The sequence below is a fragment of the Corynebacterium sp. HMSC05C01 genome (genome assembly GCF_001807155.1).
Lineage (GTDB): Bacteria > Actinomycetota > Actinomycetes > Mycobacteriales > Mycobacteriaceae > Corynebacterium > Corynebacterium coyleae.
Map to the genome: position 1 here is coordinate 87,025 of NZ_KV787969.1, position 55,796 is coordinate 142,820.

The 55,796-nt window shown below is 62.0% G+C and carries 56 protein-coding genes and 2 tRNA genes (2 of these 58 only partly in view); 21 read left to right on the forward strand and 37 right to left on the reverse strand.

Annotated elements, in window-relative coordinates:
• The 4 genes from HMPREF3145_RS09350 to HMPREF3145_RS09365 all read right to left on the reverse strand — a co-directional run.
• Positions 1 to 30 (reverse strand) — tRNA-OTHER (locus HMPREF3145_RS09350) (it extends 46 nt beyond the left edge of the window).
• Positions 31 to 60: 30 nt separating this feature from the next.
• Positions 61 to 132 (reverse strand) — tRNA-Gln (locus HMPREF3145_RS09355).
• 177 nt (positions 133 to 309) lie between these two features.
• A complete protein-coding gene (gltX, locus tag HMPREF3145_RS09360) occupies positions 310 to 1,806 on the reverse strand; it encodes a glutamate--tRNA ligase (RefSeq protein ID WP_070422965.1) in 1,497 nt (498 codons plus the stop codon).
• Positions 1,807 to 1,895: 89 nt separating this feature from the next.
• Positions 1,896 to 2,900 carry a CE1 family esterase gene (locus HMPREF3145_RS09365; protein ID WP_141740859.1) on the reverse strand — a complete coding sequence of 335 codons (1,005 nt, stop codon included), beginning with the start codon at positions 2,898 to 2,900 and terminating at the stop codon, positions 1,896 to 1,898.
• A gap of 156 nt (positions 2,901 to 3,056) precedes the next feature.
• Between HMPREF3145_RS09365 and HMPREF3145_RS09370 the strand changes: the two genes are divergently transcribed.
• Positions 3,057 to 4,196 (forward strand): isochorismate synthase, encoded by a 1,140-nt coding sequence (locus tag HMPREF3145_RS09370; RefSeq protein WP_070422966.1) that lies wholly within the window; start codon positions 3,057 to 3,059, stop codon positions 4,194 to 4,196.
• 26 nt (positions 4,197 to 4,222) lie between these two features.
• Here the strand turns inward: HMPREF3145_RS09370 and HMPREF3145_RS09375 are convergent, their stop codons facing one another.
• The 8 genes from HMPREF3145_RS09375 to HMPREF3145_RS09410 all read right to left on the reverse strand — a co-directional run bounded on the left by HMPREF3145_RS09375 (position 4,223) and on the right by HMPREF3145_RS09410 (position 13,720).
• Positions 4,223 to 5,014: a fumarylacetoacetate hydrolase family protein gene (locus HMPREF3145_RS09375; protein WP_083279509.1), complete on the reverse strand. Its 792-nt coding sequence runs from the start codon at positions 5,012 to 5,014 to the stop codon at positions 4,223 to 4,225.
• A gap of 55 nt (positions 5,015 to 5,069) precedes the next feature.
• Complete coding sequence (locus HMPREF3145_RS09380) at positions 5,070 to 5,633, reverse strand: exonuclease domain-containing protein (RefSeq protein ID WP_070422968.1); 564 nt, start codon at positions 5,631 to 5,633, stop codon at positions 5,070 to 5,072.
• A 1-nt stretch (position 5,634) separates the two neighbouring features.
• Positions 5,635 to 7,497: a DUF294 nucleotidyltransferase-like domain-containing protein gene (locus HMPREF3145_RS09385; protein WP_070422969.1), complete on the reverse strand. Its 1,863-nt coding sequence runs from the start codon at positions 7,495 to 7,497 to the stop codon at positions 5,635 to 5,637.
• Between the two features lie 50 nt (positions 7,498 to 7,547).
• The gene (locus tag HMPREF3145_RS09390; RefSeq protein ID WP_070422970.1) at positions 7,548 to 9,041 is read right to left on the reverse strand and encodes a cell wall-binding repeat 2 family protein; all 1,494 of its coding nucleotides are present in this window, start codon (positions 9,039 to 9,041) and stop codon (positions 7,548 to 7,550) included.
• 10 nt (positions 9,042 to 9,051) lie between these two features.
• Complete coding sequence (locus HMPREF3145_RS09395) at positions 9,052 to 10,068, reverse strand: 3-isopropylmalate dehydrogenase (protein ID WP_070422971.1); 1,017 nt, start codon at positions 10,066 to 10,068, stop codon at positions 9,052 to 9,054.
• Between the two features lie 66 nt (positions 10,069 to 10,134).
• On the reverse strand, positions 10,135 to 10,986 hold the full coding sequence (locus tag HMPREF3145_RS09400) for a hypothetical protein (RefSeq protein WP_070422972.1): 852 nt from the start codon (positions 10,984 to 10,986) through the stop codon (positions 10,135 to 10,137).
• A 34-nt stretch (positions 10,987 to 11,020) separates the two neighbouring features.
• Positions 11,021 to 12,787, reverse strand: a complete 1,767-nt coding sequence (locus HMPREF3145_RS09405) for a DUF262 domain-containing protein (RefSeq protein ID WP_070422973.1) — start codon at positions 12,785 to 12,787, stop codon at positions 11,021 to 11,023.
• Positions 12,788 to 12,808: 21 nt separating this feature from the next.
• On the reverse strand, positions 12,809 to 13,720 hold the full coding sequence (locus HMPREF3145_RS09410; RefSeq protein ID WP_070423026.1) for a cation diffusion facilitator family transporter: 912 nt from the start codon (positions 13,718 to 13,720) through the stop codon (positions 12,809 to 12,811).
• A gap of 246 nt (positions 13,721 to 13,966) precedes the next feature.
• Here HMPREF3145_RS09410 and HMPREF3145_RS11710 point away from each other — a divergent pair, with 246 nt between their 5' ends.
• The gene (locus HMPREF3145_RS11710) at positions 13,967 to 14,452 is read left to right on the forward strand and encodes a hypothetical protein (RefSeq protein WP_070422974.1); all 486 of its coding nucleotides are present in this window, start codon (positions 13,967 to 13,969) and stop codon (positions 14,450 to 14,452) included.
• A 134-nt stretch (positions 14,453 to 14,586) separates the two neighbouring features.
• Here HMPREF3145_RS11710 and ilvC read toward each other — a convergent pair whose 3' ends face one another.
• The 3 genes from ilvC to HMPREF3145_RS09430 are packed head-to-tail and all read right to left on the reverse strand — an operon-like array spanning position 14,587 to position 18,000.
• Entirely contained in the window at positions 14,587 to 15,624 is a 1,038-nt protein-coding gene (gene ilvC / locus HMPREF3145_RS09420) for a ketol-acid reductoisomerase (protein ID WP_083279502.1), read from the reverse strand.
• 55 nt (positions 15,625 to 15,679) lie between these two features.
• Positions 15,680 to 16,198 carry an acetolactate synthase small subunit gene (ilvN, locus tag HMPREF3145_RS09425; protein ID WP_070422976.1) on the reverse strand — a complete coding sequence of 173 codons (519 nt, stop codon included), beginning with the start codon at positions 16,196 to 16,198 and terminating at the stop codon, positions 15,680 to 15,682.
• 2 nt (positions 16,199 to 16,200) lie between these two features.
• Positions 16,201 to 18,000 (reverse strand): acetolactate synthase large subunit, encoded by a 1,800-nt coding sequence (locus HMPREF3145_RS09430; RefSeq protein ID WP_070422977.1) that lies wholly within the window; start codon positions 17,998 to 18,000, stop codon positions 16,201 to 16,203.
• A gap of 326 nt (positions 18,001 to 18,326) precedes the next feature.
• Between HMPREF3145_RS09430 and HMPREF3145_RS09435 the strand changes: the two genes are divergently transcribed.
• Both HMPREF3145_RS09435 and ilvD read left to right on the forward strand, forming a co-directional pair.
• Positions 18,327 to 18,872, forward strand: a complete 546-nt coding sequence (locus HMPREF3145_RS09435) for a PH domain-containing protein (protein WP_070422978.1) — start codon at positions 18,327 to 18,329, stop codon at positions 18,870 to 18,872.
• Positions 18,873 to 18,875: 3 nt separating this feature from the next.
• Positions 18,876 to 20,714 carry a dihydroxy-acid dehydratase gene (gene ilvD / locus HMPREF3145_RS09440; protein WP_070422979.1) on the forward strand — a complete coding sequence of 613 codons (1,839 nt, stop codon included), beginning with the start codon at positions 18,876 to 18,878 and terminating at the stop codon, positions 20,712 to 20,714.
• Positions 20,715 to 20,732: 18 nt separating this feature from the next.
• On the opposite strand, the gene HMPREF3145_RS09445 is transcribed toward ilvD, so the two are convergent.
• A complete protein-coding gene (locus HMPREF3145_RS09445; RefSeq protein ID WP_070422980.1) occupies positions 20,733 to 21,602 on the reverse strand; it encodes a DoxX family protein in 870 nt (289 codons plus the stop codon).
• A gap of 158 nt (positions 21,603 to 21,760) precedes the next feature.
• On the opposite strand from HMPREF3145_RS09445, the gene HMPREF3145_RS09450 reads away from it, so the two are divergent.
• Positions 21,761 to 23,164, forward strand: coding sequence for a YkvI family membrane protein (locus HMPREF3145_RS09450; protein ID WP_070422981.1), 1,404 nt, complete (start codon positions 21,761 to 21,763; stop codon positions 23,162 to 23,164).
• A gap of 68 nt (positions 23,165 to 23,232) precedes the next feature.
• On the opposite strand, the gene HMPREF3145_RS09455 is transcribed toward HMPREF3145_RS09450, so the two are convergent.
• The 3 genes from HMPREF3145_RS09455 to gatB all read right to left on the reverse strand — a co-directional run bounded on the left by HMPREF3145_RS09455 (position 23,233) and on the right by gatB (position 25,520).
• Positions 23,233 to 23,652, reverse strand: coding sequence for a type II toxin-antitoxin system VapC family toxin (locus HMPREF3145_RS09455; RefSeq protein ID WP_070422982.1), 420 nt, complete (start codon positions 23,650 to 23,652; stop codon positions 23,233 to 23,235).
• Complete coding sequence (locus HMPREF3145_RS09460) at positions 23,649 to 23,891, reverse strand: type II toxin-antitoxin system Phd/YefM family antitoxin (protein WP_070422983.1); 243 nt, start codon at positions 23,889 to 23,891, stop codon at positions 23,649 to 23,651. Before HMPREF3145_RS09460 ends, HMPREF3145_RS09455 begins: the two co-directional genes overlap by 4 nt.
• 126 nt (positions 23,892 to 24,017) lie before the next feature.
• Positions 24,018 to 25,520: an Asp-tRNA(Asn)/Glu-tRNA(Gln) amidotransferase subunit GatB gene (gatB, locus tag HMPREF3145_RS09465; RefSeq protein WP_070423027.1), complete on the reverse strand. Its 1,503-nt coding sequence runs from the start codon at positions 25,518 to 25,520 to the stop codon at positions 24,018 to 24,020.
• 100 nt (positions 25,521 to 25,620) lie between these two features.
• On the opposite strand from gatB, the gene HMPREF3145_RS09470 reads away from it, so the two are divergent.
• Positions 25,621 to 26,574 carry a GNAT family N-acetyltransferase gene (locus HMPREF3145_RS09470; RefSeq protein ID WP_070422984.1) on the forward strand — a complete coding sequence of 318 codons (954 nt, stop codon included), beginning with the start codon at positions 25,621 to 25,623 and terminating at the stop codon, positions 26,572 to 26,574.
• Between the two features lie 9 nt (positions 26,575 to 26,583).
• Here HMPREF3145_RS09470 and HMPREF3145_RS09475 read toward each other — a convergent pair whose 3' ends face one another.
• Both HMPREF3145_RS09475 and HMPREF3145_RS09480 read right to left on the reverse strand, forming a co-directional pair.
• Positions 26,584 to 27,588 (reverse strand): bile acid:sodium symporter family protein, encoded by a 1,005-nt coding sequence (locus HMPREF3145_RS09475; protein WP_070422985.1) that lies wholly within the window; start codon positions 27,586 to 27,588, stop codon positions 26,584 to 26,586.
• A 75-nt stretch (positions 27,589 to 27,663) separates the two neighbouring features.
• Positions 27,664 to 27,915, reverse strand: a complete 252-nt coding sequence (locus HMPREF3145_RS09480; protein ID WP_141740860.1) for a hypothetical protein — start codon at positions 27,913 to 27,915, stop codon at positions 27,664 to 27,666.
• A gap of 58 nt (positions 27,916 to 27,973) precedes the next feature.
• Here HMPREF3145_RS09480 and nadA point away from each other — a divergent pair, with 58 nt between their 5' ends.
• Together nadA and nadC are read left to right on the forward strand one after the other, a co-directional pair.
• Positions 27,974 to 29,014 (forward strand): quinolinate synthase NadA, encoded by a 1,041-nt coding sequence (gene nadA / locus HMPREF3145_RS09485; RefSeq protein ID WP_371325707.1) that lies wholly within the window; start codon positions 27,974 to 27,976, stop codon positions 29,012 to 29,014.
• Between the two features lie 6 nt (positions 29,015 to 29,020).
• The gene (gene nadC / locus HMPREF3145_RS09490; RefSeq protein ID WP_070422988.1) at positions 29,021 to 29,896 is read left to right on the forward strand and encodes a carboxylating nicotinate-nucleotide diphosphorylase; all 876 of its coding nucleotides are present in this window, start codon (positions 29,021 to 29,023) and stop codon (positions 29,894 to 29,896) included.
• Positions 29,897 to 29,906: 10 nt separating this feature from the next.
• Here nadC and HMPREF3145_RS09495 read toward each other — a convergent pair whose 3' ends face one another.
• From HMPREF3145_RS09495 to gatC, 6 genes are all read right to left on the reverse strand, one after another.
• Complete coding sequence (locus HMPREF3145_RS09495; RefSeq protein WP_246815355.1) at positions 29,907 to 30,464, reverse strand: GNAT family N-acetyltransferase; 558 nt, start codon at positions 30,462 to 30,464, stop codon at positions 29,907 to 29,909.
• Between the two features lie 149 nt (positions 30,465 to 30,613).
• On the reverse strand, positions 30,614 to 31,132 hold the full coding sequence (locus tag HMPREF3145_RS09500; protein WP_070422990.1) for a mismatch-specific DNA-glycosylase: 519 nt from the start codon (positions 31,130 to 31,132) through the stop codon (positions 30,614 to 30,616).
• An 18-nt stretch (positions 31,133 to 31,150) separates the two neighbouring features.
• Positions 31,151 to 32,182 carry a 6-phosphofructokinase gene (locus HMPREF3145_RS09505; RefSeq protein ID WP_070422991.1) on the reverse strand — a complete coding sequence of 344 codons (1,032 nt, stop codon included), beginning with the start codon at positions 32,180 to 32,182 and terminating at the stop codon, positions 31,151 to 31,153.
• Positions 32,183 to 32,192: 10 nt separating this feature from the next.
• Entirely contained in the window at positions 32,193 to 33,479 is a 1,287-nt protein-coding gene (locus HMPREF3145_RS09510; RefSeq protein ID WP_246817577.1) for an MFS transporter, read from the reverse strand.
• Between the two features lie 22 nt (positions 33,480 to 33,501).
• Positions 33,502 to 34,983, reverse strand: coding sequence for an Asp-tRNA(Asn)/Glu-tRNA(Gln) amidotransferase subunit GatA (gene gatA, locus HMPREF3145_RS09515; RefSeq protein WP_070422993.1), 1,482 nt, complete (start codon positions 34,981 to 34,983; stop codon positions 33,502 to 33,504).
• A 3-nt stretch (positions 34,984 to 34,986) separates the two neighbouring features.
• Positions 34,987 to 35,286, reverse strand: a complete 300-nt coding sequence (gene gatC / locus HMPREF3145_RS09520) for an Asp-tRNA(Asn)/Glu-tRNA(Gln) amidotransferase subunit GatC (RefSeq protein WP_070422994.1) — start codon at positions 35,284 to 35,286, stop codon at positions 34,987 to 34,989.
• Between the two features lie 101 nt (positions 35,287 to 35,387).
• Here gatC and HMPREF3145_RS09525 point away from each other — a divergent pair, with 101 nt between their 5' ends.
• Entirely contained in the window at positions 35,388 to 36,053 is a 666-nt protein-coding gene (locus HMPREF3145_RS09525) for an ACT domain-containing protein (protein ID WP_070422995.1), read from the forward strand.
• Positions 36,054 to 36,095: 42 nt separating this feature from the next.
• On the opposite strand, the gene ligA is transcribed toward HMPREF3145_RS09525, so the two are convergent.
• Positions 36,096 to 38,123, reverse strand: a complete 2,028-nt coding sequence (ligA, locus tag HMPREF3145_RS09530) for an NAD-dependent DNA ligase LigA (protein ID WP_070422996.1) — start codon at positions 38,121 to 38,123, stop codon at positions 36,096 to 36,098.
• A 127-nt stretch (positions 38,124 to 38,250) separates the two neighbouring features.
• Between ligA and HMPREF3145_RS11880 the strand changes: the two genes are divergently transcribed.
• The 3 genes from HMPREF3145_RS11880 to HMPREF3145_RS09540 are packed head-to-tail and all read left to right on the forward strand — an operon-like array spanning position 38,251 to position 39,746.
• The gene (locus tag HMPREF3145_RS11880; RefSeq protein ID WP_167594517.1) at positions 38,251 to 38,415 is read left to right on the forward strand and encodes a hypothetical protein; all 165 of its coding nucleotides are present in this window, start codon (positions 38,251 to 38,253) and stop codon (positions 38,413 to 38,415) included.
• Positions 38,406 to 39,026 carry a Fic family protein gene (locus HMPREF3145_RS09535; RefSeq protein ID WP_070422997.1) on the forward strand — a complete coding sequence of 207 codons (621 nt, stop codon included), beginning with the start codon at positions 38,406 to 38,408 and terminating at the stop codon, positions 39,024 to 39,026. Before HMPREF3145_RS11880 ends, HMPREF3145_RS09535 begins: the two co-directional genes overlap by 10 nt.
• A 45-nt stretch (positions 39,027 to 39,071) precedes the next feature.
• Complete coding sequence (locus tag HMPREF3145_RS09540) at positions 39,072 to 39,746, forward strand: 3'-5' exonuclease (protein WP_070423028.1); 675 nt, start codon at positions 39,072 to 39,074, stop codon at positions 39,744 to 39,746.
• Between the two features lie 4 nt (positions 39,747 to 39,750).
• On the opposite strand, the gene HMPREF3145_RS09545 is transcribed toward HMPREF3145_RS09540, so the two are convergent.
• Both HMPREF3145_RS09545 and HMPREF3145_RS09550 read right to left on the reverse strand, forming a co-directional pair.
• Complete coding sequence (locus tag HMPREF3145_RS09545; protein WP_070422998.1) at positions 39,751 to 40,611, reverse strand: uroporphyrinogen decarboxylase/cobalamine-independent methonine synthase family protein; 861 nt, start codon at positions 40,609 to 40,611, stop codon at positions 39,751 to 39,753.
• Between the two features lie 901 nt (positions 40,612 to 41,512).
• Complete coding sequence (locus HMPREF3145_RS09550; RefSeq protein WP_141740861.1) at positions 41,513 to 41,794, reverse strand: hypothetical protein; 282 nt, start codon at positions 41,792 to 41,794, stop codon at positions 41,513 to 41,515.
• A gap of 25 nt (positions 41,795 to 41,819) precedes the next feature.
• Here HMPREF3145_RS09550 and HMPREF3145_RS09555 point away from each other — a divergent pair, with 25 nt between their 5' ends.
• Positions 41,820 to 42,071 carry a hypothetical protein gene (locus HMPREF3145_RS09555; RefSeq protein WP_141740862.1) on the forward strand — a complete coding sequence of 84 codons (252 nt, stop codon included), beginning with the start codon at positions 41,820 to 41,822 and terminating at the stop codon, positions 42,069 to 42,071.
• 46 nt (positions 42,072 to 42,117) lie between these two features.
• On the opposite strand, the gene mnmA is transcribed toward HMPREF3145_RS09555, so the two are convergent.
• Positions 42,118 to 43,203 carry a tRNA 2-thiouridine(34) synthase MnmA gene (gene mnmA, locus HMPREF3145_RS09560; RefSeq protein WP_070423029.1) on the reverse strand — a complete coding sequence of 362 codons (1,086 nt, stop codon included), beginning with the start codon at positions 43,201 to 43,203 and terminating at the stop codon, positions 42,118 to 42,120.
• Positions 43,204 to 43,377: 174 nt separating this feature from the next.
• Here mnmA and HMPREF3145_RS09565 point away from each other — a divergent pair, with 174 nt between their 5' ends.
• Positions 43,378 to 45,510, forward strand: coding sequence for a heavy metal translocating P-type ATPase (locus HMPREF3145_RS09565; RefSeq protein WP_083279506.1), 2,133 nt, complete (start codon positions 43,378 to 43,380; stop codon positions 45,508 to 45,510).
• A gap of 34 nt (positions 45,511 to 45,544) precedes the next feature.
• Entirely contained in the window at positions 45,545 to 45,859 is a 315-nt protein-coding gene (locus tag HMPREF3145_RS09570; protein ID WP_070423030.1) for a metal-sensitive transcriptional regulator, read from the forward strand.
• Positions 45,860 to 45,896: 37 nt separating this feature from the next.
• Here HMPREF3145_RS09570 and HMPREF3145_RS09575 read toward each other — a convergent pair whose 3' ends face one another.
• Together HMPREF3145_RS09575 and HMPREF3145_RS09580 are read right to left on the reverse strand one after the other, a co-directional pair.
• Positions 45,897 to 46,604 (reverse strand): hypothetical protein, encoded by a 708-nt coding sequence (locus HMPREF3145_RS09575; RefSeq protein WP_070423002.1) that lies wholly within the window; start codon positions 46,602 to 46,604, stop codon positions 45,897 to 45,899.
• Positions 46,586 to 46,774 (reverse strand): hypothetical protein, encoded by a 189-nt coding sequence (locus HMPREF3145_RS09580; RefSeq protein ID WP_070423003.1) that lies wholly within the window; start codon positions 46,772 to 46,774, stop codon positions 46,586 to 46,588. Before HMPREF3145_RS09580 ends, HMPREF3145_RS09575 begins: the two co-directional genes overlap by 19 nt.
• Positions 46,775 to 46,913: 139 nt before the next feature.
• Here HMPREF3145_RS09580 and HMPREF3145_RS09585 point away from each other — a divergent pair, with 139 nt between their 5' ends.
• From HMPREF3145_RS09585 to HMPREF3145_RS09610, 6 genes are all read left to right on the forward strand, one after another.
• Positions 46,914 to 48,026 carry a sensor histidine kinase gene (locus tag HMPREF3145_RS09585; protein WP_070423004.1) on the forward strand — a complete coding sequence of 371 codons (1,113 nt, stop codon included), beginning with the start codon at positions 46,914 to 46,916 and terminating at the stop codon, positions 48,024 to 48,026.
• Positions 48,023 to 48,703: a response regulator transcription factor gene (locus HMPREF3145_RS09590; RefSeq protein WP_070423005.1), complete on the forward strand. Its 681-nt coding sequence runs from the start codon at positions 48,023 to 48,025 to the stop codon at positions 48,701 to 48,703. Before HMPREF3145_RS09585 ends, HMPREF3145_RS09590 begins: the two co-directional genes overlap by 4 nt.
• 83 nt (positions 48,704 to 48,786) lie before the next feature.
• Positions 48,787 to 49,701 (forward strand): ABC transporter ATP-binding protein, encoded by a 915-nt coding sequence (locus tag HMPREF3145_RS09595; protein WP_070423006.1) that lies wholly within the window; start codon positions 48,787 to 48,789, stop codon positions 49,699 to 49,701.
• Positions 49,698 to 50,444, forward strand: a complete 747-nt coding sequence (locus HMPREF3145_RS09600; RefSeq protein WP_070423007.1) for an ABC transporter permease — start codon at positions 49,698 to 49,700, stop codon at positions 50,442 to 50,444. The genes HMPREF3145_RS09595 and HMPREF3145_RS09600 overlap by 4 nt, the downstream gene beginning before the upstream one ends.
• Before the next feature lie 3 nt (positions 50,445 to 50,447).
• Positions 50,448 to 51,197, forward strand: a complete 750-nt coding sequence (locus HMPREF3145_RS09605) for an ABC transporter permease (protein WP_070423008.1) — start codon at positions 50,448 to 50,450, stop codon at positions 51,195 to 51,197.
• Between the two features lie 22 nt (positions 51,198 to 51,219).
• The gene (locus HMPREF3145_RS09610; RefSeq protein ID WP_070423009.1) at positions 51,220 to 52,008 is read left to right on the forward strand and encodes a spermidine synthase; all 789 of its coding nucleotides are present in this window, start codon (positions 51,220 to 51,222) and stop codon (positions 52,006 to 52,008) included.
• On the opposite strand, the gene HMPREF3145_RS09615 is transcribed toward HMPREF3145_RS09610, so the two are convergent.
• The 4 genes in view from HMPREF3145_RS09615 to HMPREF3145_RS09630 are tightly spaced (at most 58 nt apart) and all read right to left on the reverse strand, a layout consistent with a single transcriptional unit that may run on beyond the window.
• Positions 52,005 to 53,051: a glycoside hydrolase family 25 protein gene (locus tag HMPREF3145_RS09615; RefSeq protein ID WP_070423010.1), complete on the reverse strand. Its 1,047-nt coding sequence runs from the start codon at positions 53,049 to 53,051 to the stop codon at positions 52,005 to 52,007. The two genes, HMPREF3145_RS09610 and HMPREF3145_RS09615, sit on opposite strands and share 4 nt — an antisense overlap.
• A 58-nt stretch (positions 53,052 to 53,109) precedes the next feature.
• Positions 53,110 to 54,219 (reverse strand): cysteine desulfurase family protein, encoded by a 1,110-nt coding sequence (locus HMPREF3145_RS09620; RefSeq protein ID WP_070423011.1) that lies wholly within the window; start codon positions 54,217 to 54,219, stop codon positions 53,110 to 53,112.
• A gap of 10 nt (positions 54,220 to 54,229) precedes the next feature.
• On the reverse strand, positions 54,230 to 55,369 hold the full coding sequence (locus tag HMPREF3145_RS09625) for a THUMP-like domain-containing protein (protein WP_070423012.1): 1,140 nt from the start codon (positions 55,367 to 55,369) through the stop codon (positions 54,230 to 54,232).
• Positions 55,359 to 55,796, reverse strand: the 3' portion of a protein-coding gene (locus HMPREF3145_RS09630) for an NUDIX hydrolase (RefSeq protein WP_070423013.1). Its footprint extends 438 nt past the window's final position; 438 of the gene's 876 nt are visible here — the last part of the coding sequence; the start codon falls outside the window, past its right edge; its stop codon occupies positions 55,359 to 55,361. The genes HMPREF3145_RS09625 and HMPREF3145_RS09630 overlap by 11 nt, the downstream gene beginning before the upstream one ends.

Below are 55,796 nucleotides of genomic sequence, written 5' to 3' on the forward strand. Positions count from 1 at the left end.
CGACGTCCTAGGCCGCTAGACGAACGGGGCATTAGGACACAGAACGCAATTGCTCTGCAGCTGGCCTACCAGGACTCGAACCTAGAATGACGGTACCAGAAACCGTAGTGTTGCCAATTACACCATAGGCCATTGTTTTTCAGTCCTGACCTGCGCTTTCCGTTTCCGTTCCGCGCTGTCTGCCTGAACAACATGGAGTACTATAACCATGAATCGCTATGTGTACCAAATCCGCAGGCCACCGCATAGAAACGCGGTGGCCTAAACGTACGAAAACAACAGCGTTGTAGTTCCTACTCCGTAGCGCTCCTACTCTGCAGCCTGGTACGGCGTAACGGCGCGGGCAGCCTTGAGACGCTTCAGCGTGGACTCACGGCCAAGCAGGTCCATGGACTCGAACAGCGGCGGGGACACCGCGGCACCAGTGGTGCCCACGCGCAGGGCACCGAATGCGACACGCGGCTTGAGCTCGAGGTCCTCGATCAGCGCCTTGTTCAGCGCTGCTTCGATGTTCTCGGTGGTCCACTCCCCCTCACCGATCGCCTCAAGCGCTGCAATACCGGCATCCAAAGGCTCGACGGCGGTGTCTTTGAGGTTCTTCTTTGCACTCTTCTCGTCCAGCACCAAGTCATCGTCCGCGATGACAAGGAACTTCAGCAGGTCGTACGCATCGGAGAGCACCTTGATACGGGTCTGCACGAGATCCGCCGCAATGGTGAACTTGTCTTCCGAGTAATCCGCTGGGAAGTCGGTGTACTCGGTGAAGTACTCGCGCAGGCGGTTTCGGAAGTCTTCCGGCTCAAGCAGGCGAATGTGGTCGGCGTTGATTGCTTCAAGCTTCTTCTGGTCGAAGCGGGCCGGGTTACCCAGCACGTCCGAGACGTCGAAGACCTTGACAAACTCGTCGACAGAGAAGATGTCCTGATCCGCAGAAAGCGACCAGCCCAGCAGCGCGAGGTAGTTGATCATGCCTTCTGGGATGATGCCGTTGTCGCGGTGGTTAAACAGGTTGGATTCCGGGTCACGCTTGGAAAGCTTCTTGTTGCCCTGGCCCATCACGAACGGCAGGTGGCCGAACTCGGGGGTGAAATCCGTAATACCGATACGCTTCAGCGCCTCGTAAAGCGCGAGCTGACGTGGCGTGGAGGACAGCAGGTCCTCACCGCGCAGGACGTGGGTAATACCCATGAGCGCGTCGTCGACAGGGTTGACCAGCGTGTACAGCGGCGCGCCGTTGGAGCGGGCGACAACGTAGTCTGGCTGGGTTTCGGACTTGAAGGTGACCTCACCGCGCACAAGGTCGTTCCAGGTCCAATCCTGGTCCGGCATGCGAAGGCGCCAGACCGGCTTGCGGCCTTCGGCCTCAAAGGCGTCAATCTGTTCCTGGGTGAGGTCACGGTCAAAGTTGTCGTAGCCCAGCTGCGGGTCGCGGCCTGCGGCCTTGTGACGCTCCTGGACCTCTTCGTTGGTGGAGTACGCCGGGTAGACCTCGCCGGCCTCGATGAGCTTGTTCAGCACATCGGCGTAGATGTCAGAGCGCTGCGACTGACGGTACGGCTCGTGCGGGCCACCGACGTTGATACCTTCATCCCAGCCAAGGCCGAGCCACTCGAGCGACTCAATAATCGCCTGGTAGCTCTCCTCGGAGTCACGGGCGGCATCCGTGTCCTCGATACGGAACACGAACTTGCCTCCGGAGTGCTTGGCTTGCGCCCAGTTGAACAGGGCGGTGCGGACCATGCCCACGTGTGGGGTTCCGGTCGGCGACGGGCAAAAGCGAACGCGCATATTGGGGTTTTCAGTCATGGGGCAATCGTAGCGCGCCATATGCATTGCGCTTGTCGACGCCCAACCACCCCCGGCGCTCACCGCCCAGGATCCAGCAACATATCGCGTTACTTCGGGTTGCGCATGAGGAAGCGCCACATTTCGTCTGCTGCAGACGGCGAGTACCACCAGAAGTGGTTCGAGCCATGCACCTTGATCACTTCCACGCCCTTGCGGCAGTTTCGCGACGACACCCAAGTCGCATTGTTGCCTGCCGGGCGCGAATCGACTCCCCCGAAGCACCCGTTGCGGCGCTCGTAGGATTTAAACAGCTCCGGCACCGGCAGCACTTGCTGGCCTCGTCGAGTAGTGCCGTGGTACGGGGTGAGTGTGTCGTTGGTGCCGTGAATGGCCATGAACGCGACCGGCAGGTTCTGGCAGCCACGGTTCACCGGGGCGTAGTACGCGCCGGACACGCCAGCAACGCCAGCAAACAAGTCCGCCATGTGGCAGGCGGAGACTGCGGCCATGCCGCCGCCGGTGGACATGCCGGTGGCGTAGATCCGGCGTCGATCGATGTTGTAGTAGCGCTGGACGTCGTTGATCATTGCGCGGACAAAGGCGATGTCTTGGCCTGGACGTGTCGCTGCGGTTGCGGATCCCTCCCACGATGCTCCGATCGCGCGCGGGTAAACGATGATCGCGTCGCGGCCGACAGATGATTCACGCAGGCGTGAATAGTTACGAAAATTCTCCGTGGAATCCTGATATGCGGAGTACCCCACCATCACCGGGGTGGGACGTGCAGGGTTGTACCCTCGCGGCACCCAGACGAGGTAGCTTCGTCCCGCTACTCGGACCTCGCCGTTGGCCCCGTTTGCCACCGGCGCCGGCGCTTGGGGCGCCCACGCACCGGGGAGATTCGGCGCGGGAATTTGCGGGGCGGGAACTGGGTTGATCGGCAACGATGAGCCTTGTGGCAGGGAGTCGTTGGCCATCTGGACAAACTTGTTCCACTCAGCATTTGCCTGGTTGACCGCGTTTGTAACTGCCTGATTCGCCTGCGAAGACAAGTCTTGCGCCTGTGCAGGGACAGGAGTGACCGCCCCAGCGGCGATCATGAGGGTTGCCACGCTTCCTGCCAGTGCTTTACGGATCCGCCCGACCCGTTTCGCACCAACTGTCACATTGTTACCATCTTTCACACAGGCAACAATAAATCTGGGGTATATCCGAAGCAACTGATCCGACCGCACCTTTTTGCACGCCGCCGGTTAGAGTGTTTGCCCATGTCCGTCAACCCGCTTGCCGGCCCTCCATCCGGCCGCCCCGACACTGCGCCCGATTTTCTCCTTTCGCGCGCAGAAGGATCGGTCCGCACTCAAGGCGCCACCCGCACGTTCAGCGACGCCTGGGAAGCAAACAATGCGCTAGAGCGCAGCGAGGTGGAAATGGTTGTAGGTGCGCTCCCCTTTGACCAGGACTGCCCAGCGGCGCTCACTGTGCCAGAGCACATCATTCGGGAGCCAGGCCCGCTAGAGCCGCACCCGTATTACCGGATTGGCGCAGGTTCTCGCCTTCACGCAACGCTTATCGACGTCGACCCTTCCCCCGAGGAACATCTTCGACGCGTTGAGGCCGCAGTGGGTACTATCCGCAACTCCCTGTTGGACAAGGTTGTGCTTGCCCGTGCGGTAGACATCGCCTTCGACCCACCGGTTGATCCGCGCCTCGTCGCGGCCAGGCTGATCGATCTGTCCTACACGCACGACGGTTTCATCGCGGACCTCACCCCATCTGGCCGCACGGGACATTTCCTAGTCGGCTCCTCCCCCGAAGTCCTGGTGCGCCGCCGTGGCAACAAGGTGACCTCCTATCCCCTTGCAGGTTCGGCAACACGTGTACCGCACGATCCGGCGGCGGACCGCGCCGCAGCGGAGGCACTGGCGTCGTCGCAAAAGGATTTCGACGAACACCGCTTCGTTGTCGAGCACATCCGCGAGGTCCTCGAGCCACTTTGCTCTGACCTGCAGATTTCAGAGCGCCCAATCCTAGAAAAGACCAGCGAGATGTGGCACCTTGCCACACCGATTAGCGGCACGTTGAAGGAACCGGCACCAACAGCGCTGGATCTGGCAATGCGTCTCTACCCCACCCCTGCTGTGTGCGGCACCCCACCCGCCGCCGCAGAAGCCCTGATTACCACCGCCGAATCGGATCGCGGTTTCTACGCCGGCGCGGTCGGATATACCGATGCCGCAGGTGATGGCGAATACATGGTTGCCATCCGTTGTGCGGAGGTCAACGGCGACGGCACACACGCCCGCGCCTGGGCCGGTGGCGGGCTCACCGCAGACTCCGACCCACAGGCCGAACTCGACGAGACTTCAGCCAAACTGCGCACGATCATGCGCGCGCTGGGCCTGTAAACACGGCCCAAAAGCGAGCCTGCGTTCTAGGCGCGCTCGACGGGGTTGCCCAGTTTGCCGATACCTGGGATCTCAACCTCGATGTAGTCGCCCGGAACCATCTCTGCGGTACCCGCCGGCGAACCGGTTGCAATGACATCGCCCGGCAGCAGAGTAAAGGACTGGGAGACCCACTCCACCATCTCTCCAACCGACTTGATCATCTGGTTCGAGTTGGAGTCCTGCTTGGTCTCCGTTTTACCGTCGTGGGTGTGGTGCGCCTTGATCGGCAGGTTGGCAAAGTCGAACTTATCCAGGTCCGTCTCAATCCAAGGACCGAGCGGACCGAAGGTGTCCATGCCCTTGGCGCGCGCCCACTGACCGTCCGCGAACTGGAGGTCACGCGAGGAGACATCGTTGATGATGGTCACGCCACGGATCACAGACTTCCAGTCCTCAGCCTTGACGTTTTTGCATGGAACGCCAACGACGAGCGCCAGCTCGCCCTCAAACTCGACGCCTGTGGCGAACTCCGGGATCTTAATAGCGGCACCAGGGCCAATCACGGCGGTCGACGGCTTGATAAAGATTGTCGGCGGCAGGTGCTCGGCGGATTGCTTGAACACCTCAGCTACGTGGTCCGCGTAGTTGCGTCCCACAGCGACGATCTTCGACGGTAGCGTCGGTGCAAGCAACCTCACCTGGTCAAGGTCGTATTCTTTGCCGGTGTACTCCGGCGCACTAAACGGCGTGCCCTTGATCGCCTTTGCGGTCGTTCCCGCATCGTCGATAACGGCGAACGTCATTCCTTCAGGTGTTGCAATTCGTCCAAAACGCATGTGATCGAGCATACAACCCCACTGTCATTGTGGCGCATTTGGGATTCACTGACGTCTACTGCGCGCTCAGCGCCAGGTACAACTCCGCGCACGCGATCGCGTCGGTAAGCGCGTTGTGGTTCGCGTAGTCGGGCAAATTGTAGCGCTGTCGCACGCGCGCAAGCCTGAGGTCCTCGCCGCGCGGATACGTACCCATGCGCTCCATGTGTCGCCGCTCCATCGCGAAGGTATCCACTACCTCGCTCTCGCGCAGGCCCCATCGCTTGCCCTTGACATCTTTTTGCAGCTTTGCGACGAAACCTAGCTCCATCTGCGCAAAGTGGGCCAACAACTTGCGTCCTTCAAGGGCACGATCAAACGCGTCGAGTACTTCGGCAGCGGCGACGCCTTTGTTCGCAATATCGTCGTCAGTCACCCCGTGAAGCGTGACCGTATCGCCAACTTGGGCGCCTGCGAGAACGAAGTACTGTGCCTGTGATAAATCGATCACACGCCCGTCGACGGGAACCCAGCCGATGGAGACCATCTCATGCTTCTCCGGCTTGAGTCCAGTGGTTTCGACGTCGACGGCCAGCAGGGCGTCGTCGTTAAGCACCCGCGCTTTCGGTCGAAAGAACATCTCACACCGCCCGCGTCGGGTACTTCGACGCCAGCGCGTTCTGCAGCGACTTGATCACACCGAACGCATCGCGCAACGCGGCCCGATCCAGGGATTGCAACTGCTTCGGATCAATGCGGTAGTTCGGCTCCTCCCCGGCGCGCACCTGCTGCGACTGGTGTTTCATGACAAGGTCCGAAAGGTACTCGTAAGCGTCTGCCAGATCCGACGCTCCCTTCGTCGATACCGCCTCGCCGGCAGAGGCACGCAGGCGTGTAGGCGTATCCACCGCACTGACACCGGCCACGATGGAGTACAACCGAGCCATCTGCACCACAGCGGCAGTACCACCGCGTTTGATGTCTAGCGTGTTCGCATACTCGCCGTCGCGCTCAAGCACGAAGCCACGGAAAAAGCCCACTGGAGGCTCTCGGAACGTAGCCAGAGCTGCCAAGTGTGTATGTAGACGGCGCGACCCGCGCGCCGACGACAACGCCGCCTCATGCACCTCATCAGCCAGCGAGCGCCACCCCTCGCCTGACCCGAAGATCGCGCGGAAATCGAAAAACACCTGCGCGTGCAGCAACGCATTCGGATCAGGTGCAGTGACCCAAGTGTGGAACATGCGCGACCACTGTGACTGCGTCATGCGCCACTTTGGGTTCGACGCCATCATCTCCCCCGGGCATAACGCCTGACCTGCATGCGCGAGACCCTCGCAGACAAACTGTGTCAGCGCGGTGAAGTACTCCCCATGGGTTTCTTCGTCGTAACTGTCCGCGAGGACCAACGCGTTGTCTTGGTCGGAGGCTGGCCCCATCTCCGCGCGAGCCTGACTGCCTACCGCGACAAAGGCGTACGGCACCGGTGCTGGCCCCAGCTGCTCCTCCGCTAGCTCGCCTAGACGGCGAGCGATGGAATCCGCAATCGATGTCAGCAGGCGCTGTGTCTCAGCAGCGGACGCGCCTCGCTCAAAGAACCGCACAGCCACGTTTGCCGCGGCATCGTAGGCTCCCTCGAGCTCCTCGTACGTACTCTGCTGCACATCTGCTGCCAAGTAGATCGGGTCTGCTTGCAGCAGGCGCATGATGTCGAATGAGGTCAGCACACCGCACACACCTCCGGCGCCTTCAACCGGCAGGTGGTGGATCCCCAACTCGCTCATCGCGAGCATCGCCTCGAACACCAACGCTGTTTCCGGGATGGTGCGCACTGGTGAGGACATCACATGTGCAATAGGCCGTGACGGGTCCACTTGCGCTGCGACAACGCGAGAACGCATGTCCTTGTCTGTGAGGATGCCGATCTGCTCACCTCCGACGACGACGAGGCAACTCGCATCGTGCTCGTTCATCACACCGGCAGCGTGCGCGATTGATGCAGTTGCGTCACAGGTGACAGCGGGGCGGCCGTCGACAATATGCGCAATGGGCGTACGCAGCACACTCGCCGTCCCCCCATCACGCACCTCTTCCGCTGCCACTTTGAGACGACGAGACGCCGATTCAAAGAACCTGTGCAGCTCAGGATGCGCATCGAGCAGGCCTGTGAACACCTCGCGCGGCAGCATGAGCAACACGCTGTCTTCCACCGCTTCCATCACATACTGCGATTCACGCGGACCTACCAGCGTGGAGTAGCCGAAGTTCAGGCCTGTATCGCGACGGTCCAGCAGCAAGTTGTCATCGCTGACGATGTCAATCGCACCCGAGCGAATGATGTACAGCGTGTCGTTGGGCTGGCCGAGATCCACAACGACTTGACCGCGGCGCACATAGGTGATCCCCATCTGTGCGGGCAGGGCCCGGATCTTCTCTTCAGGGAGGCTTGAAAACGGCTCGTGCTGGGCCAGGAAGCCGTAGACCTCGTCCAATTCCACGCTCATGCCCGAAGCCTAGCGTGAGCACGACCCCCACACGGCGAATTTTTGGAAAACTACTGGTAGCTCACAAACCACGGGCGAGGATTCACGTCGGCATAGGTCTGCTCCGGAGTAAACATGGGAGAATCCTCGTCGATAAAGTTCTTCCACGCCATGAAGTAATTCGGGTCCAACCCCTGACGCAGGATGTTCCACGTGTCGAACTTCTGCTCCGGCAGCCCATGACCGTCCGCGTGAAGGATCCATGCCAGTTCCGGCTGCCCGGTGACAATGCTTTCGCGGTCCGGGTACATTCCAACCTGGAACTGGTGCAGAATCAATGCCTTCTGTGGCAGGTTGTTGTCGCGGACAAGCGCTGCAAGCCAGTCGGCGACCTCATTGATTTCGGCTGCGGTTGCGCTACCGATACGCGAAAGCGGCTGCTCACCAGGGTTTAGCTTCCATTCCGCATCAAGTGCCAAGCCAACGTTCGGCTGCTTGAGCAGCTCCTCGTAGATCTTCGCCTGCTCCAAGAAGTTGCCTTGGCCCGGCTGCAGGTCGATTACGGCGTAACCACCTGCGTCCACGATGGCATCCACATACGGGGCGATATCTTCCATCGGCGTCTCGTTGGAGTAGTTACCGTCATCGCCCGGGAATTCCGATGCCACCGACGCAATGACCTCGAAGGCAGGAATGATTGGCTGATCCTCCAGCGGCTCGTACCAGGAGGCGTATTGCTTCGCCAGTTCAACTGCTGCGGCAGGGTCCTGCTCCCCCATCACTCCGAGCTCTGGGCCGTACGGATGGCCGTAGAGCGCAATCATGCGCCGGCCTGGGAACACCAGTCCGCCGCCACCAGGCAGTTCACCATTGGCGGCGAGTGCTGCACGCGCACGGAAGTTCTCGTTCGAGCCCCACTGGCGGCCAAGCGCGAGCACGTCCTGTTCCATAACATCGCGCATGCTTTGCGACGACGCCCGCGGGTCCGCAGCCGCCAACACCTGCACATCCGCACCTGCTGCGCGAGCTGTGGCCACCGACGCACGCGAGGAGACCGCCGTGGCAAACACTGGCGGCATCTGCAAGCCACGCGGGTTCTTTGCCTCGAGTGCCGCAATCGCCGCCACATCTTCTTCGGCACGCTCGGCTACGACCGGTACAGTCGCTGCTACCGCGTCGTCATCGCCCGGAACCTCAATTACCCGGGACGCGCCAAGGCGTTCAACCTCAGCATCAATCGCGGCGTCGGTGCCATCGAGGCGCACCAGAAGCGGCGCACCTAGTTCCACTGCAATCGCGGCAGCCCGAAGCTGCTGATCGCGATCCTTCGCGGAGACCACCACCGTGTCCGACGACTCGAAGAAGCGCTGCGAGACTTCCACACCCGTGCCGTCGGCGTCCTGAACCACCTCGTCACCATCGGTGGCAAGGGCGTTCTTGGCGCCAGCATCGGACTGAGAGCCCCCACCGAGTCCTCCGTCGCCTGCGCCGCAGCCAGTCAGGGCAAGCGCAGAAGCACAGAAAATGGCAAGGGACGCACGTGTGATCTTCCGGGAAGAAACCATGCGCTCGACCCTACGCGAGGGCGTCGACGATGCGCTCACCTACCTCGGTGGTACGCACCGGCGTGTCTCCACGTTGGGTCACGTCGCGCTCGACTGCTTCTTCGATGCGGGCGGCGTTGGTGTCGTCGCCAAGGAAGCGCAGCATCATCGCCACAGACAGAATCATTGCCGTGGGATCAGCAATCCCCTGGCCCGCGATATCCGGTGCAGAGCCGTGCACCGGTTCGAACATGGATGGGAACTCACGAGCAGCATTGATGTTGCCGGAGCACGCCAGCCCCACACCGCCCGCAACCGCACCTGCCAGGTCAGTCAGGATGTCGCCGAAAAGGTTGTCGGTGACAATCACGTCGTAGCGCGACGGGTCCTGCACCATGTAAATCGTTGCAGCATCGATGTGGTTGTAGTCCACCTCGACCTCCGGGAACTCCTGCGACAACTCGTCGACCACGCGCTGCCACAAGCCACCTGCGTTGACCAGCACGTTGGTCTTGTGCACGAGCGTGACCTTCTTGCGGCGCGTCATTGCCAACTCAAACGCGTACCGAGCAACACGCTCAGCGCCGAAATACGTGTTCTGAGAAACCTCGGAAGCAACTTCGTGCGGGGTGCCCCGACGCAAGGTACCGCCGTTACCAGCATAGAGCCCCTCGGTACCTTCACGGACCACAACAAAGTCGATCTCACCAGGGTTTGCGAGCGGGCTCGTCGACGATGGGTAGAGCTTCGACGGCCGCAGATTAACGTAATGGTCCAACTTGAAACGCAGCGGCAGCAGCAGGCCGCGCTCGAGCACACCCGCAGGCACGCGCGCCGGGTCGCCGATCGCGCCGAGCAGAATCGCATCGTGTTCGGCGAGGCTTTCCAAGTCCTCGTCCGTCAGCAGCTCGCCGTTGCGCAGGTAGCGGCGCGCTCCGAGGTCATATTCGGTGGTCTCGACGTCATCGCGCACAGCATTGAGGACCTTGAGCCCCTCCGCCATAACTTCTTGGCCGATACCGTCGCCAGCAATCACCGCGATTTTCATATTCTGGGACACCTTTCTCACTGTGTAGATTCTGGCGCCCACATTAGCACTCCTTAGCGCTTGGGTTTAACGATTCCGCTCCGACTGACGGATACGAAACGCCAACTCCTCACTCGAGCCGAATTGCGCCCCCAGCGCAATAAGCGACTTATCAGAAAGCCCCGCCATGGCGAACAACGTCGCTTCCGCTTTCCGCGGATCCGGCAGCGGCACGATCTCCACCGCGGCACCGTAACTCCTCGCATTCGCAATCGCGGGTATCGACGACTGCCACGTGGCCACCACCTTCGGCGACATATGCGCATCCCGGCGCGATTGGACGGGAAACGGTTGCGCTTGGGCGCCGGGTTTAGCCACGGGATCTGCCCAGGTAGCACGTAGCCAAGTGGGATCGCTACCGTTGAGTTCGGCGACTGCGCGGGCACTGTCAGCAGGGTCATCGATAGTGCGTTCAACGAAGCGCAGCGAAGTCATCTCGCCGAGCGCGCGCATCCCACCGGGGTCGCGTCGGATACGTACTGCACCAGATGCGGGAGCCATAGCGACATCACCGACAGTTAAGACGGTCACCGTGTGCATGTCGGCGATCATGGAGACGTATTCGGCGTGGCGTGCTCCGTCGTAGACCATCATCGGGGCATGTGCGGTCACTGCGATGGAGGCTGCGCGAAGTTGCGCCTCCGGGGTGTCGTCGGAAAGCACGAGCGTTTCGGAGCGCGGGAAGAACAACTTCGCGGTTTCCATGCCAAGTGGGTCGTCGAGCACCACCGGGTGAGGCTCAAACGTTTTGGAGACATGCCCTGCGACGTTGACGCTACGGGCGCGATCGTAAGGGCCAAGTTGGACATCCGGAGTGCATGCGGCGAGCAGTACGCCCGCCGATAGCACGGCAAGCGATGCGTACCCGGAATGCTTCACCGGTCCTCCTTCGTGTCTCTCCCCTGTGCTGTTCCTATTCTGCGTCGTCGCACAATCCTTCGTCGCTGAGAACGTTGCGGTCCATCGCGTATTCAATCATGCCGATGAACCGTTCACGACGGTCAGCGATAAATCGCTCCCAGTTAGATGTCAGCAGTGCTTCTGGGTCGACTTCGTGGCTTTCGAGCAGGGCGTCAAAGTCATCGTCGTCAAGCAGCGACTTGGACTGCAGCCTGGGCAGGTAGCGTTTCGGCTCGTTTTGCTCAATGACGACCTCGGTGCGACGGCCCATCGGCGTGCGGTTGAGCACGCTGTCGGCCAGCTGCTCGTCGACACCGAATTCGCGTAGGTACTCCCACGGGAAGATCTGGCCGAAGCGAGGTTTCAGTTCGGCCACTGTGGATTTGTCGAAGTGCTCTCCAGTGCGCCAGTCACGCGCGCCGCGTGCCATCAGTAACGAATACAGCCCACGGTAGATCCCACTGTCCGCGGTTGCGGTATAGAGACGGGATTCATGGAAACGTGCATCGGCGACCGTACGTGGCTCGATGTCGGTCTCTCCACAGACCCACGGGATGACTTCAGAGACGTCTACGCCGATGCGGATTGTCGGCGCGTGCGCGGCATAAAGCTCACCGAACACGCCGCACCAGAACCAACGGTTGAGCCTGTCGCCGACTTCCTTCTTTCCTGCAAGTTCGGGACGTTCGGCCAGGCGCGCAAGCATAACCGCGAGCGGGATGAGTTGCGCAGGGTAAGGGACTTGATCCGCAGCGACGATACGTCGCTCTTGCAGGAACTGGGCGACCGCAACGAACCCGCGGGCCATCTCATCGGCGTGTGCACGGTAATCCTCGATCGTGATGTTGAGGATGTCACCACGGTGGCCCAAAGCAGGCCCCTGCCGACTGGTCAGCAACAGTGACAGTGCACGCAGGAATTCCACACGGCCGATGCCCTTGAGCACGTCATAGCAATCAAACTGGGCTGCGAGTTCTTCCCAGTGGCTAGCCAAGTCGAACGTCGGGTCTTGGGTTGCATATGTCGCGGTAAGGAGCTCGAACACATCCATCTGCACACCTGCCGAGTTAGCAAACGCAAAGATCTGCCCCACTCCCTCTTGTGCAGTATCGCGGTCCAGGCGGATCATTGGAATGTCGTACGCAGGCAGCTCACGCATCACCGCATTGATAAATCGCTTCACGGCAGTACGCACCTCGTCGTGTTGTGCATGTGCCGCCATATCGACGAGGAGATCGTTGCCCTCTTTCCAGAGCAACATCGAAACCGGCATCACAGCGTGCTCGATCATGTCATCGCGATTTCGGATGCCACCTGGAATGTCCGGCCCAAAGTGGGATCGGACATTCCCTTCCCCATCGACAGCAAACACGGCTTCCACCGGCATCGGCGTGTGTGCCACCGCCGCTCGTACGTCCACCATGAACTTCCGGGAAATCGGTCGCCCAAGATAGTCCACCGTGCTCACCTCCCCATCACCCTTAAATGCGTGAAAGAGCGACGTGAGGCGCTGTTGGCCGTCGAGAAGCAACAGGCCCGGTTCCACTCCAGCAACATTCACCCCCTCAAGCGGGCGTGGTTTAAAACGCTGCTCCGCGTTGCGAGTATCGAGCGCGAGGAAAGAACCGACCGGGTAGCCACGCAGCACGGAGGTGACCAACGTGCGCACCCGATCCACGTCCCACAGGTATGAGCGCTGAAAACCAGGCAGCTGCAGCTCGCCGCGCTCAGCGCGGGAAAATAGATCCTTGAGCGAATAGCTCGGCGTAGTAAAGCCCATATGCCTTAGCGTAGGACAGAATCAGCACACCGTCTCGTGCTCGATGTGCTCTGGCAGCTCAATTTGCACTGTCGCATGCTCCACACCCAGCCGGTGCAACTCCGCCTGAACCCGATCCAGCAACTGATCGCGGTCTTCTCCTTCCGCCGCCACAATGTGAACCGTTGCAATCACCGACACCCCGTCAAGCGACCACAAGTGCAGGTCATGCAAATCCCTCACCCCAGGCAGTGCACGTAACTCAGCCTCGACTTCCTCGGCGTCAAACCCTTCGGGCACACGCTCCAGCATCACACCCACCGACTCCGCCATGAGTTTCCACGCACGAGGAACAATCAGGCCCGCGATCAGCAACGACGCAATGGGGTCAGCCGCAGTAAAGCCGGTCAACGCGACAATTGCGCCGGCCCCCAGCACGGCGATAGACCCGAACATATCCACCAACACGTGGAGGTATGCACCGCGTACGTTGATCGACTCCTTTTGCTGGGAGTACAAAATCCACGCCGACAACGCGTTCGCCGCAAGGCCGATCGCGGCGATGATCATCATCGGACCCGTATCAATCGGGGCTGGATCCCGCAGCCTGCGCAAGGCCTCGATTGCAATCCAGACGGAGACTGCCAGCACTGTCGCGGCATTAATCATCGCCGCGAGCACCTCGACACGGCGGTAGCCGTAGGTCGCGTATGACGTGGCTGCACGCTTACCGACGAGCACCGCCGCCATCGCAATGATCAGCCCGGCCGCGTCCGACAACATGTGCATCGCATCCGCAAGCAGCGCGACCGATCCCGAAATCACACCTCCGACCAACTCCGCAACAAAGACCGTTGCGGTAACGGCAAGTGCAGCGCCGATCGCTTTCGTCGGCGCGTCAACACGTGCGCCATGAGCATGATCATGATGAGCGTGATCTGAATGGTTGTGCATAACGACAACCATAGGAACACCAACACGTTAATGACAATTTATTGAAAATCGCTGCCGGAATGCTTTCCACAGCGCTCACGAGGAGAAACGAATCATTCGCGCCTCCCCGTGGCGAAATCCCGCCGAGCCAAATCGTCATACTTTGTTACAGTGGGCGACCGTTCGCATATCCGAGCACGTCACGGGCGGTTCACCATGAATCCGCCCCGAGCGGCGCGGATAAGTAATAACGAAAGGAATTAGCAAATGACCACCCCGAACCCGAATCAAAACCCGAACGACCCGACCGAGGATGTTCGCGTCGAGCGCACTACCCCTGAGGCTTCGACCACCGCACCGGCGCGTCCGGCTGCTGGCTCCACTGCAGTGACTGACGACGATAACGGTGGCGGCGGATGGTGGAAGTGGCTCCTGGGCATTCTGGCAGCACTCCTGCTTTTGGCCTTGCTGTGGAACCTGTTTACCGGCGACGACACCGAGGGCGACGCCACCGTAGACACCTCCACCACGACTGCAGCCACCGAGGTTGTTAACGAGACCACCACGGTCGAAGACGGCACCGTTACCGAAACCGCACCGGCCGAGGACGCCGCTGAGGACGCCAACACTGACGCCAACGAGGCCGACGCTACCGCGACCGAGACGACAAACGTCGTCGAGGAGGTCATCGACTCCATCGCACCGGAAGGCGCCCAGGAGGAGGCTCCGGCTGACGCACCGGCCACCAACTAATTATTCGGCGCGATCCGACTACCCCGCACCCACTCTCCGGGCGCGGGGTTTGCTCTGCCGTGCGGGCTTGTGCGGGAGCAACACGACAAAGCCCTCGAATCACATTGATCCGAGGGCTACGTTTACCTACCGAATTAGCGGGCAGTGTCGGTAAGCGGGTTCTTCACCCAGCTCATCATGTCGCGCAGCTCTGCACCGGTCTTCTCAATCGGGTGCTGTGCAACCTTGTCGCGCAGACCCTCGAGCTCCTTGTTGCCACCCTCAACGTTGGCGACGAGGCGCTTGGTAAAGGTGCCGTCCTGGATATCCTTCAGGATGTCGCGCATACGATCCTTCGCCGAGGCGTCGATGACACGCGGACCAGAGAGGTAACCGCCAAACTCTGCCGTGTCAGACACGGAGTAGTTCATGTTGGCAATGCCGCCTTCGTAGATCAGGTCGACGATCAGCTTCATCTCGTGGAGGCACTCGAAATACGCCATCTCCGGCTCGTAGCCAGCCTCGACCAAGACGTCGAAGCCGGTCATGATCAGGTCCTCGAGGCCACCACAGAGCACTGCCTGCTCACCGAACAGGTCGGTGACAGTCTCGGCCTCGAAGGTGGTCGGGATAACGCCAGCGCGTGCGCCACCGATTGCGGCAGCGTAGGACAGCGCAAGCTCACGGCCGTTGCCCTGCGGATCCTGCTCCACGGCGATCAGGCAAGGCACACCCTTGCCGTCGGCGAAGGTGCGACGCACCAGGTGGCCCGGACCCTTCGGGGCAACCATGCCGACGGTGATGTTGTCTGCCGGCTTGATCAGGCCGAAATGGATGTTCAGACCATGGCCGAAGAACAGGGCGTCGCCGTCCTTCAGGTTCGGCTCGATGTCCTCTTCGAAGATCTTGGCCTGGGAGGTATCCGGGGCGAGCAGCATGATCACGTCAGCCCATGCAGCTGCCTCAGCATTCGTCTTCACATCAAAGCCGGCCTCGCGGGCCTTTTCTGCGGACTTGGAGCCGTCGCGAAGGCCAACAACCACCTCGACGCCGGACTCGCGCAGGTTCTGAGCGTGCGCGTGACCCTGGGAGCCGTAGCCGATGATTGCAACCTTCTTGCCCTGGATCAGGGACAGGTCTGCGTCTTGGTCGTAAAGCACTTCAATAGCCATAGTTCTCGCTTCTTTCTTCATTCTGTGAGACGGGCGTTTCACATTATGACACAGCCGCCTCAGTTTGTGGGTGTTTTTAGTCCAATGGAGCCAAAGTTTTAGCGCCGCGCGTCAGCGCTACCGTGCCTGATCGGGCAAGCTCGCGGATACCGAACGTATCCATGACGTCCAAAAACGCCTTCAACTTCGGTGACTCACCGGTGGCCTCAATAACAACAGAGTCCACCGCAACATCGATCACGCGCGCTCGGAACAGGTTGGCAGCGTCCACCACCTGCGGACGGGTTTGATTGTCCGCGTTGACCTTGACCAGCAGCAGCTGGCGGCCGACCGTGGTGTCGTCGTCAAGCTGCTGCACCTTAAGCACCTGGATCAGCTTGTAGAGCTGTTTGACGATCTGCTCGACAGAACGCTCCGTTGCATCGACCACCACCGTCAACCGGTTCACGCCCTCTTTCGACGTCTTCGCCGAAACGAGCGAGACCAGGTTGTACCCGCGACGGGTAAACAGGGCGGTAACACGGGTGATAATTCCGTCGACGTCCTCAACCAGCACTGAAAGCGTGTGGCGAGTGATTGCATCTGGTTGCGTCATTGTTAGTTCCCTTCCTGCTCCGCCGCAGCGGTCTCGATGGCCTCGCTGATTGCCTGCGGCGACTCCGCAGCCGACTCCTCATCGTCGAAGAACGGGCGCATTCCGCGCGCATACTCAATGTCACTATTCGACGAGCCCGCAGAGATCATCGGCCACACCTGCGCGTCCTCGCCCACGATGAACTCAATGACCACCGGGCGATCGTTGATCTCACGCGCACGTTGGATCGTCGGCAGCACGTCTTCTTCCTTCGACACCCGGAACGCAACCGCGCCGAGCGCCTCCGACAACTGCACAAAGTCCGGAACGTAGGTTTCCCCACCCAACTTCGTGTGAGAGTAATTGCCGTCGTAGAACAGCGTCTGCCACTGACGCACCATGCCCAGGTTGCCGTTATTAATCAGTGCAACCTTGATCGGAAAGCCTTCGAGCGCAGCGGTGGTGATCTCCTGGTTGGTCATCTGGAAACAACCATCGCCGTCGATCGCCCACACCTCTGCATCCGGGTGCGCTGCCTTCGCACCGAGCGCAGCCGGAATGGAAAAGCCCATCGTGCCAGCACCACCAGAGTTGATCCAGTGGCGCGGCGTTTCAAAGTCCACAAACTGCGCAGACCACATCTGGTGCTGGCCCACACCAGAGCAGTAAATTGCGTCCGGCCCGGCGGCCTTGGACAGCGTCTCGATCACAAACTGCGGAGCGAGCGTGCCGTCCTCGTTCTTGTCATAACCGCGCGGGAAACGACGCTTCAGATCCTGCAGACGCTCAATCCACGGCTCAATCGACGGCGCCTTGGTCTTTCCGGATTCCTCAAAGTAATCGGTCAGTTCCGACAGCACACGCTTAGCATCGCCAACGATTGGAACGTCCACCGCGCGGATCTTGCCCACCTCTGCAGGGTCGATGTCAGCGTGAATGACCTTGGCGTGCGGCGCAAACGTATCGGTATCGCCGGTCACGCGGTCGTCGAAACGCGTGCCAACAGCGATGAGCAAGTCGGATTCCTGGAAGGAACCCACTGCCGGTACCGAACCGTGCATACCCGGCATACCCAGGTACAGCGGGTGCGACTGCGGGAACGCTCCGAGCGCCATCAAAGTCGTAGCCACAGGGATCCCGGTCGCCTCAACAAACTCGAGCAGCTGCTTGTTCGCATTCGCCTTCACAACACCGCCACCGATGTAAAGCACCGGACGCTTCGCCTGAGAAATCAGCTTCGCTGCCTGGGCAATCTGACGGTTGTGCGGCTTCGTGTTCGGCTTGTAGCCAGCCAAATCGATCTTCGGCGGCCACTTAAACTCAATCTCCGCGTTCTGCACATCCTTCGGGATGTCCACGAGCACTGGGCCTGGACGGCCGGTCGAGGCAATATGAAACGCCGCCGCAAGCGCGAACGGGATCTGCTCCGGGTCGGTCACCATGAAGTTGTGCTTTGTAATCGGCATCGTGATGCCGCGGATGTCCGCCTCCTGGAACGCATCGGTACCCAAAAGCGACGAGCCAACCTGGCCCGTGATCGCCACCATCGGCACCGAGTCCAGGTAAGCGTCCGCGATCGGTGTTACCAAGTTCGTCGCACCGGGACCAGACGTAGCAATGCAAACGCCGACCCTTCCCGAGGCCACCGCGTATCCCTCTGCTGCATGGCCCGCACCTTGCTCGTGGCGCACCAACACGTGGCGTAGTTTCGTTGCCCGATACAGGGCGTCGTAAAGCGGAAGCACCGCGCCACCCGGAAGGCCGAACACAATTTCCGTGCCAAGCTCCTCCAGGCTGCGAACGACCGCGTCCGCGCCTTTCATCCGCTCCGGTCCATTGCTCTCCGTCGACGGGGATGGTTGTGAACCTGCCACCGTTGCACTCCTTGTGTTCGAATTACCTAAAAATAAAAGCCCCCGGCGAGCGGTGTGCTCTCGAGGGCGCTTGTGTCTGCGGCGTGTAAAACGAACCCGCTACGGCAAGCGCCGCGTGGGTACAATAATTACAAGTCGCTGATTGATCACGTACATGACAATAGTGAGCCAGCCCACCCCTCGCGCATTTTTATTCACAGAAATCACGCGTATCGACGACACCCCGGCGCATCCCGTTACTTCCCCCGGCATCAACATGACTAGCATGCCGGGGTATGACAGCCACACAGGGAACGTCCCCGACCACCCAAAAAGTGTTTAAACCAACCCGTGAGCACATCCTCGCCATCGTGCTCGCAACCGGCATCGCACTCATGGGCATCATGTGGGCGCCGAAATATCTCATTTGGCTCCTTCTTATCCCCATTGTGTGGCTCGCATGGGTACTCTGCTCCTCCACCACAGTGGATAACAAAGGAATTAAAACCCGTTACCTCGTTCGCAAAAATACCTTTCTTCCTTGGGAAGACCTGGCCGGCATCGCTTTCAAGGGAACTTCCGCACGCGTCGCTGCAAAAAACGGCACCGAGTATCCCCTGCCTGGCGTAACGTTCAACTCATTGCCCGCGCTCGCCGAGGCATCCGGAGGACGAATTACAGACGTCATTGCATCCGCCGAGCAAGCAGCAGACGGCAAGTACGAAATCATTGATAAAGACGGCGACCGCATCCTGCTTACCCGCGAGGAATACGATGCCTACCTCGCAGAACACCCCGATCTGCCGGGACCTCGCCCGTCCGCGAACGAACCTAAGGAGTAAACCGTGATCCCCCTTCGCTCACGTGTCACCACCGTTGGCCGCCAAGCAGCCGGAGCCCGCGCCCTGTGGCGCGCTACAGGCACCGGCGAGCACGAGTTTGGCAAACCCATCGTTGCCATCGTGAACTCCTACACGCAGTTCGTGCCTGGCCACGTTCACCTGAAACATGTTGGTGACATCGTGGCCGACGCTGTCCGCGCCGCAGGCGGCGTACCCAAGGAGTTCAACACCATCGCGGTCGACGACGGCATCGCCATGGGCCACTCCGGCATGCTGTACTCGTTGCCCTCGCGCGAGATCATCACCGACTCGGTGGAGTACATGGTCAACGCCCACACCGTGGATGCCATGGTGTGTATCTCCAACTGCGACAAGATCACCCCAGGCATGCTCAACGCCGCAATGCGTCTGAACATCCCCGCCGTCTTCGTCTCCGGTGGGCCGATGGAGGCCGGCAAGGCGTTTTCTGTCGGCGGTGTGACTAAGCCGAAGTCCGATCTCATCGACGCCATCGCGCTTTCCGCTAACAACGACGTCAGCGACGACGAGCTCGACAGTATCGCCAACAACGCCTGCCCCACCTGTGGTTCCTGCTCCGGCATGTTCACCGCTAACTCCATGAACTGCCTCACCGAAGCACTTGGCTTGTCACTGCCGGGCAACGGCACCACCCTGGCCACCCACACCACGCGCCGCGAACTCTTCGAGCGCGCTGGCCAGACCATCATGGACCTTTGCGAGCGCTACTACGGCCAGGGCGACGAATCCGTCCTGCCCCGCAACGTGGCCAACGTCCATGCATTCCGCAACGCCATGGCGCTCGACATGGCAATGGGTGGTTCCACCAACACCATCCTGCACATCCTGGCCGCAGCACAGGAAGGCGAGATCGACTTCGACCTGGCAGATATCGACGATCTGTCACACAAGATCCCCTGCCTGTCCAAGGTTGCCCCGAACGGTGAGGCACACGTGGAAGATGTCCACCGCGCAGGCGGCATCCCGGCCATCCTGGGTGAGCTCAACCGCGCTGGATTGCTGCATGATGATGTGCATTCGATCACGTACTCGTCGCTAAGCCAATGGCTCGCAGACTGGGACATCCGCGGCGGCAGCGCTACCGAGGAAGCGCTCGAGCTCTTCCACGCCGCACCGGGCGGTGAGCGCACCACGAAGGCATTCTCACAAAGCGCGCGCTGGGAAAGCCTGGATACGGATGCGAAAAATGGCGTCATCCACGACGTCGAGCACCCGTTTACCTCCGACGGCGGCCTTGTCGTCTTGCGCGGCAACCTAGCCCCGGACGGCGCCATCCTGAAAACCGCAGGCGTCGAAGAAGGCTTGTGGGAGTTCACCGGTCCAGCACGCGTCGTCGATTCGCAAGAGCAAGCTGTGTCCATGATCCTCAACCGCGAGGTGCTCGAAGGCGAGGTTGTGGTCATCCGCTACGAGGGTCCAGCAGGTGGACCGGGCATGCAGGAAATGCTCCACCCGACGTCATTCCTCAAAGGCGCTGGCCTGGGCAAGAAGTGCGCACTGATCACCGACGGTCGCTTCTCCGGAGGCACCTCCGGTCTGTCCATTGGCCACATCTCCCCCGAAGCTGCCGCAGGCGGCCTGATCGGCCTCATCGAAAACGGCGACACCATCGCCATCTCCGTGTCCAACCGCGAACTGAAGCTGGATGTGCCGGAAGCAGAGTTGGAAAAGCGCCGTGAAGCTATGGAAGCCTCCGACAACCCCTGGACACCGAACCGTGTCCGTGAGGTTTCGAAGGCTTTGCGTGCATACGCCAAGATGGCAACCAGCGCCGACAAGGGCGCCGTCCGCCAAGTGGACTAAACGCAGCGTGCGTGTGGTTTAGGCAAACGGGTTAATCCCGGTGCCGAACCACCACGCCGCACCTGCTGCGGCAAGACCCACAATGGCGCAGATCCAGGACGATGCCAGCGGACGCTTCGCCCAACCGCGCGAGGCGTCGATACCGTAGCGGCCCGGACCGGTGAACTGCACTGCGAGCGACACTGCCAGCAGCATGACCGGCACCCACGTTTCCGGCGTCCAGGCGAAGACGTTGAAGCCGTCCGTCTGACCGTTGAATGCGTGCAGCGCCAAAAAACCGGTGACGGCGATCGCCACAGCTGCCGCAATCGGTCCGAGCAGACCAAGGACCAAGAACACGCCGGCCGTGAGTTCGAGGGTGGGAACAACAACAGCCAGGCCGTTGCCGTACGGGTAGTTGGCGAATGCATTTTCTAGGCTGGCGATACCGTCGTTGCCGCCGAGTCGGAAGAACACTGCGACGGAATCAATAATCAGGTACGCGCCGAGGAACAGACGCAGCAGCAGCAAGCCGAAATCAGTCGTGCCACGGCGGGCGTCTTCCTCCTCTACTGCAACCGGTGCCGGATCCACCGCAACCGGCTCGACCGGCTCCTCCGCATAGGTTGCGGGGGCTGCCGGTGCGATGGTTTCAGATTCACGGATGAACGCGGATGTCACCGGTGCCGGGTCGGATGAGTATGCAGACGCCGAGGGGACCGCAGTAGAGCCTGCGGACGGCGCAGAGGCTTGTGCTGCCTTATCGGCACTCAGGCGCACCTCGTCGCCCGTCTGGGAAGTCTGCGGAAAAATCTCCGTCGCAGCATCCCCCTTGTATTCGGGCACGTCAGCGACGTTTTCCAGGTTGTTCAGATCGTCGGGTGTGAGATCGCGTGGATTTTTAGCCATGGCCTACAACTTAGGCGAAAACTTCGCTGTGATTTGTCAACTCGCCGGGGTGCGCTGCACCGATGTCAACAAACCTAGTTAGCCAAGCCCGTGTAATGGTGTTACCCTGCTACGCGCTCTAAATCTTTTACGCAAATTTATATAAGGATTGTTTATCGATGAGTAAAACGCTCAAAGTCGCCCTCGCGCTCGTGGGCCTGACTGTCGGCGCTGGTTTTGCCTCCGGGCAGGAAGTCATCCAATACTTCCTTGCCTTTGGCTACAAGGGCATCATCGGCGCCGCCATCGCAGGTGCCGCGATCGCAATTTTCAGTGGTTGGGTCTACCAGCTCGGTTCCTACTACATGGCCGATGACCACAGTGCCGTGTTCAAGAGTGTCTCGCGTCCGTGGATTGCTAAATACATGGACATCACCACCGTGTTCACGCTGTTCTGCATCGGCTTCGTCATGGTCGCCGGTGCTGGCGCGAACCTCGAGCAACAATTCGGCCTGCCAACTTGGGCCGGATCGACCATCATGGTTGTGCTGCTGCTCCTGTCCGGTCTTCTTGACATCGACAGGCTCACGAACGTTTTCTCCTTCATCACGCCGCTGCTGATCATCTGCCTGCTCGCCGCGTTTGTGATCACACTGACGAACATCCCGTCCGACTTCGGATACATCAACGAGATTGCACAGCAGAACCAAAGCGCATCAGGCACGTTTGGTAACTGGCTGATCACCGCGTTGAACTACGCAACCCTGGTCATGATCATGGACGTTTCCATGATGCTCGTCTTTGCTGGCTCCCACATGAACCCTGCACAGGCCGGTAAGGGTGGCCTGCTGGGCGGCATTATGTTCGCTGTTTTGCTGCTGATCCTCACGTTCATTCTGTTCTGCAACATGGCAGACGTGATGGACGCAGACATGCCGCTGCTGATGGTCTTCGACAACATGCACCCGGCAGTGGGCGTGTTCGTCTCCATTGTCATCTACCTGATGATTTACAACACCGCCGTCGGCATGTTCTACGCCAGCGGTCGTCGCCTCAGCCACGACAAGCCGGGCAAGTTCCGCCCGTACTACTTCGCGGCGGTTCTCGTCGGCTACGCCCTGTCCTTCATTGGCTTCGCTGACCTGCTCGGTTGGGTTTACCCAGTTCTGGGCTACCTCGGTCTTGCCCTTGGCATTGCTATGGGTGTGGCTTGGTTCCGCGACCGCAAGAACATCCAGGAGGAGACGGGACGCCGCGAGCGTCTTGCAGAGCTTGCCGAGACCGCGCTCGATCCGGAAGGCGAGCCGCTGACCCGCGCCGAGCGCAACGAAGTCGACGAGCTCACCGGCGATTCCCACATGGGCGGCCAAGACCTGTGGCAGTCCGTCCAGGAAGAGGTTGCTGCGGATCTGCACGCGGACTCTTCCAGCGAATTCGATATCGCGGACGTGCCTGCGCTCGATCCGGAGTCTGAGTCCTACGAGGGCGCACCCGATACCCCGGGCGACGAAATCCACTGGAAGTCCTACGAGGAGATGTACAAGACTGGCGAGTTCCCGGCCGTCAAGCCTCAAAACAAGTAGCACTGCTTGACGACGACTCCCCCGCCCCGGCCATCCACCACACTGGCCGGGGCTTTCGCGTTTCGCGGTTACATCTCCCAGGGATTAACTAGCTCAACGCCCATCGACTCAAAGCCAGGGGTATTCCGTGTCGCAACGATAAGGCTATGTACTTGAGCGGTAGCAGCGATAAAAGAATCCGCAGTCGCTTTCGGGTCCGGGACGTGCATCGCAGCCGCCACAGAGGCTACGTCCTCATCAAAAGGAAGAATGCGCCCTTTGAATTGAACTTTAACTTGACCATTGAACCAGTCGCGCAACCTTTCAGCCTGCACTGGATCCGTACGTTGCTTGAGCAGAATTCCTCTTTCGATCTCAAAAACTGAGATGGAAGAGATGTATACGTTTCCCTCTGCCAGGTTGTCGGCCCAACTCGCCACTCGAGGATTCACTCGGCCGGGCGGCTTCCGCAGCTCACTAATAACGTTGGTATCGAATAAATACCTCACAGGTCGAGACTCCGCACTTTAAATTCAGCTCGTGGAGGGTCGAATTCTATATCTTCATCCTTCATTTGAACTGCTTTCACCCACCCAGTTTCTGACGATGAGAGCCGACGATAGTCGTCGATCGACAGCAGAACGTGTGACGGCTCCCCACGATCAGTAATGATCACAGGGTGATCCAGCGCGGCGCGCTTCGCGGCACTGACATCCCGATTGAATTCTCTGGCGGAAATAGCGGTCATAACACACCTCCCTGCAGGTACGTACCTACAGGATATGCATTGTTACCATTACCTACAACCCACCAAAGAAGAACCAGCCGGCCCCGTACGTAAGTCGGGGCCGGCTGTGTGGTGCTTCGCTGAAGGTTACTCGGCGAGCTTCTTGGCGATGAGCTGGTTGACCTGGCCCGGGTCTGCCTTACCCTGGGTGGCCTTCATCACGGCACCGACGATTGCGCCGGTGACCTTCTTGTTGCCTGCGCGGTACTTCTCCACGATGTCCGGGTTGGCGGCAAGTGCGTCGTCGACAGCCTTCTCGATAGCGCCGTCATCGCGCACGACCTCAAGCCCACGCTTTGCGACGACCTCATCAACGTTGCCGTCACCCTCAATGACACCGTCGATCGCCTGGCGGCCGAGCTTGGTGGTCAGCTTGCCCTCCTTGACCAACGCAACCACGCGTGCGACATCGTTCGGGGTAACACCGAGCGCGTCCAGGTCCTTGCCTGCCTCGTTAGCCTTACCGGCGATGTAGGACACCCACCAGGAACGTGCTTCGTCCGGGGTCGCACCAGCTTCAACCGTGTCTACGATGAGGTCCAGCGCACCAGCGTTGACCAGGTCACGGAACTCCTTCTCCGGCAGCTGCCACTCCTCCTGGATGCGAGCGCGGCGCACCCACGGCAGCTCCGGCAGGGTTGCGCGGATTTCCTCAACCCACTCCGGCTTTGCGATCACCGGAGGCAGGTCCGGGTCGTTGAAGTAACGGTAATCCGAGGCTTCTTCCTTCGGGCGGCCTTTCGAGGTGGAGCCGTCCTTTTCCTGGTAGTGGCGGGTTTCCTGGACGATCTCCTCGCCGTTTTCCAGTGCTGCAGCCTGGCGCTGCATCTCAAAGCGCACGGCCTGCTCGACCGACTTCAGGGAGTTGATGTTCTTGGTCTCGGTACGGGTGCCAAACTCTTCCTGGCCGACTGGGCGCAGGGACACGTTGGCGTCGCAACGCATGCTGCCCTGGTCCATGCGAGCATCGGAGACGCCGAGCGCCTTCACCAGCTCACGCAGTGCGCCGACGTATGCCTTCGCAACCTCCGGGGCACGCTCGCCGGCGCCGATGATCGGCTTGGTCACGATCTCGATCAGTGGCACGCCTGCACGGTTGCAGTCCACAAGCGAAGCGGTAGCACCGGTAATACGACCGGAAGCGGAGCCCAGGTGGGTGAGCTTGCCGGTGTCCTCCTCCATGTGTGCGCGTTCGATCTCCACACGCCACTCGGTGCCGTCTTCGAGCACGACGTCCAGGTAGCCGTCGTACGCAATCGGCTCGTCGTACTGAGAGATCTGGTAGTTCTTCGGCTGATCCGGGTAGAAGTAGTTCTTGCGCGCGAAGCGGGATGACTCCGCAATCTTGCAGTTCAGCGCCAGGCCGATCTTGATTGCCCACTCCACACCCTTGGCGTTGACCACCGGCAGTGCGCCCGGCAGGCCGAGCGAAACCGGGTCAACGTTGGAGTTCGGCTCCGCACCAAAATGGGCGGAGGCCGTGGAGAACATCTTCGTCTCAGTTGCGAGCTCGACGTGCACCTCAAGGCCCATTACCGGGTCGTACTTTTCCAGTACCTCGTCGTAATCCATCAGATCGTAGGCAGTCATGTCGGCCATTCTACTGCCCCACCCGTTGTGCTCGCGCTCCAGCTCGCCGTGGCGAAATTTACCTAAAATAAAACCTCCCTCAGACGGAAAGGCACTAACGATGACGAACGCATTGCTTGCCCAAATGGCGAGTGCTTATGCGGCCTGGATGCCCAGCCAGCTGCGCGACTGGTACTCGGAGGAAGAACGTTTCTACCTCGCGACGGAGGAGATGCGCCCGCAAGCAGAGCATGTGGCTAACGACGAGTTCGGCGCCGGATTCCGCGATCACCTCAACAGCATCGGCGGGCCGACCGTAGAGGACCCGCTTGCGTGGGCGAACCGGCACGTTGAGTTCGCTGATGGTCACTGGTGCGTCGCCGGCATCCGCTTTTGGGGGCTGGATCCCAAGAAGCCGTTTGTACATGTCGTCGCTACGTCCGTATCACCGCAGTACGACGAGTTAGCACCGTATGCAGCACAGTTGCACCGCGAGTTCGCTGATTTTGCGCCGGTTGCAATCCGGTTCGAATTGCCCAACCCGCCGGAGAGCGCCGATGTGGATCAGTGGATCGTTGCTGGCCTCGTCTCCGAGCTGCGTGCTAGTCCACGCCGCCCGCTGAGCGACCAGGTGAGGCTTATCCCGGCAGCTCCAGAGGACATGGTGGAATACGCAGATGACGTGCTGGGCAACGTCGTGAAGCAAACGCCCGACGTGGCGACCTGGACCGAAGCAGCGACATTGCCGCAGTTGCAAAGTTGCGCAGAAACAGGCGCACTGTACGCAGTGGAAGTTGGAGGCCAACGCGCCGGCGTTATCGCCGCAGCGCGCGACGACGCCAACGGGATGCGCGGGTTTCAGGTCTACGAGAATCTTCTCGACGACCACGCGCGCGGCCGCGGCCTCGCCCCCGCCGCCATGCAGCACCTGTGCGACGTTCTTCCCGCGCACCCCGGCGATACGTTGTGGGGAACGATTCATGCGGGCAATGGGCCGTCGCTAGGCAATGCGCTCGCTGTCGGGCGTAAAAAGATCGCCGCGTTCGTGTGGGTGGCACGTCGCGGCGACTTGTAGTGGATGGCCCTAGACCACCATGGGTTCTGCGGCAGGCGCTGCTGGGTTCTCGGCACGCTTCGCGCGGTCATCGCGAAGACGCATGACCATAGCGAAGATCCCGCCCGACAGGGTGTGCCAGACCGAGAAGATGACACCCGGCAGCGCGGCAAGCGGGGTCATGTACTGCACCGCGAGCGTGGCGGCGAGGCCAGAGTTTTGCATGCCGACTTCGACCGCGATGGTGCGCGATGCAGATTCTGTTTGCTTGGTCCCCTTGCCGGTGAAGTAGCCAAGCGCGTAGCCGAGCAGGTTGTGGATCATCACAGCTACCAAGACAAGCAGACCCGCTTCGACGATCTTGTCGCGGGACCCAGAGACGATGATCGCGACGATCGCCCCAATGGCGACGACAGAAATCCACGGAAGCGCCGGCAGGATAGCCTCTGCGATCTTCGGCATGAAGAACGTAATCGCTAGGCCGAGCAGGACCGGAAGCAGCACCATCTTCACCGTGGAGATCGCCATGGAACCTGCGCTTACCGGCAGGTACTGCCCCGCCAGCCACAGGGTGAGCAGCGGGGTGAAGATCGGCGCGAGCAGCGTGGACACCGTGGTCATTGCAACCGACAGCGCCACATCACCGCGGGAGAGGTAGGTCACCACGTTGGAGGTCGTGCCGCCCGGGGCGCAGCCGACAAGAATGACACCTGCCGCGATTTCCGGCGGCAGCTTGAGCATCCACGTGATCAGCACGGCAAGTACCGGCATGATGACAAACTGCGCGATCACGCCAATGAGGACAGGCATTGGACGCTTGGCGATGATTGCAAAGTCAGCGACCTTCAACGTCAGCCCCATACCGAACATGACCACACCCAGAAGCCAGGTTGTCCACCCGGTAATCGGTGCGACGACAGACGGGGTGAAGTACCCGATGCAACCGCCGACAACGACGAGGATCGGGAAGACAACAGAGGCGATCAGGGCCGAACGATCTTCGGCGGTGGTCGCCCCACTACTCGATTGACTCATGGCGTGAGATCCTACTCTCACACTATGGACACTCGGGGAGGTTTTGGAGAATACGTTAGGAAACCCCAGCGTGGCTTAGGTAAACATCGCCTTTGCGGTGGCGTAGCCCAACGCGTAACCAAGGGCGTTGTGGAGCTCGACCACGAGCAGGACGACGAGGCCGGCCTGGGCGAGTTTGTCGCGGCTACCGGCCACGACAATGGGGACGATGATTGCGATCGCGATGACCGACCCCCACGGCAGCACCAGCACAACCGCCGCCACAAGACGCGGTGCGACGAGACGGACGAGGAGGCCGAGGCCGACCGGCAGAATGACCATTTTCACGATCGATCACGCCATTGGGCCTGCACTGACATCCATGTGCTCACCGGCCAGCCAGCGTGTGAGTAGCGCGGTGAAAATCCGGGCGAGCAGCGTGGAAAACCGATGTCATCGTCACCGACAGAGCGCCCCGGACTACATTGGGCGTATGTGGATCGATGAAGTACGCAAACTTAAGCGCGAACGAAACGCCGTCATTCTGGCGCATAATTATCAGATCCCGGAGATCCAGGACATCGCCGACTTCACCGGCGATTCACTCGCGCTATCTCGTATCGCCGCCGACACCGACGCAGACGTGATCGTGTTCTGCGGTGTGCACTTTATGGCGGAAAGCGCCAAGATCCTCAGCCCCGACAAAACGGTGCTCATCCCGGACCAAGATGCCGGATGCTCGCTGGCGGACTCCATCACCGCTACGCAACTTCAGCAATGGAAGGACGAACATCCTGGTGCGGTCGTCGTCAGTTATGTGAATACCACCGCCGATGTCAAGGCCTTTACGGACGTCTGCTGCACCTCCTCGAACGCCGTTGAAGTGGTGGAATCCATCGATCCGGACCGTGAGATCCTCTTTTGCCCCGACCAGTTCCTCGGCGCCCACGTGAAGCGCCTGACCGGCCGCGAGAACATCCGTATCTGGGCGGGCGAATGCCACGTCCACGCAGGAATCAACGGCAAGGAGCTTGCGGAGCAAGCGTCGGCGCACCCCGATGCGCCGCTGTATATCCACCCAGAATGCGGTTGTGCGAATTCCGCAATCTTCCTCGCTGGCGAAGGAGTGATCCAACCGGAGCGTGTGCACATGCTATCCACCGGCGGGATGCTCGACCAAGCAGACCGCGACACAGAAGGAACTGTGCTCGTAGCCACCGAAGTGGGAATGCTACACCAGTTGCGAAAGCGGGCTCCGCTGGCGGATTTCCAGCCCGTGAACCCCCAAGCTAGTTGCCGGTACATGAAGATGATCACCCCAGAAAAGCTGGTTCGCAGCCTGCGTGACCTCCGCGACGAGATAACCGTGCCCGAGGACGTCGCGGCGAAGGCGCGCCAGTCATTGGAGCGGATGATCGCGATCGGCACACCGGGAAGCGGTGAATAGACACCGATGACAACGCCTGCTCAGCCGATCTTCCCTCCACTGAATAAGGAGGCCATACAGCGACTCATCCGTCTCGGTCTCGCGGAGGACTTCGCTCATGGCCCCGACGCCACATCCGTGGCGACAATCGACATGGACGCGGTTCTTACTGCACAGGTGGTCCCCCGCCAGGACGGGACCGTCGCGGGAATCGACGTTGTGGGATGGACTATGCGCGAGATTTCCCCCGCCGTCGACGTGTCTGTGCACGCCGCCGACGGCGATCGAGTGACGGCCGGTGACTGTCTTGCTACGGTGTCCGGCCCGGCGCGCGCCATTCTGTCGGCGGAACGGACTGCATTGAATCTGCTCACCTACGCTAGCGGCATCGCGACCGCGACTTCTGCGTGGACGGAGGCTATTTCCGACACTCGGGCGCGGGTGAGGGATTCCCGGAAAACGCTTCCCGGCTACCGCGATTTGGCGAAATACGCCGTGCGTTGCGGCGGAGGTGTCAACCACCGCATGAGTCTGGGTGACGCGGCACTGATCAAGGACAACCACGTCGCGAGCGTCGGTAGCGCAGCCGACGCATATCGACGCACGGCCAACGCATTCCCAGGCCTCCCCCTTGAGGTCGAAGTGGATGACCTAGATCAGCTCACCGAGGTCCTGGAATTGAAGCCGACTCTGGTCATGCTGGACAATTTTGAAGTGGAAGACACGCGGGTGGCAGTCGCCCGGCGAGATGCACTGTCCCCAGCGACGATGCTCGAATCCTCGGGTGGCTTGACGCTTGATCGCGCCCGCGCCTACGCGGACACGGGCGTTGAATTCCTCGCCGTCGGCGCGCTCACGCATTCGGTCACCATCCTGGATATTGGCCTCGACGCGCTGACCTGACCTCGGCGGATCACCTGTTCAGGCGGGCCTTGAGCGAGGTCTTCACTTCCGCCCATTCAATGTCCAGGATGGAGTAGACGCATGTGTCGCGCACGAGACCGCTGGCGAGAATTTTGTGGCGGCGTAACACTCCATCGAGCTTCGCGCCGAGTCTTTCGATAGCCGCACGCGACTGGCGGTTCATGTAGTGCGTACGGATCTCTACGCGCAGGCAGCCGAGGTCCTCGAACGCGCGCTGAAGCAGGAGCAGCTTCGCCGCCGTGTTGAACTTTCCGCCCTGGGCGTTTTTGGCAATCCAGGTCGATCCGATCTCGATGTTGCGATTGGTCGGATCCGGGTGCAGGAACGTCGTCACGCCGATCGCCGATCCTTCCGGTTCGACAATCGCCCACGGCGCGCGCACCCCGCGGTGCTGATCAGCGAGATACGTCTCGATGTACTCGGGCACTCCCCCCGGTGTCGGAATGTGGTCCTGGTACCACAAACTCGACAGATCCCCGACGCAGGCGGCAAGGGCTTCCGCGTGCTGCAGGCCAAGGGGCTCGAGAGTGACCCACTCATTGCTCAAGGTGGGGTTGTCGCAGAAATTCAACGGTGCCTCCGAAAATAGTGAACGAGGGGCATGAGAGCGCCCCAGCTGTAAACCTAGGTGATCATCGCCCTGCCGGTAGCGTGTCAGCGCCCGTGAACGGCGCACGGCGATCGCACCATCGGCCGTCAAAGCGGCGCTGTCGCCTCCCAGACCTCCCGGTAGCTCTCAGCGAGCGTGGCCACGGTCTCGTGCGCGTTGAGCCCGCTGGGGTTGCCCACCACCCACACCGGCACTCCGGCGAGGGTTTCGGGTTGAAGACCGCGGGTGGCCTTTGGTCGTCGATAAGCATCGCGGTACGCCCCGATTCCAGCGAACATCACAGCTCTGGGCTGATGCTTTTCGACGACACTCCGCACCACCTCACCTCCCTCCACGAGCTCCGCCTTGGAAAGGTCCGACGCTTTCGGCGTCATGCGCCCCACCAGGTTGGTAAACCCGATGCCGCGCTCGTTGAGCATGGCCGCGTCTTCCTCCGATAACCCCTCATTGGCGTGGACACGGTATGGGGTGATGCCTGCGGCCTCCAACGCCGGCCAGAAGCGATTGCCCGGGTAGGCAAACGGCGCGTCCACCTCCTCGGTGAGGCGGCCGGGGTTGATGCCGACGATGAGCAGGCGGCAGGGGTTAGGAATGCGGTTTTTCATAGAGTGCGCGTCCGGGTGCTATGTGAACATCGCTTTCGCGGTGGCGTAGCGTCGCTCCGGGACCGTTTTGAGTTGCGCTACCGCATCCTCCAGCGCGACAAGTTCAATGTCTTCGCCACGGAGGGCAACGCAGCTACCAAAGTTGCCGTCGTGTGCCGCTCGGGTGGCGTGCACACCGTATCGGGTGGCCAGTACGCGGTCATAGGCGGTCGGCGTGCCGCCGCGCTGGATGTGGCCAAGCACTGTGGTGCGTACGTCGTAGCCGAGGCGCTTCTTCACTTCGTCGCCAATGATCTGCCCCATTCCGTTGAAGGTCTTGTGGCCGAACTCGTCTTCCTCGCCGAGACCGGCGTCCATCGTGCCCTCCTTGGGCACCGCGCCTTCGGCGACGACGATGATGCCGTACTTCTCCCCCATCTGGAAGCGGCGCTCCATGGCTTTGCAGATCTCCGCAATATCGAACGGCTCCTCGGGGATCACGGTGTAGTGTGCACCACCCGCCATGCCAGCATGCAGTGCGATCCAGCCGACGTGGCGGCCCATAACTTCCACGATCAGGATGCGGTTGTGGGATTCGGCTGTGGTGTGCAGGCGGTCGATCGCGTCGGTGGCCACGGAGACTGCGGTGTCGAACCCGAAGGTGTAGTCCGTGGCAGCCACGTCGTTGTCAATGGTCTTGGGCACACCCACAACCGGGATGCCGTTATCGGAAAGCCACTTCGCACCCTTGAGTGTGCCTTCGCCGCCAATGGCAATGAGCGCATCGATGCCGGCGTCGTCCAAGTTCGCCTTAATCGTGTCGATGCCAGCCTTGAACTTGTCCGGGTGCAGTCGCCCGGTGCCTAGGATCGTGCCGCCGCGCAGAAGCAGGGAGTCCATGTAGGCGTCGTCGTAAAGATCGACCCTGCGGTCCTCCATCAAACCGACCCAACCGTCACGGTATCCGACGACGGTCGAGCCGTATTCGGTGTTCGCGGTACGGACCACGCCGCGGATAACGGCGTTGAGTCCGGGGCAATCTCCTCCAGAGGTCAACGTGGCAAGTCGCATGCACGCCAGCCTAGCGCGCCGCGCCTACCCCTGCCCGCGGCGCAATGCGTATCGACGACACCACGCCCACCACCATCGCCACAACCGGCAACACCAGCGCCTTGGACGCCGTCGCATCGATCTCACCGGAGGCAAGCACTGCCCCCACAAGTGCTACGCCAAGCACGCTGCCCACCTGGCGCGCGGTGTTGTACAACCCGGACGCTGCACCGGTCTGTCCCTCAGTGATGCCACGCATGGTGACAGCAGCATTCGGCGCCCACACGAACGCGCCGCCGATACCGAGCAGCGCCGTGACTGCGGTGAACCACCACAGGTTGGCGTCGGCGTTGATGAGCACGATCGCCAGCACCAGTGCCATAGTGCTGAGGGTAAACCCGATCGCGCAGAGTTTGCCGGGGTTGCGGCGATCGGTCAGGTAGCCGGCCACCGGGGTAAGCACCAGTGCAAGTACCGACATCGGCGCCGTGATCAGGCCCGCTGCCGACGGCGACGCTCCAGCGACCGTCTGCAGCCAGTACATCAGCGGGATGAACATCGAGGCGACGGTGAACCCCATGGAGGCCACGCCGAGTGTGCCAAGTGCAAAAGCGCGGTCCGAAAGGAGATCGATTGGTAGGAACCCGTCATCGGTGCCGTTGCGTGCGGACTGCACAAGCACGCCCAGCAGCAGCACACCGAACAGGATCGAGGGCCAATAGCCGAACTGGATGCCGTAGACCAACAGCCCAAGCCCGCCGAAGGACAGCACGACCGGTAATAAGGTGACCCGCTCCCCTGTCGTCGTCAATCGCGGCAGCGCGATGACACCGGCGACCAGCGCAACGGCGCCTAACCCAGCCTGGGCGTAAAACGCCGCACGCCAACCCTGGGACTGCGCGATTGCACCCCCAACCACCGGCCCGATGAGCGAGGCCACCGAACCGATCACGCCCCACACGGCGAACGCGCGTCCCTGCTTGTCGGCGGCAAACACGCGCGGGATCAGCCCGAAGGCCTGCGGTAAGAACACCGCCGCGCCGAAGCCCTGAAGCGCACGCGCGACGATCAGGGAACCGAAGGACCACGACGCACCTGCCAGCGCTAGTGCCGCCACGTAGACGGTAAGGCCGGCGAGGAACATGCGGCGTTGCCCGAACGCGTCGCCAAGCCGTCCCGTGGCCGGCATGGGCGCGACCGTGCACAGCAAGTACACACTGGTCAGCCACACCGCGCCGCCGACCTCGTACGGCAGAAGCGGGGTGATCACGGGCATAAAGCCCTGATCAATCAGGACAAGAAAATACCCCGCAGCCAAGGCTGCGAGGGTATTCCAGGGATTAACGGCCGGCTTCAAATGCGGCACCCACGCGGTAGAGCCGTGCGTCCTCGAACGCCGGGGCGATCAACTGCAGACCAACCGGAAGGTCGGTATCGGAGGCGTTGCCCGCCGGAACCGACATGCCCGGCAGACCCGCCAGGTTCAGCGGCAGCGTGAACAGGTCGAAGTTGTACATGGCCAACGGGTCATCGACCTTCTCGCCCAGCTTGAACGCGGTCGACGGCACAGACGGCGCCGCGATGACGTCGCAGCCCTCGAACGCCTTGGCAAAGTCCTGCGCGATCAGGGTGCGCACACGCTGTGCCTGCAGGTAGTAGGCGTCGTAGTAGCCCACCGACAGTGCGTAGGTGCCCAAGATGATGCGACGCTTGACCTCAGCACCGAAGCCTTCGCCACGCGTTGCGGCCATCACCTCTTCTGCGGAGCGGGAGCCGTCGTCGCCGACGCGCAGGCCGTAACGCATGCCGTCGAAACGCGCGAGGTTCGAGCTCACCTCGGACATCTGGATGAGGTAGTACGCGCCCATGACATCGTCGAAGCTCGGGCAGTCGACCTCGACGATCTCTGCGCCCTGGCGCTCGAGCTGTGCGTAGGCGGCGTCGATGGCCTCCTTGACACCTTCCTGGGTGCCGGGGCGCTCGAACTGCTTCACGCGGCCGATCTTGACACCCTTGAGGTCGCCGGACGCACCCTCACGAGCAGCGTCGGCACACGCCGGAACCTCGCGGTCCACGGAGGTAGCGTCGAACTCGTCGTGGCCAGCGATGATCTCGTGCAGCAGCGCAGTATCAAGCACATTGTTCGCGCACGGGCCGACCTGGTCAAGCGAGGACGCACAGGCGATCACGCCGTAGCGCGACACGCCACCGTAGGTCGGCTTCACGCCAACGGTGCCGGTCAGCGATGCCGGCTGGCGGATCGAGCCGCCCGTATCGGTACCGATGCCCAGCGGGGCCTCACCAGACGCAAGCGCTGCAGCGGTGCCACCGCCGGAACCACCCGGGACGCGCTCCAGATCGTGCGGGTTCTTCGTCTGCTTGTACGCGGAGTTCTCCGTGGAAGAGCCCATGGCGAACTCATCCAGGTTGGTCTTGCCCAGAATCGGGATGCCAGCGGCGCGCAGCTTCTTGACCACGGTGGCGTCGTACGGGCTCATGTAGCCCTCAAGCATCTTCGACGCAGCCGTCGTCGGCGCATCCGTGGTCACCAGCAGGTCCTTCAGCGCCAGCGGCACACCAGCAAGCGCCGAGGCCGGCTCCTCGCCGTTCTTTACCTGCTCGTCGACCTTGTCGGCTGCAGCCAGAGCCTCTTCGGCGCCGACGTGCAGGAAGGCTCCCAGCTCGTCGTCAATCTCCGCGATACGGTCCAAAAACGCCTGAGTAACTTCGCGCGAGGTGACCTCACCAGCCTGAATCATCGCTGCAAGTTCGTGCGCTGGCTTTGCGACGAGCCCCTCTGCCGGAATCGTGTACTGCGTCATCGTTTAGTCTCCCTCTCCGAGAATCTGCGGCACCATAAAGCGGTCGTCCTCCACAGCCGGCGCCTGATCTAGCGCCTGCTCCTGCGTCAGCACCTTCTTTTCCACATCGGCGCGCATACCGGCGTCGATGGAGTGCGGGTGGCTCATCGGGGTCACGCCCTCGGTGTCCACGCTTTGCACCTTCGACACTGCTTCCACAATCGTGTCCAGCTGCTGGGCAATCGTGTCCAGCTCCTCGTCTTTCAGCGCAATTCGCGCCAGGCGTGCGATGCGCGACACCTCGTCGCGTGAAATCTCAGCCACAGTCCCATCCCTTCGGCATAACGTGGGTTGCGATTAACGCGCCTTATCTTACGTCACGTCGTGCCACCGCCTCTCCACCCCCAGTTGCTATAAATAAGGCCATGTCGTACCTCATCCGCGTTTCACTCCCCGATGTGCCGGGCAGCCTCGGCCAGCTCGCTGAGGCGTTCGGCATCGTGGAGGCCGACATCAACTCCGTGGACATCGTCGAGTCCTCACTCGACGGCACCGTGACCGACGACATCGTGGTCACCCTGCCCACCGGAGTCATGGTGGACACCCTGATCACCGCCGTCGCATCCGTCGACGGCGCCGAAGTGGACTCGATCCGCCCCTTCACCGGGCGCGTCGACCGCCGCGGACAGATCCAGATGCTCGCCCAGATCGCGGCACATTCCGGCAAACAGGCCGACACGCTCGAAGAGTTGGTCAACGTCATGCCGAAGGCCGTCACCTCCTCCTGGGCGGTGGTGCTGAACAACTCCGACGCCGGTTTGGAGCGCGTCGCTGCCTCCTCCGCCGCGCCCGAGGATGACGGTTCCACCCCGCAGATGCCCGCAATCGAGGGCGCGCGCATCTTGCAGCCCGATTTCGACGAATGGGTGCCAGAGTCTTGGTTCCAGTTGGACACCGCCCTGACCGTGGCACCCCTGCACGGCACCGACCTCGTGCTCGTCGTCGGCCGTGTGGGCGGGCCCGACTTCTTGGCCTCCGAGGTGCGCGAAGTCGGCGATTTGGGCTACATCATCGGCGCGATCCTGAGCTAACCGCTCGCGACTAACGACGAGGCACATTGCCCGGCGCGCAACCTATGCAAGCGCGTCTGGGCCGCCCTCGAGCAGTTGCACGAACTGTTCCTCGGTAAGAATCGGCCTGCCCAGCTCTTCGGCTTTCGCTGCCTTGGAGCCGGCGTTTTCACCGACGACCACATAGTCGGTTTTCTTCGACACCGAGCCTGCCGCTTTGCCACCGCGGGACAAGATTGCTTCCTTGATTTCGTCGCGGGTAAAGCCCTCAAGCGTGCCCGTGGCCACGATGGTCAGCCCCTCCAGGGTCTGCGGGGCGCGTTCCTCTTCGTCGGACTCCATGGTCACGCCGGCGGCCGCCCAGCTATCGACGATCGCCTGGTGCCACTCCACCGTGAACCACTCCTTGAACGACTCCGCAATCACCTCGCCTACGCCGTCGGTTTCTGCCAGGTCTTCCACGGGGGCGTCGATAAGCGCCTGCATCGAGCGGAAGCGCGACGCGAGCGCGCGAGCCGCGGTGGGGCCGACATGGCGGATGGATAGCGCCACGATCACGCGCCACAGGTCGGCGTGCCGCGCGGTTTCCAGGTTGGCCAGGAGCTTCTTGCCGGAGGCGTTGACCTCGCCGTCCTTGCGGGTGTACACGCTGGACTTTTTCAGGTCCTCCTCGGTGAGGTCGAACAGCTTCGCTTCGTCCTCCAGCACCCCGGAGGCAATGAGGTCGACCGCGCCCTTCTCCCCGAGCGCCTCGATGTCGAAGGCACCGCGCGAGGCGATGTACTCCAAACGCGTGGCCAGCTGCGCCGGGCAGGAGCGGGTGTTCGGGCAGCGCCAGTCTGCATCACCCTCCTTCGCGGGGGCGAGCTTCGTGCCGCAGGCCGGGCAGTTTTCGGGGTAGACGAACTCGCGCTCGGTGCCGTCGCGAAGATCCGCAACCGGGCCTAGTACCTCCGGGATGATTTCGCCGGCCTTGCGCACCACCACGGTGTCGCCGATCATCACGCCCTTGCGCTTAACTTCGTGCTGGTTGTGCAGGGTTGCCATGGACACCGTCGAGCCTGAGACGAACACCGGCTCCAGCACCGCGTACGGCGTCGCGCGGCCCGTGCGCCCGACGGAGACCTCAATGTCGAGCAGTTTCGTGGTCACCTCCTGCGGCGGATACTTGTAGGCAATCGCCCAGCGCGGCGCGCGCGACGTCGCGCCAAGACCGCGCTGTTCAGCGACAGAATCCACCTTGACCACAAGCCCATCCATCTCGTGGATCGCATCATTGCGGTGCTCGCCCCAGTACTTCACGGCCTTGAGCACATCGTCCGCAGTCTCTGCCCGGCGCGTGTACTCGGAGACCGGCAGGCCCCACTCGGCGAGTTTCTCGTACGCCTCGTGCTGGGTCGCCGGATTGAAGCCTTCGCGCGCGCCGATGCCGTGGCAGATCATACGCAGTTTGCGCTTCTTCACGTCCTCCGGATTCTTCTGGCGCAGGCCGCCGGCTGCCGTGTTGCGGGGGTTGGCGAATGGTTTGCCGCCTTCCTTTTGGCGCAACTCATTGAGTTCCGGGAAGTCCTCAGGGCGGATGAATACCTCGCCGCGGACCTCGAGGAACGCGGGTGCGTCGCCAGTGAGTTTGTGCGGGATGTCCTCGATGACGCGCGCGTTGGCGGTGATGTCCTCGCCGGTGGTGCCATCGCCACGCGTAGCTGCGCGGGTCAGTTCCCCGTTTTCGTAGATCAGGTCGATGGACAGCCCGTCGATCTTCAACTCCGTCAGGTACGGCCCCGGGGTCTTGTCCAGCCACTCGCGCATCTCATCTTCGGAGAACACGTTGTCCAGGCTCATCATGCGCTCGGGGTGTGTCACGTCCGCGAACGCGGAATCGGCCGTCGGCGCACCGACCTGCTTGGTCGGCGAATCCGGCACCGCCAACTCCGGGTGTTCCTCCTCCATCTTCTGGAGGCGGCGGAACATCTCGTCGAACTCGGCGTCGGTAATCACCGGCTGGCCGTTGTAGTACAGGTCGCGGTGCTTGCGGACCTCTGCGGCTAGTTCGTCCCATTCACGGTGCAGATCAGCGGAAATTTCACTCACGAGGAGCCAGTGTAGGTGTTAGAACAATCATCCTGTCGCTTGCAGCAGGCCTCCCAAGTTCACCAGGCTGTATTCCGCAAGGCACTCGATCTGCTACTACAATGCGCTAGAAGAAGGGAGGCACACCATGACAGCAACACACGCGCAATGCTTTGAAGCATCCGGGGCATCGATCCGCGCTGCACGTGCCTCGATGGCACTTGAGAGCCGTGCCGTTCCTGAGACCTACGAACCGTCCGAGCTTGAACAGCAAATCCTCTCACGGCTTTTCGAGGAACGCGGATGGGGTTAGACCCCGGCTACGGCGAAACCCCGCTCGACGGAGATGAGATGAGTGCGCTCGAACCGGCGCTGCTCGAACATTTTGACCGTATCCCTGACAAGCTCACAATTCATAGCCTCGAACAGCAGACCCTTGCAGTTACTCGTGCGAGGGTTCTCGAGGACATCGACAATTCGGAACTTCATCTCGACGAGATACTGACAACATCGTTCCTTGTCGAGCTTCACCGGTGGTTATTCGACGGCATCTGGACCTGGTCTGGAGCGTTCCGTCGCACTGGGCTCAATATCGGTGTGGATCCGCAATTCATTTCCACTGAGTTACATGCTTCCTTTGGCAATCTTGGTTATCAAGCAGAGGCTTCGTTACTCACCGCCAGACAGTTGGGTATTGCTACCCACGCTGAGCTAGTTCGTATCCATCCGTTCACCGACGGTAACGGCCGAGTCACCCGTCTCATGGCTGATCTCGTATTTGCTGCGTCACAGGGTCTTCCCCATACTTATGAATACGACTGGGACCTGGATAAGAGCGTGTACATCGACCTGTTGCGCACTTATGACCTCAATCGAGATCCAACTCCGCTCTCCAGCTTTATCGGAGTCCGCAAGCTCGGTTAACGACTTTGGATCACTCGTGTCGGCGCGCTCGTTACAATGACCGGCATGGCCACATTCGATGCCTCCCGCATGCTCTCCTTCGACCTGGAGACCACCTCCGCTAACCCGCGCGAGGCTCGCGTGGTCACGTCTGCGCTAGTGCGTATCGACGACGGCGTGGTCGACGCCAACGAAACCCTCGCCGACCCCGGGATTGAAATCCCCGAAGAAGCCGCCAAGGTGCACGGCATTACGACGGAGAAAGCGCGTGCGGAGGGTCGCGACCACGACGAGGTGGTGCGCGAGACGGTCGAGGCAATCAAGAAGGGCTGGGAAGACGGCCTGACACTCGTGGTGTTCAACGCCCCCTACGACCTGACGGTGCTGCGCAACCTCACCGGTGATTTCACCGTCACCGGCCCTGTGTTCGACCCGCTGGTGGTCGACCGGGCGAAGGACCGCTACCGCAAGGGCCCACGGAACCTGACTGCGATGTGTGAGCACTACGGGGTGCGCATCGACAACGCCCACGAGGCGACCGCCGACGCGTTCGCCGCCGCACGTGTGGCGTGGATGCAGGTGCGCAAGGCCTACCCAGACCTGGCCGAGATGGAGTCCGGCGACCTCATGGAGTGGCAGGCCGTGGAGTACTTCCGCATGCAGACCGACCGCAAGAAGTACTTTGAGGCCAACGGGCGCGACGCCTCCGGCGTGCTCACCGCCTGGCCGATGCAGGGTTAGGGCGCTACTGCTGGCTTGCGAGTTCTTCGTGCATTTCGCGGGCGGCAGCGTAATTCCGCGCGCACGCAAGCAGCGTGTCTGCCGGCTCGGCGTACACATCGATCTGGGTCTGTGCCGGGTCGATCTGTAACTCGTCGAACACACGGTAGAGCTCGCGTGGCTGCATGGTCGGGATCGCAATGCGAGCACCCGTATCCAGCAATCGTGCCAGCGCGTCGCGGTTGCAGGTGCGGGGGTCGATGGTCTGCCACGGGGTGTCGTCGATAAGCATGGGCGTGTGCAACAGGTGCTCGCCGAAGCGGTGCAGGGTCTCCTGTGGCTCCGGGATCGCCGCGATGGTTTCGTAGTCGGTCGCGCCTTTGAGCGTGCCGGCCATGACGTCGCCGAGGCACGGCTCGTCGAGTTGGAGCACCGTGGCGCCGAAGCGCGTTTTGATGTCGCGCACGTGGTCCGCGCTCGCCTGCAGGAGCGCGTCGGTGATATCGCGTAGCGCGCCGGGGTCGGTGATCATGCGGTGGCCGTTGGGCATCTCCACCTCAGCGGCAAGCGTGAACGGGCCGGCGAGCTGGACTTTGACGGCGTCCGTCTTGCCGTGCCAGAGCGCTTCGAGGTGGTCGAGGTCGCGGGCCATGCGGTCGGCGTCGGCACGCTTTCTGGCAGCCACGCGCCAGCCGCGCGGGCCTGGAGCGATCGGGATCTCGAGCAGCGCGGCGGTGCGGCCGACGAGGTCGAAGCCGGCGCCGCGATCTGGCAGTTGCGGGATGTGTGGCAGCGGCGACTCGGAAAGCACCACGTCCGCGGCTTGCGCGAGGTCGGTGCCGGGCAGGGGCCCGAGGCCGAACGCGGTGGTAGGAAGTGTTGTCACGGCGCTGATGTTACGCGGTAGCGCCTAGGCACTGCTCAACGCATAGCCTGACACGTCCCTGCTGCGCTACTTCTTTTGTCGCCCGATCGCGCCTTCGTCTGCTCCCACGCCCCGCCAACCGCTTTCTAGACCTGCCGGCCTTTTGCATAATGGCACAAAAGGGCAGGTGGATCCTGTCGGAGATAGACCACGCCTCCCGGCTCAAACCGCGACCATTCCAGTTTTGGAGTAAGCGTCCGACATTTTATCGCGCTCGATTAAGTATTCGGTCTGAGTGCAGTCTTGACCAACGTAGTGGAACTCGAGGGTGTGTGCCCTCAATGGCGTTCTATCTTTCGTCCGGAGTCTTGCCCTCGGCACTGGTCTCAAGGCCACTGTTGAGGTATAGAAACGCTGTGGAATGCCCCCGTGGAACGTTCGGCGACTTCCCAAACCCTTGAAGTAGATAACCTCCGAGGAGGGCGAGACGTCTATTGTCGGCAGTTGGACAAACGCGTTGTTCTACTCGGAGCCCCACGTAAAAAGAATGGTGTCTTCCCTGCTAAAGAAGATGGACTGCAGCTCCAGGGTAGAGCTCATAGCGCTCTCATTCTGAACGGCCTATGCAGTTGGCGGGCCCACGCCGCTTAGTGCTCGAGTGGGCCCACCAACCTTTCATAGTGCGAGTGCTTTGCACCCCACCTTGATTCAATCCTGGCACTCAGCGCTAGGACCATCCCCGAGAAAAGTTATACACAATTCGACGGGCTGCCTGCCACCCGGATTTTGTCAGAGCTACACCTGCGATAAGCCCAGCGATGCCTCCAAAGAATACAGAAGGGAACCAAGGCATATCAGTGTAAAAACGAAATATGCCAAGTGCCACTAAAAATCCGCAAATCGTTACCAATGAGCGCATGTTTTACCACCCTATGTAGGTTGAAAAGACGCCACCTGCACTGGCAATGCAGCTGATCGCAAGTCCTGGTCCAATTTTCTTAGCGAGGAACTTTACCAAGCCCCAGTAGGAAACCCTCTTCTCTGGAATTTCCATGATTGTATCGTAACCGATTACGCCACCAGCACAACCGGCAATGGTTGCGGCAGCTGCGCTAAGAACTCCCTTATCGTTTTGGTCCTCTGCCGCCATAGTCTGGACTGGTACTGTATTCAGCTCGGCATCCATCTTCTTTGCTGAAGACAAGACTGTTTTCCGACCATTGGAGTCAATGGCTACCGCGTCACCATTAGCGTTGAACCCGTACTCAACTGTTCCCGCAGGCAAGACAATGACGGTGGCGCAGATGCGCGACTATATTGACACCCACATCGACTTCTACCTCCACAGACGATTGAAGTCGACACTCGGCGACGGCTACACCACCATCGCCGAACACCGACAAGCACTGAGTGCAGAACAACGAGACAAAGTCCCCCACATGCACTCCAACAGCTTGTCCGCATCTCCTTTTCGGCTATAAACGAGGTGCGACTAACGAGGTTTGCAGGACCCGGTGGGCCAGAACTCTACCCAGTGGCGCAAATCGTGCCGGAGCCAAGCACGATGTCGCCCAGTCCGTCCGGGTCCGGCAGGTACAGCACCGCCGCCTGGCCGCGGGCGACGCCCTCGAGAGGCTCGTGGAGGGCAAGCGTCATCTGGTCGCCCTCGATACGCGCAGTGCACGGCACAACGCCACCGTGGGCGCGGATCTGCACGTTCGCCTCAAACTCGCCTGCGTCGGACATCGCCGGGTGCAGCACCTTTAAGCGGTCGGCGGTGATCTCCGTGACACGCAGCGCGTCGCGCGGGCCGACGGTCACGGTTCCGGTGGCCGTGTCCACATCGGTGACGTAGCGCGGCTTGCCGTCAGCGGCAGGCACGCGGAGGTTCAACCCCTTGCGCTGGCCGATCGTGTACTGAAACGCGCCGTCGTGCTCGGCGAGCTCGTTGCCCTCGGTGTCCCGGATCATGCCGGGGCGCATGCCGATTGAGCGGCCCAAAAACGCCTGGGTGTTGCCGTCGGGGATGAAGCAAATGTCGTAAGAATCCGGCTTGGACGCGGTGGCAAACCCGTGGCGGGCGGCCTCCTCACGGATCTGGGGCTTCTCCGTATCGCCGACCGGGAAGATGCAGCGGTCCAACTCGTCGCGAGTAAGCACGCCGAGCACGTACGACTGGTCTTTGTTCGGGTCGGTGGAACGGCGCAGGTTGCCGGCGTCGTCGATAATTGCGTAATGCCCTGTTGCAATCGCATCGAAACCGAGCGTCACCGCGCGGTCCAGCAGGGCTGCGAACTTGATCTTCTCGTTGCAGCGCAGGCACGGATTCGGGGTTTCGCCGTGCTCATACGACCACACGAAGTTGTCGATGACCTCTTCTTTGAACCGGTCGGAGAAATCCCACACGTAAAACGGGATGCCCAACTTGTCGCACACGCGGCGCGCGTCGGCGGAATCCTCGAGCGAACAACACCCGCGGGCGGATTCGCGCGTTTGCTGCGCGTCTTTGCTCAATGCAAGGTGCACGCCGACAACATCGTGGCCGGCCTCCACAAGACGCGCCGCCGCGACTGAAGAGTCGACTCCCCCGCTCATCGCCGCTAATACTCGCATGTCGGCGCAGTGTAGTCCCGTGCCCACGAAAGGTGAAACGTCCGGCTGCATGCATCGAGACCACCATCTGGACATATACCCCCATGGGGTATTAGCGTGGGACACGATCGCCGCGCTAGCCCCCGGCGCGGCCGAACCGATCACAACCATGAACTGCAACGAAAGGACAGAACCATGAACGACAGGCACGCCCACTCCGGCACCGGACCCGGTGGGCACGCCAGCCATCATGAGCATGACGCTCACGAGGCCCATTCCCGTCACGGCAGTACCGAGCACGCGGGCCACGGAGAACATGGAGGCCATGACCACGCAGGCCACGGCGATCACGTAGCCCAGTTCCGCAGGCTCTTCTGGATCATGCTGGTTCTCGCGATCCCGGTCGTCGGATTTAACGAAACCTTCGCCCATCTCATCGGCTACCAGCTGCCTGACGCGGAATGGGTCCGGTGGATCTCGCCGCTTTTGGGCACGGTCATTTATTTCTGGGGAGGTCGCCCGTTCTTGACGGGTGCTGTCTCAGAGATCCGCTCCCGCAAACCCGGCATGATGCTGCTGATCGCCCTCGCGATCACGGTCGCCTTCGTCTCCTCTTGGGGTGCGAGCCTGAACTTGCTAGACCGCGGGCTGAATTTCTGGTGGGAACTGGCGCTGCTGGTGGTCATCATGCTGCTGGGGCACTGGATCGAGATGCGCTCCCTCGCCCAGACCACCTCGGCCCTGGATTCGCTCGCCGCACTTCTGCCCGACGAGGCCGAGAAGATCGACGGCGACGAAGTGGTGAAGGTCACCCCGGCGGATCTTGAGGTCGGCGATGTCGTGATCGTGCGACCCGGCGCGTCCGTGCCTGCTGACGGCACAATTGTCGACGGCAGCGCCAGCATGGACGAGTCGATGGTCACCGGTGAATCAAAAACGGTGCGCCGCGGTGAAGGCGAGCACGTGGTCGCTGGCACCATCGCGACAGACTCGGGCCTGCGCATCAAGGTCACGGCCACGGGTGACGACACCGCGTTGGCCGGCATTCAAAAGCTCGTCACCGATGCGCAAGAATCGTCATCGCGGGCGCAGCGCCTCGCAGACAAGGCCGCCGCGTGGTTGTTCTGGTTCACCCTCGGCGCCGCCATTCTGACCGCCGTGGTCTGGACCGTCGTCGGTGTGTCAAATGAAGCGGTAGTGCGCACTATCACGGTGCTCGTCATCGCCTGCCCCCACGCCCTAGGCCTTGCGATCCCGCTGGTCGTCTCGATCGCGACCGAGCGCGCCGCCCGTGGCGGGGTGCTGATCAAGGATCGGCTCGCGCTCGAATCGATGCGCACCGTCGACGCAGTACTGTTCGACAAGACTGGCACCCTCACCAAAGGTGAGCCCACCGTCACCGCGATCGAACCCGCCGGCGGGCGTGATAAAGAAGACGTGCTTGCCCTGGCAGCGGCCGCCGAAGCAGACAGCGAACACCCGCTCGCCCGCGCCATCACCGGGGCTGCTCAGGCCCGTGGCGTAGCCGTCCCGCAGGCAATCGACTTTTCTTCGTCCCCAGCAGTGGGCGTGAAGGCAACTGTTGACGGTGAGGTAATCGAGGTCGGTGGCCCCTACCTGCTTGAGCAGCATTCCGCCGGGGAGCTCCCGGTCGCCGACGAGTGGCGAAAGGAGGGCGCGATCATTCTCCACGTCCTCGCCGACGGCGAGGTGATCGGAGCACTCCGGCTTGCCGACGAAATCCGCCCCGAATCCCGCGACGCCGTCGACGCACTGCACTCTGCGGGCGCCCAAGTCGTCATGATCACCGGCGATGCGCAGGCCGTCGCGGACACCGTAGCCAGGGACCTGGGCATTGACCGGGTCTTCGCAGGTGTGCGTCCCGAGCACAAGGCCGCGAAAGTCAAGGAACTACAAGCCGAGGGCCACAGGGTCGCGATGGTCGGTGACGGTGTCAACGACGCCCCCGCGCTGGCCCAGGCCGATGTCGGCATCGCGATCGGTGCCGGCACAGACGTGGCCATCGGCTCGGCGGGTGTCGTCCTGGCAAGCTCCGACCCGCGGTCGGTGCTTTCGGTCATCGAGCTCTCCCGTGCGACCTACCGGAAGATGAAGCAGAACCTGTGGTGGGCGGCCGGCTACAACCTGCTGTCCGTTCCGCTGGCTGCCGGTATCCTTGCACCAATCGGGTTCGTGATGCCGATGAGCGTCGGCGCAATCCTGATGTCGGCCTCAACCGTCGTCGTGGCTCTGAATGCGCAGCTGCTCCGCCGCCTCGATCTCACCCCACAGAGCAGCACCGACCGGATACTTAACCGGTCCAAGTGACCCGACACCGTGCACACCATCCAGGAGACCAATGATGAACACCCCCACCCCCGCTTCCGGGAACTCGGCCAACCACGGCTACATCAGCGAGAAAGACCGCTACCTCGCTCGGCTCAAACGCATCGAGGGGCAGACCCGCGGTATTCACCGCATGATCGACGAAAACGCCTACTGCATTGACATCCTCACCCAGATCAGTGCGGTCAACGCGGCGCTGAAGGGCGTAGCACTGGGTTTGCTGGACGACCACTTGAAGCACTGTGTAGCCGATGCGATCAGCGACGGGCAGGAAGCCGACGCCAAGATCGAAGAAGCGTCAGCAGCTATCGCTCGACTGGTGAAATCCTAGACAACCGTGGGAGGACTCGTGCGTCTGTTGCGGGTCCCTACTCAGCGAGAGGTGAAACGTCGGTCCACCCCGATGGAGGCTGCACATAACATCCGGCGGAGCGTAATACTTCAACTGCCTTTGCGGGGTCCCGCCGGATAACTGCCTCAGTTTGCATTTCAATGAATCGTCTACGCCCCTCCTCCACGCGTTCCTCCCACCCCGGCATTGGTTGTGCATCGAATTCTCTAACAACTAACTCCACAACGTCCTCCACCGTGACGCGGAACTGCGGGTCACCGAGGGGAAAGTGAATATTCTGCTGCTGCGCCGCAGCCTCGTAGCGGCCGCTTCTTGCTAGGAGTAACCCCAACGGTACGGATTCCGCGTGAAACTGAAAATGGCTCGGGGGTTTGTTTCTGGCTTCGCGGTCGAACTCGAAGCGAACAATTGGTACGAAACGTTGTGTCGCCTTAAATTCGACCTTTATCGAGCTTTTTTCAACCGCAACCCCACTCCTGGAATTGCTTGGCCGTAGCCGGAAGTCGACAGCTAGGTGTAAACGGTTGCTTCCCGATCTGCCTATGGCGAGTTCCTTCGAGATTTTGAACCACGAGCGAAAGGTCTCTTTGGAGGTTTCGAAAGTCTCTAGCGCGGTGGTACCTACTAATGTGTTTTCGAGCAGATCCTGTATTTCACCAACGAACGTCGTTGCGTGTTCTATCCAGGCGTGCTCAGACAAAACATCTACCCGTTGAGCATCCACGACAACGCTTCGTAACGTTCTAACAGGCGTTCTTCTTCAAACTTCAGGGCACCGGCCTCGCGAAGCCGACGCAAGACATCGACGTTGTACGGTTGCATCTCTTCTTCGATGTTGGCCAATTCCCGGATGATCTCGTCGTTCGAGAGCATCCGGGTAACCGGAGTCGACATTTGCCCCTCCTTCTGCGTAGATACCTTGGACATCGATCCCCTGGATCAGTACTAGCGATCGTAGCGCAAGACCTTCATTCTTAAACGTCATACCGCAGTACGACGCGGCTGCACGCGGCGGCAAGTAGCGTGGACGGCCATGAACTTTTCCACTACCCGCGCAGTGCGGATCCGCAATGCGAGCATGGCAGCGTTCATGCTGGTCCCCTGCCTAGTTGGGCTGCTGCCGGATTCGCGACAGTTGGTCGTCGGGCTCGCACTGCTGGCCTGCGCCGTTGCGGCCCCGTTTACCCGCTGGCGCTGGCCACTGGAAACGTTCGCTGCGATCCTTACGGTGCTCATTCCCGCGGCGTTCTGCAACTCGCTCCCCGTCGGCACAATCGCCGTGGCGCCGTTCGCCGCGTACGTCGCCAGGCGCCACCTGCCTGCCCCGCACCGCGACTTCGCCACGGCTGCACTGTTGCTTGGCGACGCCGCAGCCACCGCGTTCATCATCCCCGCGCTCACCGCGCTCGAGCCTGTCGACCGGCTCCCCTACGTCTTCTGGAGCATCATTCTGCTGACCGTGGCGTTACTCTTCGGCGAGCTGCGACGCCGAGCCGACGAAAGTGCGGAGCAGGAGCTGGCGCGTCAGCGCGCTGAGTTCGAACGCGCAGCCCAGGAGCAGCGCGCCCACTTGGCGCGAGAAATCCACGACATTGTCACCCACTCGCTGACCGTCATTGTTGCGCAGGCCGACGGCGCGCGCTTCGCCGCCACCCCGGAGTCGAAGGACGAGGCGCTGCGCACCATCGGCAACGTCGGCCGCGACTCGCTGCGCCAGATGCGCGGCGTGGTGGAGCTGCTGCGCGACCCTGAACAGCGCCCCCTTGAACCAACAACGCAACTGGACATCGACGGCCTGGTCGCCACCAGCCGCGCAGGTGGGCTTAACGTCGCATACACCGCCGAGGGCACCCCTCCCGAGCACCTGGCCCCGGCCACCGCGCTTACCGTCCAGCGCATCGTGCAGGAGTCCCTGACCAACGCCATGAAGCACGGCACCGGTCACGCCGAGCTCGCGGTGCGCTGGGGCGCAGATACCGTCGTGGTAGAAATGACGAACCCGGTCACTCCCGGCGCGACCACTCGTCCGGGCCACGGAGTGGAGGGCATGCGGCAGCGCGCGGCGCTTTCCGGCGGCACGGTGACCGCATCCGCCACCCCCGCCGGCACCTGGACCACAACGGCAAGGATCCCACTCACCCCATGATCACTCTCGGACTCGCTGACGACCAAGCGCTTTTCCTCCACGGCATCCGCAACGTGCTGGACTCCCAGCCGGACATGGAGGTCCGCTGGCTCGCCGCGAACGGCGAGGAGGCAGTGCAGGCGTGCGACAGCGATCCGGTGGGCATTGTGCTTATGGACGTGCAAATGCCCGTCCTCGACGGCATCGCCGCCACCCGGCGTATCACCCAGCACCATCCGGACACCAAGGTGATCGTGCTGACCACGTTCGACGACGAGGACTACGTGCTCGGCGGGATCGGCGCGGGCGCGAGCGGGTTCCTGCTCAAGGACGCGGAACCGGAGGTGCTGCTAGACGCGATCCGCACGGTTGCAGGCGGTGACGCGGTGATTTCGCCGAGGGCGACGAACCGGATCGTCGCAAAGCTTGCTGCTCCGACAGAGAAGGCTGTGGCCCTGTCCGCCGCCGACCGCCTCGCGCTGGGTGAGCTCACCGAACGCGAGCGCGAAGTACTCATCGCGATTGCCCGCGGCTGGAGCAACGGCGAGATCGCGGAGCGGATGTTCATCTCCATGCCCACGGTGAAAACTCACGTGGGCCGGGTGCTGGCGAAGACACAGTCGCGCGACCGGGTGCACGCTGCCCTTTTCGCGTACCGGACCGGGTTGGTCTCGCGCGCGGATCTGTTGGATTCCTAAGCCGCGTCATACCTGGGTATCACGCCCAAAATCATGCCCTGTGCCGACGCGGAAGGCCCGTGTCATGCGCGAACCTTGAGCGCATGGAAACACCGATGATTCAGACCTACGGTCTGACCAAAACCTACGGACACACAGACGTCGTCCACAACCTCGACCTCAGGGTCGCCCCTGGCGTGGTGCACGGCCTGCTCGGCCCGAACGGCTCCGGCAAATCCACCACGATGAAGATGCTGCTCGGCCTCATCGCCCCCACGCACGGCGACATCAGCGTGCTCGGACACCCCATGACGCGAGCGAACCGCGCGCATGTCCTTGCCGGTGTCGGCTCGCTCATCGAAGCCCCCGCCGCTTACCCACACCTCACGGGTGGTGAAAACATGCGTATTGTCACGCGTCTGCTCGGCGCCGATCCCGAAGCGGTGCGCCGCGCGGTGTCGCTGGTGCGCCTCGAGGGTCAGATGGACAAACTGGTGAAAAACTATTCGCTGGGTATGAAGCAGCGCCTCGGCATCGCGATGGCACTCGCACGCGACCCACAATTACTTATTCTCGACGAGCCCACCAACGGCCTCGACCCCGCCGGCATTGAGGAGATCCGCGAACTCATCATCAGCCTCGCCCGCGACCAGGGCCGCACAGTGCTGGTGTCGAGCCACCTGTTGTCAGAGATCGAGAAGATGGCGACCGACTTGACCATCATCAACCACGGCAAGCTCGTGTTCCAGGGCTCCCAAGACGAGCTGTACAGCGCGCAACTGCCGGATGTGTTCATCCAGACGCCGGATGCTGCAACTGCGGTCTCGGTCCTTCGCGCGCTGCAACCGAAACGGGTCGAGGGTGGCGTGGAGCTTTCCGGGCTTGACGACGACCACCTCGCCCACACCATCGCCCTCCTGGTTACACACGGCGTACCGCTACACCAGGTCCTGCGCAAGCGCCGCAGCCTCGAGGACATCTTCATCGGCTTGACCAACGACGAGGTGGCAGGCGCATGATGGTGGAATTCGCCAAACTCAAACGCACCAAAATCGTGTGGCTGAGCCTGCTCATGACGGTGGGGATCGTCCTATTCGCCAACATGAGTCTCTTCGCAGGCGACAACGCCGCCGCATTCCAGGCCAACCCAGATACCGCATGGGCGGGACATCTCATCGGAATCGCCATGGCGCTGGCGTTTCTGACCCCGTTGCAGTTGGCACTGGTGGCCAGCCGCATCGTGGATACGGAGCACATCAGTGGCGGGTGGCGGCTCAACGCCATCGCAGGAACTCGGCCCGGGGCGCTGCTTCTTCGAAAGTTAGGTGTTGCGACGGTGGTAGTTGTCGTCGCAAAGTGTATTGAGTTCTCTGGGGCCATAGCGCTGCCCCTCGCGATGGGCGCGCCTGCACCGCGCGGAGCGATGCTGGAGACATGGCTGCGCTTCGGTCTCGGTGTCGCGGGCACCACACTTGCGCTCCTCGCTGTGATGCTCTTGCTCGCCGCGCTTGTCGAGTCGCAACTTGTCGTGCTCGCAGTCGGGGTCGTCGGCGGGTTCTTTGGCATCGCATCACTGCTGTCCCCACCGTGGCTGGCTGCAGTCAATCCCTTCGGGTACATCGCTGTGATCCTCCCGTTCGGATTCACTGAAGCAGGGGTCACCCCGTCGCAGCCCGGCTGGGTGCTGTGGAGCGGCTACCTCGTCCTCGCCGTAGCGGTCTTGGTCGCCGGTACCAAAGCCCTGGATCGAAAGGAGATCTAGACCATGGACCTAATCCTTAACGACCTGCTCAAGTTTCGACGCTCCCACGTCTGGGCGGTCGCGTTCCTCGTCCCCGTAGTTGCCGTCGCGATCGGCGCCGGCAACTACGCCGCGAACACCGGCACCCTGACCGCCGGTTGGGGTAGCTACTTCTCCCAGGTCATGTTGTTTTATGGGTTGCTGTTCTGTACCGCTGGCATCGCGATCCTCGCCGCAGCCGCCTGGCGAGTCGAGCACCGCGGGCACAACTGGCTCACCATGCTCACCTCGACGCGTTCGGTGGGCAACCTGGTGGCGTCGAAAATCGCCGCAATCGCGGTTACTGTCGCAGCGATGCACGCTGTTCTCATCGGCCTCACGTTGTTCGTCGGTTGGGCATTGGGGATTCCCGGTGCAGTGCCAGGCGAGCTCCTCGTCGCAGCGTTATTGGCCCTGGCACCAGCCGTTGCGGTGGCGTCATGGCAGTCACTGCTGTCTATGGTCATCCGTAGTTTTGCAGCACCCATCGGCATTGCGGTGGTGGTAAGTCTCGTATCGTTTGGCGCACTCGCGGCTGGGGTGCCTGGCGTGCGGTTCATCGTGGCGCCTGCGTTGTTGTCGCACACGCTGTGGCTGGGCAGTTCCGCCGTCGCTGCTGCTGGAGCGCTCGGCACTGGCACCGTCACGGGTGTTCTCGCCGCCTCCGCAGCGTTGACCGTGGCTGGCTGGGCGGTTGCTGTGGCCTACCTACGGCGTACCGACGCGCGGATCTAGGCACCGGGTACGCTCACCAGCCATGGCCGCCAAAAGTGAGTTTTATGAAATCGATACCGGTGTCGCGGAGGTGCTCCACGAGCCGGACGGGTCGATGGTGTTGCTGGTCAACGGGGTGCCCAGTTCCCACATCGTGCCTGGCGACCCGCAGCGCCTCGATTTTGAGTACATGCGCTGGATGGCGGACTTTTTGGATACCCACTACCCCGACGAGGCGAAGCCGAAGTCCCGGCTGACACACCTGGGCGGCGGCGCGTGCACGCTGGCGCGCTACTTCGCAAGCGCGTGGAAAGGCTCGCGCAACACGGTGGTGGAGATCGATTCCGAACTGGCGGTGCTCGCACGCGAACTCTTCGACATCCCGCGTGCCCCGGCCGTGAAGATTCGTGTCGACGACGCCCGCGACGTCACCGACGCTTTCAAGCCCGCCACCCGCGACGTGATCATCCGAGACGTGTTCTCGTCGGCCACCACGCCGCGGAATCTGACGACGGTGGAGTTCTATGCGGCGGTGAGGTCGTCGATAAGCGATCGCGGCTTTTACCTCGCCAACTGCGGCTCCCACGCCGACTTGAAGGAGGCGAAAGAGGAGCTCGCCGGCATGCTGGAGGTGTTCCCGCACGTTGCGGCGATCGCCGACCCGCCGATGTTCAAGGGGCGCCGCTACGGCAACATCGTGCTCATCGGCGCCAACCACCCGATCGAAGCCGGCGACGTGCTCACCCGCGAGCTGCTCAAAGGCGGGGTGCCAGCGCAGTTCAAAGGGCTTGGGTGGGCGCGCCGCTTTGCGACGACCCCACGCCACGACTAGTGCTTCAGCGCGTTATCCAACAAAATCAGCAGGTCGCCGATTTGGTAGTTGCCGACCATCATGTTGCGTAGGTCGTCGATAGGCAGCTCGCCTTGGCCCGCGAGCTGCTGGACCAAGCGCGCGATGTTGTTCGCATCCGTCAGATCAAAGCCTGCGACACGTGCGGCGTCGATGAACTGCTGCACACCAAGACCACCCGCGGCCAGTGCAAGGACTGCGACAACCAACTTCGTGCTGTCCTGCTCAAGCACCTTTAACTCGCCGGAATCAGGCGCCTGGAAACGCTCCAACACGCCACCAGCAGCGTTCAAGTTGCCTGCGGCGAACTGGTTCAACTGACCCGACGTGCCGTTAAACAGGTTCATGTCCACCGGGGTGTTGATGCCGACGACACGGCCGGAGTCGCTGCGCTGCCAAAACGACAACTTGTCCCAACCACCAACCGGCGCCGGGGGCTGATTCTGGTACGCGGCAAGCCACAGCGGGTAGGACGTGAACGCAGAGGTGTCGTTCATGTGCTCGTACCAGAAGTAGCGGTACGTGTAGATCATCGGCTTTTTGCCCGTCTGCGCCTGCACCTCAGACAGGAAGCGCTGCGTCCACGCCGCAAGCTGGACCGGGCCGAGGCCCTCGTCGACCTCAAGGTCGAGCACCGGCGGCAACTGCGTTGCCGGGCCCTGGTTGATCACGGAGGCGAAGTAACGCGCCTGGGTGACCGGGTCCTCGGCGGGGCGCGCGTAGTGGTAGGCGCCGACCTTCAGGCCGGCGTCGGCAGCGGCTTTGGCGTCCTCGTCGTAAAACTCGTTCTTCCAGCCCTCGCCCTCAGATGCCTTGACAAAGGCGAAGTCCTGGCCGCCGATCGTGCCCACCGAGCGCCAGTCGATGGTCGCGCCGCCCGGACGCTGGTGGCCCGCGACATCGACGCCGGAGACCACGCCCGGGATCGACTGGGCGTCGGCTTGCCCGAGCGGCGTGACGGTTGTGGCAAACAGCAGGGCGGCGACAGCGGCTGCTGCGGAACGGATTCGGCGTGACATCTGCATGCGGGCAACACTAGTGCACCCAAATCACACAAATCACATGCGACACGCGCGTTGCCGGTTAGAGCGCGCCAGCTGCCCGCGCCTTTTCCACCACGTCCGGGATCGCGTTGAGGAACGCCTCCACGTCCTGCGCAGTGTTCGTACGCCCGACCGTCACGCGCAACGCCCCCATCGCCTCACGCTCGCTGTAGCCCATCGCCTCGAGCACATGGCTCATGCGCAGCACGCCACTGGCGCACGCCGAGCCCGCCGACACCGAAATGCCCTGCACGTCCAGCAGCATGATCAGCGCGTCCGCGTTCGCGCCGGGGAACATGAAGTGCGCATGGCCCGGCAGCGCGGGCTCTTGCGTTGCGACGACCACCCCATCCACACGTTGCCTCACCCCCTCAATGAGCGCATCCCGCAGGCGCTCAATCTCGGTATGTTCTGCGATCGCCTCCTCGAGCGCCACCGCCGTGGCGGCGGCCGATGCGACGTCGACGGTGCCGGAGCGGATCCCGCGCTCCTGCCCCCCGCCCAGAATCACCGGCTTCGGCGCGGGCGAACGCTTCGCCAGCAGAATGCCGGTGCCGCGCGGGCCGCCAAACTTGTGAGCGCTGGCCGCAAGCGTGGTCGCGCCAAGCGCGTGAAAATCCACCGGCACATGGCCGACCGCCTGCACCGCATCGACGTGCACCGGCGTGCCGACGGCGGTGGCGCGCTCAATCGCCTCACCCACCGGCTGGATCGCGCCGGTTTCGTTGTTCGCCCACATCATCGTCACAACCGCCGCCGGCGTATCCAGCGCACTTAAGTCCGTCACGTGCCCGTCGCGACCCACCGGCAGCCACTCCACATCCGCCCCAGTCTGGCCAAGAGACTTGACTACCTCGAGCACCGCGGGGTGCTCGATAGGCGTGGCAACCACCCGATCCAGCTCGGAAGTCGCAAACAGCCCACGCACCCCAATGTTGTTGGCCTCTGTGCCCGAGCCGGTAAACACCACCTCCACGGGGTCGGCGCCGAGGGCGCCCGCGATGCGCTCGCGGGCGTCGGCAAGCACAGCGTTCGCCTTGCGCCCCGCGGCGTGTTGGCTTCCCGCGTTGAGGGCGCCTGCGTGTTCCACCCACGCGTCGATCGCACTTTGGCGCATCGGAGTTGTAGCAGCGTGATCGAAATAGACCATGCGCCCAAGGTTAGGCGTGCACGCGCGGCCCGCACACATGCGCCACCGCCTGATCCCCAATCCGCGCGATCACCACCGCCATCTGTGCCTTGCCGCGCAGCTTCAATTTCTTGCGCAACTGGTCCGGGTCCACATCCACGCCGCGCACGAGGATCTCCACGCTGCCAGCACCGTGGGAGGCCAGCACCTTCTTCAGGGCACGCAGCGGCACCGCTTCCAGGAAGGGAAAGCCACTGTAGCCTGCCGGGATCTGCTCGCCGGTCAGATACGCAATGTGCTCGTCGAGCATGCTCAGACCGTGACGCGCAGCCCACCCACGCACCAGGCCCGCGCGCACCACTGCCCCGTCCGGGTCGATGATGTAGCGCTGTGGGGCGGTGACGTCGACGGTGTCGTCGTCAAGATCTGTGACGCGCTCCTCGCCATCTCGCAGGACCACCGCTTCTCGACGAACCCCTCCCGCCAACCCCGGCGTATACAAACACGCCTCTTTGACGCCGCCGTCGACGGACACCACGCTGACCAGCCCATCCCACCCCGAATAGTCGATGCCCGGCGCGCACTTCACTGCCATCTCGCGGCCGGCCTGCGCATCGAGCAAATCCGGCAGCGGTGGAAGCAACTGGGCTGGGTCGGTGATTCGGCGGCCCCCGGCGCGACGCGCTGGATCAGCAACCACCACCCCGTCAGACGTCACCGGCGTGAGCGCATCCGCCTGCGCCAGCCACGCCTCTTGCCCCAAGTTGTGCCGCGCCATGATCAAACGAGACATATCCAGGTCACTGCCCATCCACGCAATGCCACGCTGACGAAACGCCGGAGCTTCCGAGCCGACAGAACACGTCACGTCATGCACCATCTGCGCTCCCGCCTCGGCAATGCGCGCGGCACGTACCCCCGCTACGCGTGCTGGGGTGGCCTGCTGCGCGGCGTCGGCATCGGTAAGCCAATGGGCAGGAAACTTGCCGGCTGCGGCGCGCCGGGCGGCGATAAGCGCGCTGACGGCTCGGGCGTAGTCGCCAAAGTGTTGGTCCAACACCGCACGGTCGGCGAACACACTCTTTTTGGTCAGGGCGATCTCGGGCTCGACTGCGGAGATCGCGTCAGCGTTCGCTGCGAGGAACCGTGCCTCTGCGACGCTAAATGTCATAGCGTTTTCCGATCCTATCGACTGGTTGAAACGTAAAGAACTCCTCATAACGCTCGTCGTCGACCGGGTCGCCGATCACGGGTGCCAGGCTTGCGCCTTCGGCGGCGTGCAGGACGTCGTCGACAGTGTTAAAGCGGCGCAATTCGTTCAACTGGGCCCACGTCGAAGGGGCAAGGCGCACCAAACCATGCCGCCAGCCGTCAAGGATCAACTGTGGTGGGAACCAGTTCGCGTCGTCTGCCTCCCACGTATCCGAATCCGGCTCTTGGCCCTCCGGATTAGCGGCGACAAAGGTAAACGTGTCAAACCAATTGCCGCTTTCGGACACCCCGACCCAGCGCGCCACCGGCTTGAGCAGGTCCGCGCACACGTTGAGGTTGCTCTCCTGCAACACGTCAGTCAGGGAAAGCTCGTGAGATTCGAGCCG

Coding starts and splice junctions, on each gene's coding strand:
- gltX (WP_070422965.1), bottom strand. CDS start 1,806: ATGACTGAAAACCCCAATATGCGCGTTCGCTTTTGCCCGTCGCCGACC.
- HMPREF3145_RS09370 (WP_070422966.1), top strand. CDS start 3,057: ATGTCCGTCAACCCGCTTGCCGGCCCTCCATCCGGCCGCCCCGACACT.
- HMPREF3145_RS09375 (WP_083279509.1), bottom strand. CDS start 5,014: ATGCGTTTTGGACGAATTGCAACACCTGAAGGAATGACGTTCGCCGTT.
- HMPREF3145_RS09380 (WP_070422968.1), bottom strand. CDS start 5,633: ATGTTCTTTCGACCGAAAGCGCGGGTGCTTAACGACGACGCCCTGCTG.
- HMPREF3145_RS09385 (WP_070422969.1), bottom strand. CDS start 7,497: ATGAGCGTGGAATTGGACGAGGTCTACGGCTTCCTGGCCCAGCACGAG.
- HMPREF3145_RS09390 (WP_070422970.1), bottom strand. CDS start 9,041: ATGGTTTCTTCCCGGAAGATCACACGTGCGTCCCTTGCCATTTTCTGT.
- HMPREF3145_RS09395 (WP_070422971.1), bottom strand. CDS start 10,068: ATGAAAATCGCGGTGATTGCTGGCGACGGTATCGGCCAAGAAGTTATG.
- HMPREF3145_RS09405 (WP_070422973.1), bottom strand. CDS start 12,787: ATGGGCTTTACTACGCCGAGCTATTCGCTCAAGGATCTATTTTCCCGC.
- HMPREF3145_RS09410 (WP_070423026.1), bottom strand. CDS start 13,720: ATGCACAACCATTCAGATCACGCTCATCATGATCATGCTCATGGCGCA.
- HMPREF3145_RS11710 (WP_070422974.1), top strand. CDS start 13,967: ATGACCACCCCGAACCCGAATCAAAACCCGAACGACCCGACCGAGGAT.
- ilvC (WP_083279502.1), bottom strand. CDS start 15,624: ATGAAGAAAGAAGCGAGAACTATGGCTATTGAAGTGCTTTACGACCAA.
- ilvN (WP_070422976.1), bottom strand. CDS start 16,198: ATGACGCAACCAGATGCAATCACTCGCCACACGCTTTCAGTGCTGGTT.
- HMPREF3145_RS09430 (WP_070422977.1), bottom strand. CDS start 18,000: ATGAAAGGCGCGGACGCGGTCGTTCGCAGCCTGGAGGAGCTTGGCACG.
- HMPREF3145_RS09435 (WP_070422978.1), top strand. CDS start 18,327: ATGACAGCCACACAGGGAACGTCCCCGACCACCCAAAAAGTGTTTAAA.
- HMPREF3145_RS09445 (WP_070422980.1), bottom strand. CDS start 21,602: ATGGCTAAAAATCCACGCGATCTCACACCCGACGATCTGAACAACCTG.
- HMPREF3145_RS09450 (WP_070422981.1), top strand. CDS start 21,761: ATGAGTAAAACGCTCAAAGTCGCCCTCGCGCTCGTGGGCCTGACTGTC.
- HMPREF3145_RS09460 (WP_070422983.1), bottom strand. CDS start 23,891: ATGACCGCTATTTCCGCCAGAGAATTCAATCGGGATGTCAGTGCCGCG.
- gatB (WP_070423027.1), bottom strand. CDS start 25,520: ATGACTGCCTACGATCTGATGGATTACGACGAGGTACTGGAAAAGTAC.
- HMPREF3145_RS09470 (WP_070422984.1), top strand. CDS start 25,621: ATGACGAACGCATTGCTTGCCCAAATGGCGAGTGCTTATGCGGCCTGG.
- HMPREF3145_RS09475 (WP_070422985.1), bottom strand. CDS start 27,588: ATGAGTCAATCGAGTAGTGGGGCGACCACCGCCGAAGATCGTTCGGCC.
- nadC (WP_070422988.1), top strand. CDS start 29,021: ATGACAACGCCTGCTCAGCCGATCTTCCCTCCACTGAATAAGGAGGCC.
- HMPREF3145_RS09500 (WP_070422990.1), bottom strand. CDS start 31,132: ATGAAAAACCGCATTCCTAACCCCTGCCGCCTGCTCATCGTCGGCATC.
- HMPREF3145_RS09505 (WP_070422991.1), bottom strand. CDS start 32,182: ATGCGACTTGCCACGTTGACCTCTGGAGGAGATTGCCCCGGACTCAAC.
- gatA (WP_070422993.1), bottom strand. CDS start 34,983: ATGACGCAGTACACGATTCCGGCAGAGGGGCTCGTCGCAAAGCCAGCG.
- HMPREF3145_RS09525 (WP_070422995.1), top strand. CDS start 35,388: ATGTCGTACCTCATCCGCGTTTCACTCCCCGATGTGCCGGGCAGCCTC.
- HMPREF3145_RS11880 (WP_167594517.1), top strand. CDS start 38,251: ATGACAGCAACACACGCGCAATGCTTTGAAGCATCCGGGGCATCGATC.
- HMPREF3145_RS09535 (WP_070422997.1), top strand. CDS start 38,406: ATGGGGTTAGACCCCGGCTACGGCGAAACCCCGCTCGACGGAGATGAG.
- HMPREF3145_RS09540 (WP_070423028.1), top strand. CDS start 39,072: ATGGCCACATTCGATGCCTCCCGCATGCTCTCCTTCGACCTGGAGACC.
- HMPREF3145_RS09555 (WP_141740862.1), top strand. CDS start 41,820: ATGGCTACCGCGTCACCATTAGCGTTGAACCCGTACTCAACTGTTCCC.
- mnmA (WP_070423029.1), bottom strand. CDS start 43,203: ATGCGAGTATTAGCGGCGATGAGCGGGGGAGTCGACTCTTCAGTCGCG.
- HMPREF3145_RS09565 (WP_083279506.1), top strand. CDS start 43,378: ATGAACGACAGGCACGCCCACTCCGGCACCGGACCCGGTGGGCACGCC.
- HMPREF3145_RS09570 (WP_070423030.1), top strand. CDS start 45,545: ATGAACACCCCCACCCCCGCTTCCGGGAACTCGGCCAACCACGGCTAC.
- HMPREF3145_RS09580 (WP_070423003.1), bottom strand. CDS start 46,774: ATGTCGACTCCGGTTACCCGGATGCTCTCGAACGACGAGATCATCCGG.
- HMPREF3145_RS09585 (WP_070423004.1), top strand. CDS start 46,914: ATGAACTTTTCCACTACCCGCGCAGTGCGGATCCGCAATGCGAGCATG.
- HMPREF3145_RS09590 (WP_070423005.1), top strand. CDS start 48,023: ATGATCACTCTCGGACTCGCTGACGACCAAGCGCTTTTCCTCCACGGC.
- HMPREF3145_RS09595 (WP_070423006.1), top strand. CDS start 48,787: ATGGAAACACCGATGATTCAGACCTACGGTCTGACCAAAACCTACGGA.
- HMPREF3145_RS09600 (WP_070423007.1), top strand. CDS start 49,698: ATGATGGTGGAATTCGCCAAACTCAAACGCACCAAAATCGTGTGGCTG.
- HMPREF3145_RS09605 (WP_070423008.1), top strand. CDS start 50,448: ATGGACCTAATCCTTAACGACCTGCTCAAGTTTCGACGCTCCCACGTC.
- HMPREF3145_RS09610 (WP_070423009.1), top strand. CDS start 51,220: ATGGCCGCCAAAAGTGAGTTTTATGAAATCGATACCGGTGTCGCGGAG.
- HMPREF3145_RS09615 (WP_070423010.1), bottom strand. CDS start 53,051: ATGCAGATGTCACGCCGAATCCGTTCCGCAGCAGCCGCTGTCGCCGCC.
- HMPREF3145_RS09620 (WP_070423011.1), bottom strand. CDS start 54,219: ATGGTCTATTTCGATCACGCTGCTACAACTCCGATGCGCCAAAGTGCG.
- HMPREF3145_RS09625 (WP_070423012.1), bottom strand. CDS start 55,369: ATGACATTTAGCGTCGCAGAGGCACGGTTCCTCGCAGCGAACGCTGAC.